Here is a 55,822-nt window from a genome sequence, read left to right as displayed (position 1 = left end):
TCTACCGCTGCTTCATCATTTGGATCGTAAGGCGAATCCGGATCGTCAACCCAATCGGGTGCCCTGGCAATTGCCGCCTCAATTTGGTCTTTGGTGAAAAAGGTTTCTGAAATACTCTTGCGTTTCATGTTTGTCACCGTATCTGCAAGAAATAATGCGGGCGTTGTCGTCACGTGGCGTCCAGATCATGACGACAACGCCCCCTCGAAACAATCCCAGACTTTTTAATCGTATTTCGTGGTGCCCGGCGTCGCTGTCCTCCTCGGACAGCATTGGATAGTCAAAAACGGCTTCCAGATCGGCAAAATCGATGCCGTGTTTCCGTAAGTTTTCTCGCCGTTTATTGTCGTCCCATGTAATCATCGGACGATCATGTCATCCCATGTTAGGCGGCGATATGAGGTAAATCAAGCAGGTTGATGCGGTGTTATTTCAGCAAGCCCGCCAGCTCGACCGCCGTTTTGACATGCATCTTGTCGAAGATGTGCGCGCGGTGCACCTCCACCGTGCGCATGCTGATGCCCAACTGGTCGGCCACCACCTTGTTCATCTTGCCGGCCAGGATCAGGTCCAGCACCTCGCGCTCCCGTGCCGACAGCGTCGCCAGGCGCGCGTGCACGGCCGCCATCTCGCCGGCCTTGCGCGAGCCGGCCAGGCCTTCCTGCACCCGGTCCATCAACTGGTTGTCGTTGAACGGCTTCTCGAAGAAATCGAAGGCGCCGCGCTTGAGCGTGTCGACCGCCATCGGCACGTCGCCGTGGCCGGTCAGGAAAATCACCGGCAGGCGCTGCGTCAGTCCGCGCGCGGCCAGCTGGTCGAACACCGCCACGCCGTTCATGTCCGGCATGCGCACGTCGAGCAGCAGGCAGTCGCCGTCGGCGTCGAATTCGCCCATCTCCACCTGCTGCAGGAACTGCAGCGCCCCCTCGTAGGCGCGCGACGAGATCCCGCGCGAAGTGGCCAGCCAGGTCAGCGAGTCGCGTACGACCGCTTCGTCATCGACGATATGCAGCATTTTCTTAGGTCTCCTGTTCCGTGGCCACCGTCACCGCCGGCAGCACGAACGTAAATATGGTTCCGCCTTGCGGATTGGCGCTGTAAGTGAGCGAGCCCCCATGGAATTCTATCGCAGTCCGGCAGATGTTCAGTCCCATGCCCATGCCCTCGGCCTTGGTCGAGAAGAACGGCGAGAACAGGCGCTGCGCCACCTCGTCCGGAATGCCGTGCCCCTGGTCGATCACCGCCACGCTCACCTGCGCGGTGGCCGCATCATACTCCGCCACCACGCTGAGGATGCGCCGCTGAGGCGGAATGTGCTGCATCGCTTCGATGGCGTTGCGGGTCAGGTTCAACAGCACCTGCTCGATCATCACGCGGTCGGCCAGCACCGCCGGCAGGTCCTCGGGGATGTTGGTCTGGTACGAGACGTAGCTTTGGCGCGCCTGCAGCTCGATCAACGCCTGGATGCCGTCGAGCAGCGACTGGATGCCGACGGACTGGCGCAGCGGCTCGCGCTTCTTGACGAATTCGTGCACGCTGCGGATGATCTGGCCGGCCCGCTGCGCCTGCGCGCTGGCCTGCTCCAGCGCGGGTTTCAGCAGCCCGGCGTCGACCGTCCCGCCTTTGTCTTGCGCGCGGCCCAGCACATTGAGCGCCCCGGTGGTGTAGCTGGAGATGGCCGCCAGCGGCTGGTTCAGTTCATGCGCCAGCATCGAGGCGATTTCGCCCATCGTCGCCAGGCGCGCGCTGGCCTGCAGCTTTTCCTCCTGCTGGCGGTTCAGTTCCTCCACGCGCTTGCGGTCGGAGATGTCGAGGATGGAGCCCATCCAGCCGGTCTGCTTGCCGTGGTTGTCCACCAGCGGCGCCTCGAACACCAGCACCGGCACGCGCTGGCCGTCCGGACGCTGGAAGAAGGTCTCGAACTGCGGCGTGACCCTGCCCGCCAGCACCGAGGCGAAGCGGGTCTGGTATTCCTCCATCGCCTCCGGCGCCCAGTATGGCATCGGCGGCAGGCGGCCGACGATGTCCTCGGCCGGGTAGCCGACGATCTGGCAGAAGGCCGGATTGACGTAGGTGATGCGGCCCTCCAGGTCGCGCGCGCGCAGGCCGGTCACCAGCGAGTTCTCCATCGCGGTGCGGAACGACATCTGCTGGCGCAGCGCGCCTTCGGCGGCCAGGCGGCGCGAGATGTGGCCCCACAGCGCCACCAGGCTCCACAACAATCCGAGCGACAGCACGATGACCGAGCCGACCAGCAGATTGGGCAGTAGCTTGGGCGCGCTCTTGACGCTGTCCGTCACCAGCCGCACCGAGGCGCCGGGCAGGTCGAGCGCGCGCTTGTGGGTGTAGACGCCATGGCCCGGACCGGCCGCCGCGCGCCGCGCCAGCACCTTGTCGTCGCGGTCGACCAGGGTGACCTGGTTGTCCTGCGCGAACCACCACGGCACCATTTCGTCGAGCAGGGCGCTGGTTTTATAGGTGGCGACCAGATCGCCCAGGTAGTCGGCGCCACTGAACAGCGGCACGTGGTAATCCATCAGCACTTCGGAAGGGGCGGCCGAGGGATTGGCGGCTTGCACCTCCGGCTGCGTGTACATGGCGTTGCGGGTCTTGCGGGTCAGCTCCATGGTCGCGCGCGAGGCGGCAGTCAGCACCACCGGCGCGGTTTGCGGATCGCTGGTCGCCACCAGCGATCCGTCCGGCCGCAGCCAGACCACCCGCAGCAGTTCCTTGCCGTTCTTGAGCACCCGGGCCAGCCGGTCGTGGCCCTGTTCCGGCGTCAGGCGCCCGATGCCGATCTCCTGCGCCAGCGCGGCCAGGCTTTCCTCGTCCCTGCCCAATTGAAAGCGTATCGTTTGCTCAACCCACAGCGTGTCGGCGATCAGCTGTTCCTGGCGCTCGTTGCTCTCCATTTGGCGCGCCTGCCACGGCAGCCAGATCAAAATCGCTAGAAAAAACAACACCAGCACGATCGGCAAAACCCAGCGCAGCGTCGAATTCGCGCTGGGTCGTCGGGCTGGAAGCGGCTGGGCATGCGGGTTTGTCATGGGCGCTCAGGGTATAGCGTTGGCGAAAAAGGGTCATTGTGGTTTTCCACAATTGAAATATGCGACGTTGTCCTGAAGAATCTATCAAACTACAATAATAGTGTACTTTCACACCACTCTGGAGACCGTATGAAACTGAAACACGCACTGCTCGTGCTGGGCGCGGCATTGAGCTTTAACGCCTACGCGCAAGCGCCTATCGTCATTAAATTCAGCCACGTCGTGGCGACCGACACCCCGAAGGGCCAGGCGGCAGAGCGTTTTAAACAACTTGCCGAAAAAGCCACCAACGGCCGCGTCAAGGTCGAGGTGTATCCGAACAGCCAGCTGTACAAGGATAAAGAGGAGCTCGAAGCACTGCAACTGGGCGCCGTGCAGATGCTGGCGCCATCGCTGGCCAAGTTCGGCCCGCTGGGCGTGAAGGAATTCGAAGCCTTCGACCTGCCGTTCATCTTCCCGTCCAAAACCGCGCTGTACAACGTCACCGAAGGCGAAATCGGCAAGGGCCTGATGAAGAAGCTGGAGCCCAAGGGCATCACCGGCCTGGCGTTCTGGGACAACGGCTTCAAGGTCATGTCGGCCAACAAGCCGCTGCGCGTGCCGGCCGACTTCAAGGGCCTGAAGCTGCGCATCCAGTCGTCCAAGGTGCTGGACGCGCAAATGCGCGCGCTGGGCGCCAACCCGCAGGTGCTGGCGTTCTCGGAAGTGTATCAAGCGCTGCAGACCGGCGTGGTCGACGGCACCGAGAATCCGCCATCGAACATGTACACCCAGAAGATGCATGAAGTGCAGAAGTACGTGACCGTGTCCAACCACGGCTACCTGGGCTACGCCGTCATCGTCAACAAGAAGTTCTGGGACGGCCTGCCACCGGACATCCGCACCGCGCTCGACAAGGCGATGAAGGAAGCGACCACGTTCGAGAAAGCCATCGCCCAGCGCGACAACGATCTGGCGCTCGAAGCCATCAAGAAGACCGGCAAGACCGAGATCTACACCTTGAGCGTGAAAGAACAGGCGGAGTGGCGCAAGGCCCTGCTGCCGGTACAGCAATCGATGGAAAGCCGAATCGGTAAAGACCTGATCTCGGCCATCAACAAAGAAGCGGCAAAATAAGCTCGCCCGACGGGGCGGCGCTCGCCGCCCCGTCCACAATTCCTCACTGAAGGATCCCTCCATGAAATTCCTCGATAAACTCGAAGAATGGATCATCGCGACCCTGATGGGCGCGGCGACCGTTCTGATCTTCGTATCGGTGGTCCACCGCTACCTGTCCGGGCTGCCGATTCCCGGCGTTCAGGACTATCTGATTCAACTCAATACCAGCTGGGCGCAGGAAGCCTGTATCTATATGTTCGTCTGGATGGCCAAGTTCGGCGCGGCCTACGGCGTGCGCACCGGCATCCACGTCGGCGTCGACGTCATCATCAACCGCATGAACACGCCGTGGCGCAACAAATTCGTTATCTTCGGCCTGCTGGCCGGCGCGCTGTTCACCGGCATCATCGGCACCCTGGGCGCCAACTTCGTCCACCACATGGCGCAGACCGACCAGGTCTCGGCCGACCTGGAAATCCCGATGTGGATCGTCTACCTGGCCGTGCCGCTCGGCTCCTACCTGATGTGCTTCCGCTTCCTGCAAGTGCTGGTGGCCTTCGTCAAGACCGGCGAACTGCCCAAGCATGACCACTCGCACGTCGAGGGTCTGGATGAAGAATTGAACGCCGACAAAGGAGCCAAAGCATGAACGCCATGATTATCTTTGTGCTGCTGCTGGCGCTGATGTTGACCGGCATGCCGATCTCCATCTCGCTCGGCCTGACGGTGCTGACCTTCCTGTTCACCATGACCGAGGTGCCGATCGATACGGTCGCCCTCAAGCTGTTTACCGGCATCGAGAAATTCGAGATCATGGCCATTCCGTTCTTCATTTTGGCGGGTAACTTCCTCACCCACGGCGGCGTCGCGCGGCGCATGATCAACTTCGCCAGCTCGATGGTGGGCCATTGGCACGGCGGCCTGGCGTTGGCCGGCGTGCTGGCTTGCGCGCTGTTCGCGGCCGTGTCCGGCTCGTCGCCGGCCACCGTGGTGGCGATCGGCTCGATCATCCTGCCGGCGATGGTGCGCCAGGGTTATCCGAAGGCGTTCGGCGCCGGCGTCATCACCACCTCGGGCGCGTTGGGCATCCTGATCCCGCCGTCGATCGTGATGGTGATGTATTCGGTTACCACCAACACCTCGGTCGGCAAGCTGTTCATGGCCGGCGTGGTGCCGGGCATCATGCTGGCGTTCTTCCTCGGCCTGACCACGTGGTACCTCGCGCGCAAGCACGGCTACCCGCGCATGGCCAAGGCCGGCTGGGGCGAGCGCTGGTCGACCTTCCGCAAGAGCGCCTGGGGCCTGCTGCTGATCGTCATCGTCATGGGCGGCATCTACACCGGCACGTTCACGCCGACCGAGGCCGCGGCGATGGCGGCGGTGTATGCCTTCATCATTGCCGTGTTCGTCTACAAGGATCTGAAGATCTCGCAGGTGGGCAAGGTGCTGCTGGATTCGGCGGCGATGTCGGCGATGCTGCTCTACATCATCACCAACGCCATCCTGTTCTCGTTCCTGATGACCAGCGAAAACATCCCGCAGGCGATGGCCGAATGGATCACCGGACAAGGCCTGGGCGTGATCACCTTCCTGCTGGTGACCAACATCCTGCTGCTGTTGGCCGGTAACGTGATGGAGCCGTCGTCGATCGTGCTGATCATGGCGCCGATTCTGTTCCCGGTGGCGATGAAACTGGGCATCGATCCTGTGCACTTCGGAATCTTGATCGTGGTCAACATGGAGGTGGGGATGTGCCATCCGCCGGTCGGCCTGAACCTGTACGTGGCGTCGGGTATCACCAAGATGGGCATAACAGAATTGACTGTTGCCGTGTGGCCATGGCTGCTGACAATGCTGGGCTTCTTGATCTTGGTCACATATGTACCACAAATTTCTTTGTGGCTCCCGAATTTAATTTACTCTTAAAGTAACGCTGCGCTGCAACCTGAAAAAAACGGGAAAAACCGAAAAAGATGCGTTATGATGGCGTCGCTCTCAGGGGTTCCCGAATAAGCAAATTTGGTTCGGTAGCAAGAGCAAGGAATTGTAGGTGGGGAGTGTGGATAGAAACGGTACTTAATACCGGCAATCGATCGAGGAGACACACGTTTTACAGAATGTCGTTGTGATAGTCGCTGCAGGCCGCCACAAGCGCGCTACGGGGACACGCAAACGACCGGGAACGTGAAGCAGGTTTAAAAACGCACCTTCAGGTGCGTTTTTTTTCGCCTGGCGTTTTACAATGCGGGCATGGCGCGAAACCCTTCGCGCCGCCGCCGGCCGGCTTTCGCGACTTCCACGACAAAAGGTTGTCGCGGGCACGCAACATCATGGTGCGACGCGAAAAACGGCCGGGATCAACGAAGACCTTTTTTGGTGCATCAACTGTGACGAATATACAACAGCAGCGTGAAATTTTTTCTGCCATCGTGGAATTGCCATTCGGAAAAATCGGAGTGCGCACCGCAAGTGGTCTGATCACTGAGCTGTGTTACCTGCCGCCCCATTTTGATGCAAAGGACGCGCAAGACCCGACGGCGGAGGCGGCGGTGGTGCAGCTGCAAGCCTATTGCGAGGATGCCGATCACCGCTTCGATTTGCCGCTCAAGCAGGCGGGCACCGACTTCCAGAAGACGGTGTGGGGCGCCATCAGCTCCATTCCGCGCGGCAGCGTGCGCACCTACGGCGAGCTGGCCAAACACATCGGCTCGGCGCCGCGCGCGGTGGGGCAGGCCTGCGGCGCCAACTGGTTCCCGATCGTGGTGCCGTGCCACCGCGTCACCTCCGCCGCCGGCCTGGGCGGCTTTGCCAACAGCGACGATCCCAACGGCTACCTGCTGGGCATCAAGCGCTGGCTGCTGGCCCACGAAGGTTCGAGCGAGTACGCATGGCAACAGACAACGCTGCTCTGATCGACGAGTTCTGCGACAGCCTGTGGCTGGAGGACGGCCTGTCGAAAAACACGCTGGAGGCCTACCGGCGCGACATGCGCCTGTTCGCCCGCTGGCTGGAGTCGCAGCGGCCCAACGTGGCCGGGCTGGCGGCCGTGGCCACGCACGATATCCAGGGCTACATCGCCGCCCGCCATCAGGACAGCGGCAAGGCCACCTCGTCGAACCGGCGGCTGTCGGTGATCAAGCGCTTCTACCAGCTGCTGCTGCGCCAGCGCCGCATCACGGACGATCCCAGCCTTAAATTGGTATCGGCCAAGCAGCCGCACCGCTTCGTCCACACCTTGAGCGAAATTCAAGTCGAGGCCTTGCTGGCGGCGCCCGACGTCAACACGCCGCTGGGCCTGCGCGAGCGCACCATGCTGGAGCTGATGTACGCCAGCGGCTTGCGCGTGTCGGAGCTGGTGGACCTGAAGATGCTGGAGCTGAGCCTGAACGACGGCGTGCTGCGCATCACGGGCAAGGGCGCCAAAACGCGGCTGGTGCCGTTCGGCCAGCAGGCCCGGGTGTGGATCGAGCGCTATGTCAAGGACGCGCGCGGCGTGATCCTCAACGGCCAGGTCGACGACGCGCTGTTCGTCACCGGACGCGGCGGCCCGATGACGCGGCAGATGTTCTGGGTCGTGATCAAAAAACATGCGTTGAAGGCAGGTATCACGGCGCCGTTGTCGCCGCACACCTTGCGTCATGCTTTCGCCACCCATTTGCTCAACCATGGCGCCGACCTGCGCGTGGTGCAGTTATTGCTTGGTCATTCGGACATCTCCACCACGCAAATCTATACCCATGTCGCAAGGGAACGTCTGAAACATCTGCATGCGCAACATCATCCCCGAGGCTGAAAAACTTGCATCGGCCGTATCTGCGTCATAATGTGAGCAGGTAATCAACCGGATAGAGAAGAGGTAGCAAATGGCGAAGACAAACTTCCAGTACGAAAAACGTCAGCGCGAGCTGGAAAAGAAGAAAAAAGCGGATGAAAAAGCCCGGCGCAAGGCCGAGCTCAAGGCCAACCCGGGCCTGGCCCAGGAGGGCGAAGTGGTCGAGGACGACGAAGAGGGCGGCGAGCCCAGCGCCGAGCCCGCCAAGGAATAACGCTTAGCCACGGTTCCACGTAGGGCGGATTAGCGTAGCGTAATCGGCCATGCATGAGCCGTCGGCGGCGCGTGGCCGATTACGCGCTGCGCGCTAATCCGCCCTACGGACCACGTGCAGGTGCTCGACGTGTTCCTCCGTTTGCCTGCGCTTGAAATACCGCACGCAGCGCTTGCCCAGGTTGTCCAGATACGTGTAGGCCACCGGCACCACCACCAGCGTCAAAATGGTCGACGTGATCACCCCGCCGATCACCGCGCGGCCCATCGGCGCTTGCGTCTCGCCGCCTTCGCCCAGGCCTATCGCCATCGGCAACATGCCGAACACCATCGCCAACGTCGTCATCAGGATCGGCCGCAAGCGCACCTGGCCGGCGCTCATGATGGCCTCGAACTGCCCCGCGCCCTCGCGCTGCGCCTGGTTGGTGAAGTCCACCAGCAAAATCGCGTTCTTGGTCACCAGCCCCATCAGCATGATGAAACCGATCACCGAGAAGATGTTCAAGGTGCTGCCGGTCGCCAGCAGCGCCACCAGCACGCCGATCAGCGACAGCGGCAAGGACATCATGATCGCCACCGGCTGCAGGAAGCTGCCGAACTGCGACGCCAGCACCAGGTAGATGAAGATCACCGCGATGCCGAGCGCGATCATGGCCGAGGTCATGCTTTCTTCCATTTCCTGGGCGTTGCCGCCGACGTCGAAGCGCACGCCGTCCGGCAACTCGATTTCCTTCATCGCCTTGCGCACGTCGCCGTCGACGTCGCCGCCGGGGCGGCCCTCGGTGTTGGCGTAGATCGCCACCCGGCGCTGCAGCGCCTGGCGCTTGAGCACCTGCGGGCTGAACGACGGCACGAAGTCGACCACCTGGCGCAGCGGCACCATCACCGGACGGCCGTCCGGCCCCAGCTTGCTCGACGCCAGCGACAGGTCGGCCAGGTCGGCCACCTTTTGCCGGCCCGACTTGGGCAGCTGCACGTTGACGTCGTAGTTCTGGCCGTCGGACGCGAGGAAGTGGCTGGTGGTGTCGCCGGCCACGAACGGGCGCAGCGCGGTGCCGATCTGCTGCACGGTCAGGCCCAGGTCGCTGGCCAGCTCGTTGTTGATCTTGACCGTGGTCGACGGGTTCGCGCCCTCCTGGCTGTATTCCAGGTCGACCAGGCCCTTGATCGGACGCATCTTGTCCATCAGGCGGTGCGCCACGGTGTCGAGCTTGCCTTCGTCGGTGCCGAGGATGGCGATGAAGATCGGCTTCCAGCCGACCGACATCGTGATGCCGGCGATCTTGCCCAGGCGTTCGCGGACCTTGCCCTCCATGACCTTTTGCGACGGCCGCTTGTGGGTCTTGCGGTCGACCAGTTTCATGTCGATGCGGGCGGTGTTGCGGCCATCCTCGGTGCCGACCACGGCGATGACGCTGGCGATCTCGGGGAATTCCTTGAGCGCCGCCTCGACCTGTCGCACCTTGTTGTCGTTGTATTCCAGGCTGGAGCCGACCGGCGTCTTCATTTGCAGGTTGATCCAGCCGTTGTCCTGCTCCGGCATCATCTCGCCGCCTATCATCGGCACCAGCATCAGGCTGCCGGCGAACAGCGCGAAGGCGAACGCCAGGGTCAGCTTGCGCCAGCGCAGCGCCAGGCCCAGGACTTTCCCATACACCACGTGCAGCCGGTCGACGCCACCTTCGAGCCAGTGCATCAGGCGGCCCAGCCACGGCACGTACTTGAAGCGGTCCTTGACCGGATCGGGCCATACCGACGACAGCATCGGATCGAGCGTGAAGCTGACGAACAGCGACACCATCACCGCCACCGCGACGGTGATGCCGAACTGCAGGAAGAAGCGGCCGATGATGCCCTGCATGAAGGCCACCGGGATGAACACGGCGACGATGGCGAAGGTGGTGGCCATGACGGCCAGGCCGATCTCGTTGGTGCCGTCCTCGGCCGCCTTGCGGTGGTTCTTGCCCATGCCCAGGTGGCGCACGATGTTCTCGCGCACCACGATGGCATCGTCGATCAGCAGGCCGATGCACAGCGACAGCGCCATCAGGGTCAGGAAGTTCAGGGTGAAGCCGAACACCTTCATCGCGATGAAGCTGGCCATGACCGAGATCGGCAACGTCAGCCCGGTGATGATGGTCGAGCGCCACGAGTGCAGGAAGAAGAACACGATGACCATGGTCAGCACCGCGCCTTCGATGATGGTGCGCTTGACGTTGTCGAGCTGGCTTTGCACCTTGACCGATTCGTCGTTGAGCAGGGTCAAGGTGATGTCCGACGGCAGCGATTTCTGCAGCTCGGCGACCACCTTCTGGATGCGCGTGCCGACCTCGACCACGTTGGCGTCCTGCACCTTGGTGATGTCGATGGTGACGGCGCGCTGGCCGCTCAGGCGCGAGATCGACATCTCCTCCTGTGCGCCGTCGATCACCGTGGCCACCTGTTCCAGGTAGACCGGGCCGTTGGCGCGGCGGGCGACGATGATCTTGTTGAAGTCGCGCGCCTCCTTCATCTTGTTCTCGACGCGCACCAGTTGCTCGTTGCCGGCGAAGCTGATCGAACCGGCCGGCAGGTTGGTGTTGGTGGACTGGATCGCGGAGATGACCTCGTCGACGCCGATGGCTTGCGCGGTCAGGTCGTTGGGGCGCAGGCTGATCAGGATCTGGCGCGCGGCCATGCCGTTCAGGCGCACCTGGCCGACGCCGGCCACGCCCTGGAAGCGCTTGCCGATGACCTGGTCGGCCATGGTCGACAGTTCGCGCAGGGTGTGGGCGGTGGCGGTCAGGCCGATCTGGGCGATGGGGCGGCTGTTCTCGCCCTCGAAGCGGACGATGAACGGGTCCTTGGCTTCCTTGGGGAAGCGCGGCCGCACCTGCGCGACCTTGTCGCGGATGTCTTGCATCGCCTTGTCCATATTGGTCGACAGCTCGAAGTCGACGTAGACGCCGGCGCGTCCCTCCCACGAGTTGGCGCGCAAGGTCTTGATGCCGCTGACGGTGTTGACCACTTCCTCGATCGGCCGCGTGATGTCGTTCTCGACCGCCTCCGGCGAGGCGCCGGGATAGTTGACTTCGATCAGCGCGCCGGGGATGTCGACGTTGGGCATCGCTTCCATGCCCAGCTCGCGGTACGAGAACATGCCCAGCACCACGAGCGCCACCATCACCATGGTGGCGAACACCGGGTTCTGGATACTGGTTTTAGTGATCCACATGATCAGCCTTTCGCCAGCATGGCGGCTTTGGCCAGGGTTGCACCCCCCGCCGGGGTGGCGGTCGCGGGCAGCTTGACCTGCGCGCCCGGCTTGACGGCGTTCAGCTTGGAGACGATGACGTTGGCGCCCTTGTCGAGGCCGTCGGTGACTTCGGCGTAGCCCTCGTCGTCGTTGCGCAAGCCCAGGGTGACCGGCTGCGCCACCACCTTGCCGTTCTCGATCTTGTAGACCACCTGCTTGCCCTGGTCGTCGCGCAGCGCCGTCATCGGCACGATGGGCGCGACGCCGGAGCGGTCGGTGACGATGCTGCCCTTGGCGAACATGCCGGCGCGCAGCGCGCTGTCGTCGTTGCGCACCGCGATGTAGACCAGCATCGAGCGCGAACCGGCCTCGGTGGCCGGATTGATGCGCGCCACCTTGCCCTCGAACTCGCGCTTCTGGAAGCCGTCGACCTTGAAGCGGACGTCCTGCCCGACCTTCACGCGCGGGATTTCCGACGCCGGCACCTGCGCCTCCAGGGTCAGTTCCGACAGGTTGACGATGCTGTAGACCGGCATGTCCGGCGCCAGCTTCTCGCCGGCCTGCACGTGACGCTTGCTGACCACGCCGCTGATGGGCGCCTTGATGATGCCGTCGTTGAGCGCGATACGGGCGATCTCGACCATCGCGGCGGCCGATTTGACGTTGGCGCGCGCCAGCGCGACCGTGTTCTGCGTGGAATCGAAAGCGTTTTGCGAGATGTATTTTTGTGACAGCAGCGCCTGGCTGTTGGCTTCGTTCTTGGTCGCCATCGACAGCTTGGCCTGCGCTTCGTCGAGCATGGCCTGCTGCTGTTGCAGGCGCGCGCGCAGGTCGGCCTGGTCGATGCGCGCCAGCACCTGGCCGGCGCTGACGGCCATGCCTTCCTGCACCGTGGTGGCCTCCACCACGCCCGAGATCTTGGACTTGATGGTGGCCGAACTCAGGGGCGCCAGCGAGCCGGATAAGGGCAAGCTGACCGCCAATGATCTGGCATCGATGGCCGCGATGTCGCCGCTGGCCAGTTCGAAGACTTCCTGTTTCTTCTCTTTCTTGCCCTCGGCCTGCGCCACCGATGGGGTGGGCGCGGCCTGGTTGCCGCGCATGACGGTCCAGCCGCCGGCCGCCAGGCCCAGCACGATCAGGACGGCGACAGGCTTGCGCCAGCTTTTGCTACGCACCGTAGGCAGGGAGGCGAGGGGCAAGGTTTCAATTTTCATATCGTTCTTCTGCGAATGTTGAGGCGCTGGAGGGACCGCGCATGTTGGCACTTTATGAATTTGCAAGGGCGATCGCCATCGAAATGCGACGAGTGGCGCAAAAGCGCGGCTGAAATGCTTAAAACCGGGATCAAGCGTGTTTGAGGCAAGTCAATGGCGCTTCCGCCGCAGGCGCAAGAATGGCGAAGGCCTGCGAGGGCGCGATCGCCAAAAGAGGCCCATGTGTCAGTCGACTTCCACCTGATGTACGAAAACACCAGTGACGCCGTCGTGCTGATGCGGGACGGGCGCGTCGTCGGCGCCAACCCGGCCGCGCTGGCCATGTTCGAATGCGACGATCCGGCGGACATGCTGGGCCGGCAGCTGGCCGATTTCGCGCCGCTGCAACAGGCCGAGGGCGCGCTGTCGGCGCCGCTGCTGCGCGAGCAGGCGGCGCGCGCGCACGGCGACGGCAACCACCGCTTCGAGTGGTGCTGCGTCGGCCGCAAGGGCTGCCAGTTCTGGGCCGAGATACTGATGACGGCCGTTGCGCACGAGGACGGGGCGCTGCTGTACACGGCGATCCGCGACATTTCCGTGCGGCGCAACGAGCAACTGACGATGTACCTGGCGCTGATGGGCGACCTGGCCGACCGCCGCCGCACCGAGGCGCGCACCCGCCATCTGGCCGAACACGATTTCCTGACCGACCTGCCGAACCGCGTGCTGCTGCTCGACCGCATGAGCCTGGCGCTGGCGGCGGCCCGGCGCAACGGCCGCATGGCCGCCATCCTGTTCCTCGACCTGGACCGCTTCAAGTACATCAACGACACGCTCGGCCACCACGTCGGCGACCTGCTGCTCAAGGAGGTGGCGGCGCGGCTGGTCAAGTGCGTGCGCGGGGTCGACACGGTCAGCCGCCAGGGCGGCGACGAGTTCGTCGTCATCCTGGCCGACATCGGCAGCATCGAGCAGGCGGCGCACGTGGCCGCCACCATCCAGCAGGCCATCGCCCAGGAGTTCGTGCTCGAGCCGCACCGGCTGCACGTGAGCACGTCGATCGGCGTCAGCATCTTTCCCGGCGACGGCGCCGACATCGAGACGCTGATGAAAAACGCCGACCTGGCGATGTACCACGTCAAGGAAAGCGGCAGGAACGGCTACCAGTTCTTCAGTCCGGAGATGAACGCGCAGATCGTCGAGCGCGTCGCGTTCGAGAACGAGCTGCGGCGCGCGCTGACCGACCGGCAATTCACGCTGGAGTACGAGGCCGAGGTCGACATCGCCAGCGGCCGCCCGCTGGGGGCCGAGGCGCTGATACGCTGGCGCCATCCGACCCTGGGCCTGCTGCGGCCCGAGCGCTTCATCGGCGTGGCCGAGGACAGCGGCCTGATGGTGCGCATCGGCGAGTGGGTGCTGGAGCAGGCCTGCCTGGCGGCGCGGCGCTGGCGCGACGCCGGCCATCCGCTGGTGGTGGGCGTCAATTTATCGCAGACGCAGTTTTTGCAAAAAAACCTGGTCGACAGGGTGCGCGCGGCGTTGGAGGCGTCCGGCCTGCCGCCGGCGCTGCTGCAGCTGGAGCTGACCGAGGCCATGCTGATGAAGCACAGCGCCGGCGCGGCCGCCACCCTGGGCGCGCTGCGGGCGCTGGGCGTGCGGCTGGCGCTGGACGACTTCGGCACCGGCTACACGCGGGTCGGGCATTTGAAGGAGTATCCGCTGGACAAGGTGAAGATCGACCTGTCGTTCGTCAGCGGCATCGGCGAAGGCGATGGCGACGCGGTGGTGCACGCGCCGGTGGTCAACGCCATCATCGCGATGGCGCACAGCCTGGGGTTGGCGGTGCTGGCGGAGGGTGTGCAGACCGGGCCGCAGCTGCGGTTTTTGCAGGAACATGGCTGCGACCAGTATCAGGGCCGCTACACACGTCTGGGCGGTAGTCTGGACGGGTTGGGCGGTCTGCTGGATGCATGAGGAAATCTGAAACACGTCTAAAACACGTAGGGCGGATTAGCGCAGCGTAATCGGCCAATGCGTGCGTCTCGACGGCACATTGGCCGATTACGGCGTGCCGCCTAATCCGCCCTACGTGTCACCGCGTCGGAGCGAGCTATATCTCGGTGGCGCGCTCGCGGCCGCGCCGTTCGTCATACATGCGCACCCGCACCACCACCTGCCCGTGGTCGGACGCCTCCGGTTTGGCCTGCAACAGGTGATCGTTCAGATACGTCACGTCCATCACCTCGCCGACCGCGAAACGCGACGCCGGGTTGAATTCCTCCGACACCAGCACGTGGTCGATGGTCATGTAATGGCCCTCGTGGATGTTGGTGTAGCCGACATGGCGCAGACGGTCGCGGCCGCGCTGGATCTGGTTGCTGTCGAACAGCCGCCCGCTCAACTCCTCGTCGGCCAGCCCCACGCAGCCCGATCCCATGACGATGGTGGTGGTGACGGCGTCGGCGGTGTCGTTGAAGTCGCCCAGCACGATGCGCGGGCGGCGGCCGTCGCGGTCCATCTGGCTCAGCAGCGCGCGCAGCGCCACCGCCTCGGTGCCGCGCCGTATCAGCGAGCGCAGGTTGGCGTGCGCGTACAGCATGGCCTCGTCGCCGGGGTCGCCGTGGCGGTAGTCGGGACGCTTGGATTTGAGGTGGATCACCAGCACGTCGATGACGCGCTCGTCGGGCAGCAACACCTGCGCGTGCAGCGGCGCGCGGGCGAAGCGGTCGGCGTCGCGATTACCCTCTGGCATGGCGACACCGTCGGGGAACAGCTGGTAGGCGTGGGCCGGCGCGGCCAGCGGCAGGCGCGAGATCAGCGCCACCTGCGGCGTAAGGCGCGGCTCGCCGGTGAGCGGATCGGGCGCCGGATCGAAGCCCGACAGCGAGGCCTCGCTGTAGCGGCGGCTGTTGGCCAGCACGTCGCGCAGCGCCGCCATCGAAAATACTTCCTGCAAACCGATGACGTCGGCATCGAGCTGGTCGAGCTGCTGGGCCGTCCACAGCACCTTGGCCTGGTATTCGGCCGGCGTGAGCGGCGCCAAGTTGTCGTACAATTTCGCCCCAGGCTGGGAAAGATTGCAAACATTGAAAGTGGCAAAGCGAATTTCCTGCTGCATAATGAGAAACTCCTGTAGACGACAACCTTCACGAACAGCGTATCACGCATGGCCAAAAAAGAGCACATCTCCGAGACCCCGGCGACGCAGTTTCTGCGCAAGCACAAGGTCCCTTTCACCGAGCATCCCTACGACTACGAGGAGCACGGCGGCACCAGCGTGTCCTCGCGCGAGCTGGGCGTGGACGAACACCACGTCGTCAAGACCCTGGTGATGCAGGACGAGGCGGCCAAACCCTTGATCGTGCTGATGCACGGCGACCGCAAGGTGTCGACCAAGAACCTGGCGCGCGGCATCGGCTGCAAGTCGGTCGAGCCCTGCAAACCGGACGTGGCCACGCGCCACAGCGGCTACCAGATCGGCGGTACGTCGCCGTTCGGCACCCGCAAGGCGCTGCCGGTGTACGTCGAGGATAGCATCCTTGCGCTGGAAACCATTTATATCAATGGCGGCAGGAAGGGCTATCTGGTCGGCATCGCGCCGCAAGTGCTGGTCGAGCTGCTGGGGGCCAAGCCCGTCCACTGCGCTCTGGCCGACTGAGCGCTGGCAGTGTATATTCTTGGCTCCCCAGTGGGGACGTCACACTTTTTGAGGAAACAATGAATACAGTTTGGATGACCGTGGCCGCCTATCTGCTCGGTTCGATCTCGTTTGCCGTGATCACGAGCAAGTTGTTCGGCATCGCCGATCCCCGCACCTACGGTTCCAAAAACCCCGGCGCCACCAATGTCTTGCGCAGCGGTAACAAGGCGGCGGCCGTCGTCACCCTGATCGGCGACGGCGCCAAGGGCTGGCTGGCGGTGTGGCTGGCCATGCGCTACGACCAGCAGTTGCAGATCGGCGACGCCACCATCGCGCTGGTGGCGATCGCGGTGTTCCTGGGGCATCTGTGGCCGGTGTTCTTCCGCTTTGTCGGCGGCAAGGGCGTGGCGACCGCGCTGGGCGTGCTGCTGGGCCTGAATCCATGGCTGGGCCTGGCGACCTTCGTGACCTGGCTGGCGGTGGCGTTCGCGTTCCGCTACTCGTCGCTGGCGGCGCTGATCGCGGCGCTGTTCGCGCCGTTCTATTACGGCCTGCTGTTCGGCTTCGATCCGCAACTGGCCGCCGTCTTCGTCATGTGCGTACTGTTGATTTTCCGTCATCGTAACAATATCTCAAACTTGATCGCCGGCAAGGAAAGCCGCATCGGCAGCAAGAGCAAAGACGCCGTCAAGGCCAAAAAATAAAGTCTTGGCGGGGCCGGCGCTTGAATTCGGGACGAGCGCCGCTATATGCTGACTTATCACTTTCAGCAAAGGCCCCCGCATGAGCACTCCTGTCAAAATCGATTTCGTCTCCGATGTTTCCTGCCCATGGTGCGCGATCGGCCTCAAGTCGCTGGAACAAGCGCTCGACAACATCGGCGGCGAGGCGGATGTCAGCCTGCATTTCCAGCCGTTCGAACTCAATCCCAAGATGGCCCCCGAAGGCCAGAACATCGACGAACACCTGACCGAGAAGTACGGTTCCACGCCGGAGCAGCAGGACCAGGCGCGCAACATGATCCGCGCGCGCGGCGCCGAGGTCGGCTTCGATTTCGCCATGCACAAGCGTAGCCGCATCTACAACACCTTCGACGCCCACCGCCTGCTGCATTGGGCCGAGCTCGAGGACGCGGGCAAGCAGCGCGCACTGAAGGAGGCGCTGTTTGCCGCCTATTTCACGCTGGGCGACAATCCCAGCTCGCACGAGGTGCTGCTGCGCGTGGCCGGCGAGGTGGGCCTGGACACGGCCGTTGCCGCCGAGGTGCTGCGCTCGGACCGCTACGCCGCCGAGGTGCGCGAGCGCGAGCAGTTCTTCCAGCGCCACGGCATCAACTCGGTGCCGGCCGTGATCATCAACGAACGCCATTTAATTTCGGGCGGCCAGCCGGCCGCCGTGTTTGAAAAGGCGCTGCGCGAGATCATGTCACAATCATAAAAATTTGCGGGTCAGCGGGGTCCGTGGCTCGCGGTTTTGTTATAAAATCAATTGGCAGCATCCACCTATAATAAAACCACGTCGCTACCCGGGGACCCTATGCTGGCCGCAGACAATGTACACACGCTGACCACCTCCCGCCCGCCAGCCGACCAGTTCCGGCTGGCCGCGCTGCACCGCTACGACATCCTCGACACGCCCGCCTGCGAAGACTTCAGCTTCCTCACCGAGCTGGCGGCGCGCATCTGCAACGTTCCCTACGCCTTCGTGTCGCTGGTCGACGCCGACCGTGTGTGGATCAAATCCTGCGCCGGCATGCACATGGGCGAGTTGCCGCGCGGCGAGAGCTATTGTTCGCTGGCGGTGCTGGGCGAGGCCGTCACCGAGATTCCCGACCTGACCGAGGACTACCGCACCGCGCGCATGACGCTGACCGTCAACGCGCCGCATATGCGCATGTACAGCAGCGTGGCGCTGACGTCGTCGGACGGCTTCGCCATCGGCACCTTGTGCGTGATGGACACCAAGCCGGGCGGCCTGGACGAGGAGCAGCGCTCGATCCTGGCGCGGCTGGGACGCCAGGTGATGGCGCTGATCGAATTGCGGGCCAGCGAACGCACCCTGGGCGACGCCGTGCGCGAGCTCGAGCTGCTGGCCACCACCGACGAGCTGACCGGCTTGCACAACCGCCGCTCGCTGCTGCAGCGGCTGCGCTTCGAGGCGGCGCGCGCCAAGCGCTTCCGCTCGCCGCTGTCGGCGGTGATGATCGATCTGGACCACTTCAAGCGCATCAACGATGAACACGGCCACTCCGCCGGCGACCAGGTGCTGGCCGGCGTCGGCCGCCTGTTGCGCGAGAGCGTGCGCGTGATCGACATCGCCGGCCGCTACGGCGGCGAGGAACTGTGCGTGATCTTGCCCAACACGCCGCTGGAAGGGGCGCTGAAGTTCGCCGAGACCCTGCGCGTCAAGATCGAGGCGCAGCTGCATTACGCCGGCGCGCTGCCGCTGCCGGTCACCGCCAGCTTCGGCGTGGGCGCGTTCGACCACATGGAAATCGCCGACGCCGAAAGCCTGCTGCGCCAGGCCGACACCGCGCTCTACCGCGCCAAGCATGCCGGCCGCAACCGCGTCGAAGGCGCGGTCCTTGAACGACACTGAAAGGAATTCCCTGATGCCCACCGCCACCTGGAACGGCGCCGTCATCGCGCAAGCGAACGACGACGAAGTCGAGATCGTCGAGAACAATGTCTATTTTCCGCTGTCGGCGGTCAAGGCCGAATACCTGAAGCCCAGCGACCACACCAGCCGCTGCCCGTGGAAGGGGCTTGCCAGCTATTACACCGTCAGCGTCGGCGGCAAGGACAACGAGAACGCCGCCTGGTACTACCCGCAGCCGTCGGAAAAGGCGGCGCAGATCAAGGACCACGTCGCGTTCTGGCGCGGCGTGGACGTGCAGCGCTAGCCGATGGCGTTGTCGGCCAAGCCGTATCTGCAAAGGATCACGGCGCAGTTTGGCGACGATGCCGATCGGCGTTCGCACGGCGAAGCTTTCATGGCCGTGCTGCTGGAGAAGTGCCGGGGTAATGGCCTGTATTTGCTGGACGAACCGGCCGAGCATATCGCCATCACGCGCGACTTCCTCAATCACTACCCGCGCCGGTTGCAGCAATTGCTCGATCCCGACTAGGCACATGGACAATATTACCCACAGCATCATCGGTTTCGGCGTCGGAGAACTGGTGCACCGCGGCCTGCCGCGCGAAGCGGACGACAGCGCCCAGCGCGTGCGGCACCGGCTGTTGCTGGTCTCCTGCGCGCTGGCCAGCAATTTCCCCGACCTGGACCTGTTCCTCACTCGCCTGCTGCCCGATCCGCTGGGCTATCTGCTGCACCATCGCGGCCATACGCATACGGCGTTGCTGGCGCTGCCGCAGGCCTTGCTGCTGGCGGCGCTGCTATGGCTGTGCTGGCCGTCGGCGCGGGCGCTGCTCAAGTCCAGCGGCACGGCGCGCTGGGGGCTGGCGGCGAGCATAGCGACAGGTTTCGCGCTGCACCTGTTGATGGACTACACCAACTCGTATGGCTTGCATCCGTGGTATCCGTTCAGCGGCCGCTGGTTTTTCGGTGACATGGTGTTCATCGTCGAACCGCTGTTCTGGGTGGCGATCGGCACGCCGATGGCGCTCGTCATGCGTTGGCGCTTCGCGCGCTGGCTCGGGTTGGCGGGGCTGTTCGCGGCGTTGATGTTCTTCGCGTCCAGGAGCTATTTGAGCTGGCCGTCGGTGGCCGCGTTGCTGCTCATCGCGCTGGCGTGCGGGGCCGCGCAGTGGCGGGCCGGCGCGAACGGCAGGGCGGGGCTGCTGCTGGCGCTGGGGATCAGCGTCGGCTTTATCGCGGTGCAGGGTGCCGCTTCTCAGTTGGGCAGGCGGTTGATCGTCTCGGCGCTGCACCATGCCGATTCGTCGTCGCGCGTGCTTGACGTGGTGATGACCGCGTACCCGTCGCAGCCCTTGTGCTGGAGTTATATCAGTGTCGAGAGCCATGAGGCGGCGGGGAGCTACCGCTTGCGGCGCGGGGTGGCAAGCATCGCGCCGACGTGGCTGGCGCCGCTTTCGTGTCCGGCCGGGCTGGTGGAATCGCAGTCGGCGCGGGCGCTGTCGTCGTCGGTGATGCAGTTCGAGACGAAGGAGGGCAGTCTCGCCGGGCTGCGTGCGTTGAAGAACGGCAATTGCCAGGTGGATGCCTGGCTGCGTTTCGGGCGCGCGCCGTGGCTGGACATGACCAAGGGCGATTTGTCGGACTATCGGTTCGCTTTGACGCCGCGCGGCAATTTCACCACTTTGCATATCGTGCCGGCGGCGGCGTGTCCGGAAGGCGTGCCCGGCTGGGGCTATCCCCGCCAGGATCTATTCTCGCCACAACACTAAAGTTGTCGGTGTTCCACGTAGGGCGGATTAGCGGGCGAGGCCCGCCAATCCGCCCCGGGGCCCCGAAGAGGCGGCCTACCTGGCCGGTAGGCCTTGGGAGGCGGAACGCCGTAATCGGCCAATGCGTGAGCCGTCGAAACGCATGCATGGCCGATTACGCTGCGCTAATCCGCCCTACGTATCTCTTCGGCTCCTCGGCTTCCCGGTCCACAATAATGGTGCGAGCGCACGCTTTTAGTGCTTGCCTAGCCGTATCGTGTGGTGTGTTTGAGACAAAAATCTCTAGAATGGGTCGATTAGGACAAACTTTGTCCAATCTTCTTGGCACGACAATTGCATTGCTATTGAGAAAGGAAGAAGATCGAATCTTAAGGAGGACGTTATGAACGCAACTGAAGACAAAGCAAAATCGAATCTGTTCCACGAATCGTCGGCGGACGAGCACCGTTCGCGCAGCGAGCGCATCGCCGCACGTGGCGTGTCCCTGGGTAAAGTCAAGGGCAAATACCTGATTCCGCTGGTCGGCCTGGCCGTGCTGGCCTCGATGGCCTTCGCCCAAGGCTAAAGCCTAAACCACCTTGATCTCGTCCAGCGGCCAGCGTGGCCGCACGTTGAACGAGTAATCGCGTTTGGCCGCGTCCGGGTTGATCATCAACCGCATCGCGCCCGCGAAGGCGATCATCGCGCCGTTATCGGTGCAAAACTCCAGCTCAGGGTAGTACACCTTGAACTTCTTCTTGGCGGCGGCTTCGTTCAGCGAAGCGCGCAGCTGGGAGTTGGCCCCAACCCCGCCGGCAATCACCAACCGCTTCAACCCCGTGTGCTTGAGCGCCGACACGCATTTGGCCGTCAGCACCTCCACGATCGCGTCGACGAAACCGCGCGCGATGTTTGCCTTGTCCTGTTCGCAGATATTGGCGATGACCTTCTCGTCGTGATTTTTCACGACCGTCAGCACCGCCGTTTTCAGGCCGGAAAAGCTGAAGTTGAAATCCTTGGTGTGCAGCATCGGGCGCGGCAGCTTGTACGCCGTCGGGTCGCCGAACTCGGCCAGGCGGGAGATCGCCGGTCCGCCCGGATAGCCCAGGCCCAGCAGCTTGGCAGACTTGTCGAACGCCTCGCCGGCGGCGTCATCCAGTGTTTCGCCCAGCAGCGTGTACTGGCCGACGCCGTCCACCCGCATCAGTTGCGTGTGGCCGCCCGACACCAGCAGCGCGATGAACGGGAACTCCGGCGGCTGCGACGCCAGCAGCGGCGACAGCAGATGGCCTTCCAGGTGGTGCACGCCCAGCACCGGCTTGTCCAGCGCCAGCGCGAGGCTGCACGCGACCGACGAGCCGACCAGCAGCGCGCCGGCCAAGCCGGGGCCTTGGGTGTAGGCGATGGCGTCGATGTCGGCCAGCGACTTGCCGGCGCCCTCCAGGGTCTGCGTCAGCAGCGGAATGGCGCGGCGGATGTGGTCGCGCGAGGCCAGTTCCGGCACCACCCCGCCGTATTCCTCATGCATCGTCACTTGCGAATACAGGGCGTGGGAAAGCAGGCCGTGTTGCGTGTCGTACAGCGCAAGGCCGGTTTCGTCACAGGAGGATTCGACGCCGAGAACGATCATGAAAGGGCTGCAAGGTGAAAGTGTAATCCGCCATTGTAATGGAAAGCGCGCCCGTTGACCTTGCATCGCCGCACCACTCGATGCAAGCAGCGCACCGGGCGGGTGCGCAATTTTGCCAACAGGACAGGGTTTGACCCGGATTTAACGTATTTGCCCTGTGGCACCAGTTTTGCTTAGAGAAGGGACAGTAAGTTGACAGCCGGAGGGCGCTATGTCGGAACAATGGAAGCTGATTTGCAAAGTGAAGGATGTGCCGCTGAGCGGCGCGCGCCTTGTGCCGCGTGGACTGGCTTGGCAGGAGTTGCCGGGCGTGGCGCTGTACCGTACCGACGAGGAAAGCGTGTTCGCCGTGCTGGAGACGCTCGGCGTCGAGCCGCGCGAGAGCGTTGCGCGGCGCTATTCCGTCAAGGTCGAGGATTGCAAGGTCTACCTGGACCTGGAGGAGTTGAGCGAGCCCGCCAGCAAGGCCGAGGCGGCGCTGGCCGGATCGTTTGGCGTGGCAACGCGGGTGATGGCATTCGGTTAATGGCAATCGATAAACCGTTGGCGGCGCGGTGGCGGATTACGCTGCGCTAATCCGCCCTACGTGTCTCCACGTGTGAGCGCCTTTTAGTGGCCGGCGGTCTCGCCGCACCACTGAGACACGTAGGGCGGATTAGGCGGAACGCCGTAATCCGCCACCGAGCCGCCAGCGCCTCATGCTAATTTACGGACGCTTCAACAACTGCTGATGCGCGTCGCGCAACATCTTTTCGGTGGTTTCCCAATCGATGCAGCCGTCGGTCACCGAGCAGCCGTATTTCAACTGGCTCAGATCGGCCGGAATCTTCTGGTTGCCGCCGACGATGTTCGATTCGATCATCACGCCCACCAGCGACTGGTTGCCCTGCACGATTTGATGGATGACGTCACCCATCACCAGCGGCTGCAATTCCGGCTTTTTGTAGCTGTTGGCGTGCGAGCAATCGACCACCAGATTGGCTGGCAGCTTGGCCTTGGCCAGCGCCTGCTCGGCGATCGCGATCGACACCGAATCGTAGTTGGGACGGCCGTCGCCGCCGCGCAACACCACGTGGCCGTAGGCGTTGCCGCGCGTGCGTACGATCGATACATTGCCTTGCGCGTTGATACCCAGGAACGAGTGCGGATGCGCCGACGACAGGATGGCGTTGATGGCGATGCTGATGTCGCCGTCGGTGCCGTTCTTGAAGCCGACCGGCGTCGACAGGCCCGACGACATTTCGCGGTGGGTCTGCGATTCGGTGGTGCGCGCGCCGATCGCGGTCCAGGCGATCAGGTCGCCCAGGTATTGCGGCGAGATCGGGTCCAGCGCCTCGGTCGCGGTCGGCAGGCCCAGCTCGCAGACGTCCAGCAGGAACTGGCGCGCCTTTTCCATGCCGACGTTGACGCGGAACGAGTCGTCCATGTCCGGATCGTTGATATAGCCCTTCCAGCCGGTGGTGGTGCGCGGCTTTTCGAAATACACGCGCATCACCAGCAGCATGGTGTCGGCCACTTCGGCCTGCAGCACCTTCAGGCGGCGGGCGTAGTCCAGGCCGGCGACCGGGTCGTGGATCGAGCACGGGCCGACCACCACGAACAGGCGCTTGTCCTTGCGGTCGATGATGTTGCGCAGGGCTTCGCGGCCCTTCATGACGGTCTCGGACGCGCTGTCGGTCAGCGGCAGCTTGCCGTGCAGTGCCTCGGGCGACGGCATCGGCGCGAACGAGGTGACGTTGATATTTTCGATGTCTGGGGAAATCATGATTGAACTGTATTTCTTTTCGAGGGGATACATAGTGTAGCCGAATTAGCTAATACCGGTTCCGCCAGTAAGGTTTTTTCACATTTCGGCAAAATCGTATAAGCTTGGTGCCATGACGATAACGAACACCGAACCCTTCCTCGCCGCCCGACTCATCAAGGAGATCGGCCGCGGCAAAAACGGCGCCCGCAGCATGACGCGCGACGACGCCCACGACCTCTATCAAGCCATGCTCGACGGACGCGTGTCCGACCTGGAGCTGGGCGGCATTTTGCTGTCCATGCGCATCAAGGGCGAGTCGGTGGAGGAGATCGCCGGCTTCCTCGACGCCGCCGAGGGCTCGTTCGAACCGCTGACGGCGCCGCCGGGGCAGTTCGCGCCGGTGTGTATTCCAAGCTACAACGGCGCCCGCAAGATGGCCAACCTGACGCCGCTGCTGGCCATGCTGTTGGCGCGCGAAGGCGTGCCGGTGCTGGTGCACGGCGTGGCGCACGACCTCGGCCGCGTCGCCAGCGCCGAGGTGTTCGAGGCGCTGGGCGTGACGGCGGTGCGGCACCGTGCCGAGGCGGAGGAGGAGATCGCCAAGGGCCACGTCGCCTTCATCACCATCGACGCGCTGGCGCCGAAGCTGGCGTACATGCTGTCGCTGCGGCGCCGGTTGGGCGTGCGCAATTCGACCCACACCCTGGTCAAGATCATGCAGCCGTTCGCCGGACCGGCGCTGCGGCTGGTGTCCTACACCCACCCCGAATACCTGGAAATGCTGGGCGAGTACTTCACCACGTCGGCGCTGCACGAGCGCGGCGACGCCTTCCTGATGCGCGGCACAGAGGGCGAAACGGTGGCCAACGCCAACAAGGCGCAACAGATCGACTGGTTCCACGGCGGCCTGCGCACGACCCTGGTGCCCAAGCAAACCCAGGTCGGCGAGCTGCCGGTGCTGCCGGAAGACAAAAGCGCGGCGGCCACCGCCGAGTGGATCTCGTCGGTGCTGCGCGGCGAGGTGCCGGTGCCGCCGTCGATCGCCGAGCAGGTGGCGCAGTGTCTGCTGGTGTCGCGCACCTTGCAGTCGCGCCAGCGGGTCAGCGAGCCGATCGAGTAAGTTGGCCGGGTAGGGGCCAACTAGGGGGCGGCCGGCGCGACTCGCGTACAATACCGCCCCTTATCTGATGGGATTCCAAAATGGCAAAGTTTGATGTGGCAGTAATCGGCGCGGGCGCGGCCGGCATGATGTGCGCGGCGACGGCGGCCCAGCGCGGCAAGCGCGTGGTGCTGGTCGACCACGCCACCAAGCTGGCCGAGAAAATTCGCATCTCCGGCGGCGGGCGCTGCAACTTCACCAACATCAACGCCGGTCCGGCCAACTTCCTGTCGGAGAATCCCCACTTCTGCAAGAGCGCCTTGTCGCGCTACACGGCGGCCGATTTCGTCGCGCTGGTCAAGAAGCACCGCATCGGCTACCACGAGAAACATCGCGGTCAGCTGTTCTGCGACGACTCGGCCGAACAGATCATCGAGATGCTCAAGGACGAATGCGCCGCCGGCGACGTCCATTGGTGGATGCCGTGCAAGGTCGAGAGCGTCGAGCAGGGCGGTGAGGGCGGCTTCGTCCTGCAGACCGATAGCGGCACGATCGAAGCCGATAGCGTGGTGATCGCCACCGGTGGCCTGTCGATCCCGAAAATCGGCGCGACCGACTTCGGCTACCGCATCGCCCAGCAGTTCGAGCTGCGCATGGTCGAGCCGCGCCCGGCGCTGGTGCCGCTGACCTTCGACCCACAAGCCTGGGCGCCGTTCGTCGAAATGGCCGGCATCGCGCTGGAAGTCGACGTCGAGACCGGTTCCTTCAAGGGCCGCAACCCGACCGGCGGACGCTTCCGCGAAGACTTGCTGTTCACGCACCGTGGCCTGTCCGGTCCGGCGATCCTGCAAATTTCCAGCTACTGGACGCCGGGCACGCCCATCGTCATCAACCTGATCCCGGAAATGGACCTGGCCGCCACCTTGATCGAAGGCAAGGGCACCATCAAGAAGCAGCTGGGCAATGTGCTGTCGCAGTGGCTGCCGGCGCGCCTGGCCGAAGGTTTGCTGCTGGCGCACGGTTTCGCGCTGGACGCGCGCCTGGCCGACCTGCCGGACGCGCAACTGCGCAAGCTGGGCGCCGCCATCAACCAGTGGACCCTGACGCCGAACGGTTCGGAAGGCTACAAAAAGGCCGAAGTGACGCGCGGCGGCGTCGACACCCGCGAGTTGTCGCAGCAGACCATGATGGTCACCAAGGTGCCCGGCCTGTACTTTATCGGCGAGGCGGTGGACGTCACCGGCTGGCTGGGCGGCTACAATTTCCAGTGGGCGTGGGCATCGGGTGTGGCGGCGGGGCAGTCCGTCTGATATACTCGTCTTTCCTGCTGTAGCGGCGCTTGTGCAATCGTTGAAGTTATAGAAAGATTGCCTCAGGTTGTGTCACTGATGCCGCATTGTTTTTGCAGGGAAAACCACACGACGGGCCGTCCACGCGGCCTGTGGGGTTCCATTTTGCTGCAAAAGCTGCTATAGTCTCTTTCTCCCTATAACCTCAAACGGTTTGAATTTTTACATGACCACTATTCGCCTTAAAGAAAACGAGCCGTTCGAAGTCGCAATGCGTCGCTTCAAACGCACCATCGAAAAAACCGGTCTGCTGACCGAACTGCGCGCACGCGAGTTCTACGAAAAGCCAACGGCTGAGCGTAAGCGCAAGCTGGCAGCCGCCGTGAAGCGTCACTACAAGCGCATCCGCAGCCAGCAACTGCCGAAAAAACTGTTCTAATTCTGCTTTACGCAGACCCAACCCGGCAGCATGGCGCTTGCGCCGCGGGTTGAGTTTTAGAAGATACCCGCTCCGGTCACCCGCAGCGGGTTTTCGCATTTATACACTGTTAATTTACTGAGAGAAATCGCCATGGGCCTGAGAGAACAAATCACCGAAGACATGAAAAACGCGATGCGCGCCAAGGAAGCGTCGCGCCTAGCCACCATCCGCCTGATCCTGGCCGAGATCAAGCGCAAGGAAGTCGACGAGCGTATCGAGGTCAACGACGAACAGACCGTCGCCATCGTGGAAAAAATGATCAAGCAGCGCAAGGATTCGATCACCCAGTTCGAAGCCGGCAACCGCCAGGATCTGGCCGATATCGAGAAAGCCGAACTGGTCGTACTGACCGCCTACATGCCGGCCGGCCTGTCGGACGAGGAAATCGCCGCCGAAGTGGCCGCCGCCGTGGCCGCTTCGGGCGCCGCCGGTCCGCAGGACATGGGCAAGGTCATGGCCATCGTCAAGCCGAAGCTGGCCGGCCGCGCCGACATGACCGTCGTGTCGGCACTGGTCAAGAAGGCGTTGTCCCCGGCATAATCAGCGTGTCGCATGTTGGCGCGCTGTCAGCGCCGTTTTTACCTCCGCCGTGCCTTGATTCGCATCAAAACCGGATCGGCGCGGCGGTATAGTCTGAAAAATTACCCGACCGCTCAGCCCTGTGATCCCACAATCATTCATCTCCGATTTGTTGAACCGCGTCGATATCGTCGACGTTGTCGGACGCTACGTGCAGCTGAAAAAAGGCGGTGCGAACTTCATGGGCCTGTGCCCGTTCCACAGCGAAAAGTCGCCCAGCTTCACGGTCAGTCCGACCAAACAGTTTTACCATTGCTTCGGCTGCGGCGCCCACGGCACCTCGATCGGCTTCCTGATCGAATACTCCGGCATGGGCTTTGTCGACGCCGTCAAAGACCTGGCGCAGAACGTCGGCATGGTCGTACCTGAGCAAGACGACAAGATTCCGCCAGCGCAACGCGCGCAGATGCAGGCGCAAAGCCTGGCCTTGTCGGACGCGATGACGCAGGCGTGCGATTTTTACCGCGCCCAACTGCGCGGCGCCACCGACGCCATCGCCTACCTGAAAAATCGCGGCCTGACCGGCGAAATCGCCGCCCGCTTCGGCCTGGGCTACGCGCCGGCCGGCTGGGACGGCCTGAAAAGCATCTTCCCCGACTACGAGGCGGTGGCGCTGGCCGAGGCCGGCCTGGTCATCGACAAGGTCGACGAGGATGGCGGCAACCGCAAACGCTACGACCGCTTCCGCGAGCGGATCATGTTTCCTATTAAGAATACCAAGGGCCAGGTCATCGCCTTTGGCGGCCGGGTGCTCGACCACGGCGAACCGAAGTACTTGAATTCTCCCGAAACGCCTTTATTTTCAAAGGGATTCGAGCTGTATGGCTTGTTCGAGGCGCGCCAGGCGATCCGCGACGCGGGTTATGTGCTGGTGACGGAAGGCTATATGGATGTGGTGGCGCTGGCGCAGATGGGGTTCCCGCAAGCGGTGGCGACCCTGGGTACGGCCTGCACCACACATCATGTACAGAAACTGTTGCGTCAGACCGACATGGTGATTTTCAGTTTCGACGGCGACAAGGCCGGCCGCCGCGCCGCACGGCGCGCGCTGGAAGCCTGTCTGCCGCACGTGACGGACAACAAGACCATCAAGTTCCTGTTCCTGCCGACCGAGCACGATCCGGACAGCTACGTCCGCGCGCATGGCAAGGAAGCGTTCGAGCAGGAAATACACGAAGCGATGCCGCTGTCGCAGTTCCTGATCAAGGAAGTGGTCGGCGAGCACGATTTGCAGAGTCCGGAGGGCAGGGCCCGCGCCCAGTTCGACGCCAAGCCGCTGCTGCAATCGATGACGCCGACGGCGTTGCGCCTGCAGATCGTGCGCGGCCTGGCGCAGTTGACGCAGACCACGCCGTCCGAGATCGAGGTGCTGTTCGAGCTGGCCAAGCCGGTGGCGGTGGCCCGCAAGGCGCCGCCCCGCAGCGGGCGTCCGGTGCCGGTGGGATTGGAATTGCAGATCGTGCGGCTGTTGGTGGCGCATCCGCCGCTGTCGCTCGATATCGACGCGGCGGCGTTGAAGGCGTTCGAGTTCTTCGGCGCCGAGCCGGCCGAGCGCCTTGCGCAGCTGGTGGTGGCGGCGCAGGCGATGGGGCCGAACGGCAGTTTTGCGGCGTTCGCGCAACATTTGAAGTCGCAGGGCGACGAGTACGACGGCATCATCGCCGAAGTGGTCAAGGAGTCCGAGTCCGATTTTGATGCAGTGCGGGCATTCCTGCGCGGCGCGATCCGCCAGGTCAAGAACGATGCGTTGAAGCAGGAATTGAGTCAGTTGTTCGCCGCCGGCCTGTCATCCGACGAGATTGGTGTGCGTTATCGGGAGTTGACTTCGCAACAAGATCAACTGTTGCGCGAAGCGCAGGCGGAGTTGGCGAACCGATAATGTTGCAGTGCGGCGTGGAGGTGTTGCCGGGCGTTTTGGAATGTCATGTTTCTGTCATGTTTCCGGAGGGGGAACCGGGGCTCTTCCCTCTGGATATTGAAAAGTGACGTGCTATAATAAAACGCTAAGTGTTGTATCTTTTGGCATCGTTTTTTGTTCAGAGTGTGTTTGTTTTCAGTAAGTTAGGCTCTTGATCGACATGGAAAGACGCAGTGTCGGCGGCCAGGGCCAGCTTTGGTTTAGTCGGCGAACCTCCAGTGGGACGCTATCAGCGGACTTTCTGTTTGCTGTCTAACCTAGTCATGGTTTCTTGCCCCCACGCACGTGTCCGGATGCAGTAGAATTTTGCCGACAGCGGTGGAGTTCTGTTGACGTCGATCGGTCTGACCGGGTGTAAGTAAGTCGTAGTATTGTCGAACTTGTGTCGGCAAGTTCGAAGACGTAGGTTCCAAACAAATTGAACCGCAAGAAACTTTATCCTAAATAAGCAAGTCGTTGTGTAATCGAAAGCGCCTGTGCCAATCAAGAAACCTGAATCCAAAGCGGCTGCAAAGCCGAGCAAAGTGACCGCCCAATCCGCCAAGACCGCGGACAAGTCGGAAACGCGCGTCGCCAGCGGCAACCCGCCCGCGGTCAGCCAGACCACGGACGCCGCCACCCTCGCGGCCATCGATACCTCGGGCTACGTGCTGCCATCGGTCAAAGTGCCGGGCCGGCGCGGGCGCAAGCCGAAAGAATTCCAGCCAGAAAATGACGAAGTCGCCGCGCTGAACGCGGTCGAACGCGCCGAGCTCAAGGCCGTGGACAAGGCCAAGGCCAAGGACCGCAAGGCCAAGGAAAAGGCGCTGCTCAAGGACGCCTTCTCGTCGGACACCGAAGCGACCGAGGAAGAGCTCGAACGCCGCCGCCAGAAACTCAAGACCCTGATCAAGTTCGGCAAGGAACGCGGCTTCCTCACGTACGCCGAGATCAATGACCACCTGCCAGAGAACATCGTCGATCCGGAAGCGATCGAGGGCATCATCGGCACCTTCAACGACATGGGTATCGCCGTCTACGAGCACGCGCCGGACGCCGAGACCCTGCTACTGTCGGACAACGTGGCCACCGTCACCAGCGATGACGAGGCCGAGGCCGCCGCCGAGGCCGCGCTGTCGACGGTCGACTCCGACTTCGGCCGCACCACCGACCCGGTCCGCATGTACATGCGCGAGATGGGTTCGGTCGAGCTGCTGACGCGCGAGGGCGAGATCGAAATCGCCAAGCGCATCGAGGACGGCCTCAAGGACATGATCCAGGCCATCTCCGCCTGCCCGGTGACGATCGCCGAGATCATCGCCGCCTCCGACCGCATCCGCGCCGACGAGATCAAGATCGACGAAATCGTCGACGGCCTGGTCGATGACAGCGACGAGGTCGCAGCGCCCGTGGTCGCCGCGCCGGCCGAAGAGGACGACGAGGAAGAGGAAGAGGAAGAAGAGGAAGAAGAGGAAGAGGAAGAAGCGAGCGCCTCCGGCGCCGCCGGTTTCTCGGCCGAACAGCTCGAAGCGTTGAAGAACGCCGCGCTCGACAAGTTCGACGTCATCTCCACCCAATTCGACAAGATGCGCCGCGCCTTCGAGAAGGAAGGCTACAACTCCAAGGCCTACATCAAGGCCCAGGAAGCGATCTCGTTCGAACTGCTGGGCATCCGCTTCACCGCCAAGGTCGTCGAGAAGCTGTGCGACACCTTGCGCGGCCAGGTCGACGAAGTGCGCCACATCGAGAAGCAGATCCTCGACGTCGCGGTCAACAAGTGCGGCATGCCGCGCGCCCACTTCATCAAGGTCTTCCCGGGCAATGAAACCAATCTGGACTGGGTCGACGGCGAAGTCAACGCCGGCCACGCCTACAGCGCCATCCTCGGCCGCAACATTCCGACGATCAAGGAACTGCAACAGCGCCTGATCGACCTGCAAGCGCGCGTCGTGCTGCCGCTGCCGGACCTGCGCAACATCAACCGCCAGATGGCGGCCGGTGAAATGAAGGCGCGCAAGGCCAAGCGCGAAATGACCGAGGCCAACTTGCGCCTGGTGATCTCGATCGCCAAGAAGTACACCAATCGCGGCCTGCAATTCCTCGACCTGATCCAGGAAGGCAATATCGGCCTGATGAAGGCGGTCGACAAGTTCGAATACCGTCGCGGCTACAAGTTCTCGACCTATGCGACGTGGTGGATCCGTCAGGCCATCACGCGCTCGATCGCCGACCAGGCGCGCACCATCCGCATTCCGGTGCACATGATCGAAACCATCAACAAGATGAACCGGATTTCCCGCCAGATTCTGCAGGAAACCGGCGCCGAGCCCGATCCGGCGACGTTGGCCATCAAGATGGAAATGCCGGAAGACAAGATCCGCAAGATCATGAAGATCGCCAAGGAACCGATTTCGATGGAGACGCCGATCGGCGACGACGACGACTCGCATCTGGGCGACTTCATCGAGGACAACAACACGCTGGCGCCGTCCGACGCCGCGCTGCACGCCTCGATGCGCGGCGTCGTCAAAGACGTGCTCGACTCGCTGACGCCGCGCGAAGCCAAGGTGCTGCGCATGCGTTTCGGCATCGAAATGTCGACCGACCACACGCTGGAGGAGGTCGGCAAGCAGTTCGACGTCACCCGCGAGCGCATCCGTCAGATCGAAGCCAAGGCCCTGCGCAAGCTGCGTCATCCTAGCCGTTCCGACAAGCTGAAAAGCTTCTTAGAAGGCAACTAAGGCTTGACTAGCGCCGGTGCTAGCCCTTATGCTCGCGAGTTCGTTTTAAAAGCGAGCGCGCGTAGGAGGGGCTAGCCGGTTCCCAGCGCATCTGCAACACCCTGGGCCTCTAGCTCATGCTTGGTTAGAGCAGCGGACTCATAATCCGTTGGTGCCGTGTTCGACTCACGGGAGGCCCACCAAATTCGGTAGTAACACAAAGCAGGGACACAAAGGGTTGGCGATCGCGCTAACCCTTTTTTATTTGTGGCTTGAAACCCTTTCCATCAGCCGCGTCGACAGCGGTTGAGACTTCCATAGCAATGCTATGATACGATGGTTCTATTCGTGATGCTATTCACTATGGCATTCAAAAAGCGGTTCGCTACTATGGGAATCAGCTAAATATTCCTATTCACTACGTCCTATATTGTGGCTAAAGCAGACAACCTGGCCAAGCTGCTCAGTCTTCTACAGCGGGGGCCCAGCAAAACGGCAGCCATCCTGCAAGCATTGGATGTCAGTCAGCCGACCTTCTCCCGTCTATGGGCGGCCGTCCGAGACGGTGTCGCACTTGGCGCGAGTAAGGCACGACTGTATGCCTTGAGGCGTCCGGCCCCGGGAGTCCATGCTCCAATCCCTGTATTTCGCGTTTCCGAAGAAGGGCGGCCTGAGCCAGTAGGATACCTCGATGTTCTTCAAGGTGAGTTCTACGCCATGATGCCGCTTGAGGGGACAAGCTACGACGTGTACCAAGGCATGCCGTTTTTTGTGCGCGATCTCCGTCCGCAAGGGTTTTTGGGCCGCATGGAGCCGGGAAGGCACAGGGATCTGGATCTGCCAGCGGATATTTTGCACTGGACGGATGAGCAAGTTCTCAAGTACATCTCAAGGCGTAGCGAGAACGCCGTCGGCGACCTCATTCTCGGGAACGAATCGTATGCGCGGTACATCGAGTCTTCCGCAGTCGAAGAACGTTCCGTCATATCGGATGAAGAGCGCGCCCAACGCTATCCAAGGATGGCCGAAGAGTCCATGCAAGGGGAGGCCCCAGGGTCGTCAGCCGGCGGCGAGCAGCCTAAATTTACTGCGGTGATTCGACGCGACGCTGATGGCGGGTTGATCGAACATGTCATCGTCAAATTCTCTCCGCCGCTCGATATGCCTTCCGGGCGGCGTTGGGGAGATTTACTTGTATGTGAACATCTCGCCTTACAAGTTCTCGCCCTCAATGGTATCGCCGCAGCCAAAACCTCGATCCTGGAATTTAAAGAGCGCGTTTTCCTGGAGGTTGTCCGATTCGACCGAGTGGGATTAAAAGGGCGGCGTCCGATGGCTACCTTTTCCGCATTGGATGGCGACCTCGGGATGATGGATCAAAGCTGGACTGCCGTCGCGCGCGAGCTCGGGCGTCTTGGCGAACTGGCCGAGAAAGACATCGTGACGGTCGAGATCCTCGACCTCTTTGGCGCGCTCATCGGCAACACCGATAAGCATCATGGAAATATCGCCGTCGCCTGGACGTTCGAGCGTAAACATCGTCTGCTTGATGCCTATGACATGCTGCCAATGCTCTACCGTCCCAATGCCCACGGCGAAATTGTGGCGCGCGAGTGGACGGCAAACTACTTGGGCCGGTTGGAATTGCGGCATTTAGCGAAGTGCCACGACATGGCCATACAGTTTTGGCGCGCCGTACTGAGCGATTCCCGAATATCGGATGACTTCAAGGGGATTGCGGATCGTCACATTGCCGCTTTGCGTCCATTAGTGCCTGCTGCATACGTTGAGAATATCAGCGACTCCGGAATGTGACATAAGTTCCGTGGGCGAGTTTGCCTTGGGTCGCGGCAGTGGCCAGTGATGCCCGTAAAATCTGGTGTTGGAAATAGAAAAAAGCCCAGGCTCGTGTGCCCACAAAATTCATTTTTTGCCTTTCGCCGCTATGCCTTACGACACCCGTCCGCCGTCGCCTCCTCCGATTGACAAGGCGTCAGACAGCGGGGATGATGGGCGGATGGAAAAGCGCATTGAGAAACTTGAAACCGAGCTTGCCGCGATAAAGTTGGACCTTGGAATCCTCAAGGCCACTTCCGCGACCAAGTCGGACCTCGCCGAGGCCAAGACAACCATTATTCTATGGGTTGTCACCGCCGTGATACTTGCGCAGATACTGCCCGGTTTGTTGAGAAAGTTTGGACTTATGTAAGAACCAGCCCGCTCCAGCGGGTTTTTTTAAAATACAAGTATTCAGTGTACCGCAGTCCAGTGCCGCGCTTTAACGTGCCGGCATGATTTCTTTCCTGAACCAGTCATCGAGCATCTGTTTGTCGTGTCCGTACAGGTCCTGGTTATAGCTGCGCGAACCCATCAGATAGTTCGGATCGGACAATTCACGGTCGCCGCTGCGCAGCACTTTGCCGTCCTGCTCGATGCTGTAGCGCAGATGCATCCTCGGCCAGTCCGCCTGTCCCTTCATCACGCGGATATCCCGCACCGGCACCCTAGGAAATACATCGCCGGCCAAATCGATATCGATAAATTCGACCTTCAATTCCTGTCCCGCCGGCAGCTTGGACGCCAGCAGATTGATGTGCTCACGGAAAATCATTTCCATCGATTCGCGGTCCGAAGCAAAGCGCGGCACGTCCGTCATTTTTTCCGGATTGATGTAGGTGACCGTCGCCGCCGAGGCGCTGGCGCAGGCCAGCAGAAACGCGGCGACCGTTCCGACGTTGCGGATGAACTTACTCATGAATGACAAATCCTTTTGCGATGACTTTCGGTGAGCTATCAATATACGCTCATTCCAGCGGCAGTTCATCCAACGCATATTTTGCTGGGCATCCAGTTGCATACATGCCAAAATTACCGCCGCAAGCGCTTCCACAAAAAAGGATAACCGATGAATTTGCCTTCCCTGTCGCAACTGGCGCCGCATGGCACTACCCTGATGGCGCTGACCGTTGCCGCCGTGTTGTTGACGCCAGGTCCCACCAATACGCTGCTGTTCCTGGCGGGAAGCCGCGATGGATTCCGCCGCTCGCTGCGTCTGATCGCTGCCGAGTGGGGGGGATACATGATCGCTATCGGCATTTGGTGCGCCTTCCTGGCGCTGGCCGCCGCAGTCGCGCCTTGGGCGCCCACGGTGGCGCGCGCCTGCGCGGCGACTTACATCGCTTACTCGGCGATCAAATTGTGGCGCACCGCGCCCCAGGCCGGCGCTGCAGGCAGCGCCGCCATCGGTCCGCGCGACTTGTTTTTCGTGACCTTGCTGAACCCGAAGGCGTTCTTCTTCGCCACCGTGGTGTTTCCTCCACTTGCCGACGGCGCCGCAGCGCTGTCGCAGGCTTACTTGCTGTTCAGTAGCCTGTTGCTGCCGATTGCTGCGCTGTGGATCGCGATGGGCTCGGCCGTGCTGGCCTACCCCGGCGCGACGCCGCGCCAGCCTCTGGTGCATCGCATCGCGGCCGGCGTGCTGCTGGCGTTCTCGGGATCGATGTTCGTTTCGCTGCTGGCATCCGCGCGCTGAGGACCGCGCCGGAGCGGCCGGAATTTTTCCGCGCCCATCCAATCGCGCGCGTTGCTTCTATACTAAAATTGCCGTTCAAAACAAACGCCAATTAACGCTAATGAGGAGAAACGGGATGATAGATCTGGATCGGCGCAGTCTTGTTCTTGCCGCTGGCGGCGCCCTGGCGGCGACGGCGGTCGGCGCTCCGGTATGGGCCGCGACGCCGGAACGCAAACTCGGTTATGCGATTGTCGGCCTGGGCGGTTACGGCCTGGGCATCATCATTCCCCAGTTCAAAAACTGCCAGCACAGCAAGCTGGTCGCGCTGGTCAGCGGCGATCCCGCCAAGGCCAAGCGCGTGGCGGCCGAGTACGGCGTGCCGGAGTCCGGCATCTACGATTACAAGAGCTACGACAAGCTGAAGGACAATCCCGAGGTCGATGTCATCTACATCTGCCTGCCTGTTTTCATGCACAAGGAATACACGGTCCGTGGCGCCGCCGCCGGCAAACACATCCTGTGCGAGAAGCCGATGGCCTTGTCCGCCGCCGAGTGCGAGACGATGATCGCGGCCTGCAAAAAAGCGGGCAAGAAATTGATGATCGGCTACCGCAGCCACTTCGAGCCGTACAACCTGGAGGCGATCCGCCGGGCGCGCGCGGGCGAGATCGGCAAGCTGCGCTATTTCCGTTCCGAGCACGGTTTCACGGCGGGCGGGACGTCGTCGTGGCGCTTGAAGAAGGCGATGTCGGGCGGCGGTTCGCTGATGGATATCGGTATCTATGCGCTGCAGGCGGCGCGCTACATGACCGGCGAGGAGCCTATCGCCGTGTACGCCAAGGAGACCACGGATCGCTCCGATCCGCGCTTCCGCGAGGTCGAGGACATGATCGAGTTCCAGCTGGAGTTTCCTTCCGGTGTGATCGGTTCGTGCATGTCGATGTACAGCGCGAATCAAAACCATATCCTGCTGATGGGCGACAAGGGCCGTATCGAGCTGGAGCCGGGGACGCCGTACAGCGGTCACCGCTTGTGGGTCGGGAGCGGGCGCAGCAACGAGATCACGCCGCCGCCGGGGCCGGGCAAGACCCAGTGGGCGGGCCAGCTCGACCATATGTCGACCTGCGTGATCGACAACCGCGAACCCATCGTTCCCGGCGAGGAAGGACTGCGCGACATGCGCATCATCGAGGCGATCTACAAGTCGGCCCGCGAGCAGAAGCGGATCGTGTTGTAATTGTAGGGCGGATTAGGCGGAACGCCGTAAGCGGCCATCTATGGGCCGTCGGCGGCTCGCCGATGGCCGATTACGCTTCGCTAATCCGCCCTACGTGGTTTAGATTGCTTCAACAGGTCCGAGCCGGCTTCCTCGGCGATCTTGATGTCCAGCATAGAGATCACGAGGTCGTCCTCCGTCAGCAGTTCCTTCAGCGGAAAGCCGTCCTCCATGGCGATCACGGCGCCGGCGGTGACCTTTTCCTCCACCTCGCCGCCCGGCGGGGTGTGCGGCATGAAGGCGAATTGCGGGAAGCGCGTTTTGCCGTGCTCGGCGATTTCGTGCAAGGTCCTGGGCGCGGCGCGCAGCAGGCCGTTGCGCACATGGTTCTGGCGGTCCTCGCCGCGTTGCTTGAGCAGCGCCGTCAGCCGGACGATCTCCTCGGTCAGGCGGTCGGACTCCGCTTGCTGATGGCTGAGCTCGTCGTCGGTGAGCGCTTCTTCCCACTGCGTCAGTTTCAGCAGGCCGCGTTTGTGCAAGGTCTGCCGTTGCAGGTCGATCTCGATGGCGGCGGCGCGGGTCTGGTGCGAGTCCAGGTCCTGGGCGATGCTGGCGTCGCCGTTGGCGCGGTGCCATTTGTCGCCGAAATTGAATACCAGGCCGTCGAAGTAAAAGTACATCGGCAGGCCATGCGCCGGGGCGTATTCCAGAACTTGTTTTGCCGTCATATTCCAGCGGGCGGCCAGTTCCGCCAAAGTCAGTGTCAGGGGTTCAATCGTGGGCATGATGGGCGCTAGTCGAATCGTCAATTATTGGGCGCCATTTTCTCACAGTCGCTTGCATCCCGCGCCCACTTTGTTGTGCCGGCGATTACGATTTTGACGTTTTGCCCCGCTGATTTTGCCCAGTCCGGCTATTGTCGACGAAGTCGTTGTTATACTTTCCTGAGAGACAGCGTACGACTGTCCAGACCCAGGAGACGATATGACGGACAGAAGGTTGAAGAAGATAGTGATTGTTGGTGGCGGCACCGCCGGTTGGATGGCGGCCGCGCCCTTGGCCCAGCGGCTGGGCAAGGACTGCGAGATCGTGCTGATCGAGTCGCCCGACATCGCCACCGTCGGGGTCGGCGAGGCGACCCTGCCGACCATCCGCTATTTCAACGCCTCGCTGGGCCTGGACCACGCCGAATTCCTCCGCAAAACCCAGGCCTCGTTCAAGCTCGGGATCGAATTCAAGGATTGGGGCTATATCGGCAACCGTTTCTTCCACGGCTTCGGCGACTTCGGGCCGAAGATAGGGGGCCGTTCGCCGCACATGCACTGGCTGCATCTGGCGCGCGTCGACAAGAACATCCCATCGTATGAAAACTGGTCGATCTCGACGGTGATGGCGCGCAACCACCGCTTCGCGCCGGCCAACCCCGACGATCCGTATTCCTACGGCTTCCATTTCGACGCCGCCCTGTACGCGATCCATCTGCGCGAGTACGCCATCGAGCGCGGCGTGACGCGCATCGAGGCGACCATCAACGACGTCGAGCTGCGGCCCGAGGACGGCTTCATCGCCGCCGTGAAATTGAAGGACGGCCGCCGCATCGATGGCGATTTCTTCATCGATTGCTCGGGCTTCCGCGGCTTGCTGATCGAGGGCGCGCTCAAAGCCGGCTATGACGATTGGAGCGACCAGCTGCCGTGCAACAGTGCGCTGGCGATGTTGTGCGCCAAGGCCGAGAAGCTGGAACCGTTCACCACCGCCACCGCCAAGGCCGCCGGCTGGCAGTGGCGCATTCCGTTGCAGCACCGTACCGGCAACGGCCACGTCTACAGCAACGCCTTCACCACCGACGACGAGGCGGCCCGCGTGCTGATCGACGGCCTCGACGGCGCGCCGCTCGACGAGCCCCGGCAACTGCGCTTCGTCACCGGGCGGCGCCGCAAATCGTGGATCAAAAACTGCGTGGCCCTCGGCCTGGCGGCCGGCTTCATCGAGCCGCTGGAATCGACCAGCATCAACCTGATCGAGAACGCGGTGGGCAAGCTGATCGAGTGCTTCCCCGATCGCGATTTCCTGCCCGAATCTACCGCCGAGTTCAACCGCTACATGGCGTATCGCTACGAGTCCGTGCGCGACTTCATCATCATGCATTACAAGCTGACCCAACGCACCGATACCGAGTTCTGGCGCTACTGCGCCAACATGCCGATCCCGGACAGCGTGAGGCACCAGATCGAGCTGTTCCGCGAAACCGGCAGGGTGGTCATCTACGATCACGACGGGTTCGGCGATCCGTCGTTCATTTCGATGTTGCTGGGGCTGGGCGTGGTGCCGAAGGCCGACGATCCGTTTGTCGCCGCCATCGACAGGGATGCCTTGCAAGCCCACATGGCGGGCGTGCGCGCGGACATCATTAAAAAGGTGTCCGCCATGCCGTACGTCGCCGATTACCTCGCGCGCGCCGTCGCCAAGTAAAGCCGGCCGATGTTCAACGCAGCCGCTTGCGCATGAAGATGGTCGCCTGCGGATTGTCGTTGTAGCGTTCGCAGCGTTCATAGGCCAGCTGATCGTACAGCCTGATCGCCGCGTGCAGGTCGTCCTTGGTGTCGAGATACACGGCCGTGTGGCCGGCCTGCGCGGCGTGCTCTTCCAGCGCCCGCATCAGCGCCTGCGACAGCCCGCGCCGGCGGTAGCGGTCGGCAACGTAGAGGCGTTTGCATTCGACCGCGCCGCCCCCGGCGCCGGTTGTGTCCACACCGGGCAGCGGGCGCATCGCCACGCAGCCTGCCGGGGCGCCGTCCACGTAGGCGATCCACATCGCCGAGCCGGCCTCGTCGAGGAAGGCGCGGATGGCGTCGTCGTCGTCGCGCAGCACCACGCCGATGACGTCGAAGTATTCGTACAGCAGGTGGCGCGCGTCGTTCAGCTGCGCGGCCGTGGCGCGCACAAGGCGTGTGGACGGCGGCGACAGGATTTCCCGCACCTTGTTCATCGCCGCCAACAACTCGGCGCGCTGCGCCTCGCCCAACTGGTCCAGCATGCGCACCGTTTCCGACGAGACGCGGTGATTGATGTCGGCGATCACGGCTTGGCCATTGGCGGTCAAGCTCAGCAAGGTGGCGCGCTTGTCCTGCGCCGAGCGCACGCCCTCGACCAGCCCGCGCTCGGTCAGCGAGCGCACCATGCGGCTCATGTAGCCGGCGTCCAGGCCGAGCTTGGTGCGCAAATGATTGGCGGTGCAGCCCGGGCTTTGCGACAGCTCGTACAGCATCCTGCTTTCGCTGAGCGAGTAGTCGGTGTCAAGGTAGCGCCCGCGCAGCAATCCCAGATGCACGGTGTAAAAACGATTGAATTGCCGTACGACCTCGGCCTGTTGCTGCATATGCTGATCCATGCCACTCCGCCCGGTTGATTTGATTGCCTTCGGCAAGTACTTTGAGCGACTATACCGTCCTGGTGCCGTGCGGTCAACATGGCGCGCGGGGCAGGCGGTAAAATGGCGCCTTCCCCATAGCGGAGTAGCGAAGATGATGTTTCTTAAAGTTCCGTTTGCGGAAAAGGACGAGGCCAAGGCGCTGGGCGCGCGTTGGAACGGCGAACGCAAATCCTGGTACGTGCCGGACGGTAAGCCGACCGAGGCGTTCGAACGCTGGTTGCCGCCGGGCGGCGCCGATTTCGTGCCGGCCAAGGCCGCCGCGGCGCCCAAGGCCAAGCCGCCCTCGGTGGACTCCTATGTCGGCAAATCGGTGATCGGCAAGCTGTATCAGGAATTGCCGCACGACTGCAATCCGTTCGAGGTGTGCCCGGTCTGCGCGCCGGCGCTGGCCACGTCCGGCTGGCAGGCCGCGCACGAGGATGTGGCGAAGTTGTTGGTCGGTTTGCGGGGCTGATACCGTTTTCATTTCAATGGTTAAGCTGAAACTGTTGAGATAGTGATCACACGCGGGATCGATCTGTTCTAGAATACTGATGAGATTCACCACCTGAAGCCGCCGATGAACAGTCACACGATGCCGCCAGTTTTCCGCACCGAAGACGGACCGGTCACACCGGTCGCCAGCTTCAAGCAACCCGCCGATATCTTTGAAGCGCTGTTTCAAAGCATACAAGGCGGCGAAAAGCATGTGCGGCCGCTGCTGGACCTGGTGCCCGATTCCCGCTTTCTCGGTTTTATCGAGGTCGGCTACGCGCTGCGCGCCTGCCTCGAAGACAAATCGCGCCGCGACTACCTGCTACAGCGCCTGCGCCCGCATCTGGGCGTGATGATCGGCACTTTGCCGGCGAGCATACAGCCGCACGGCATGCTGCCCAAACAACCGGCGCCGCCCGGCTTCCGCGATCTGCAACAGATCGGCGACGACGAAATCCGCGCCTGGCTGATCGAAGACGGCGGCCTGATCTATGGCGAGTTCGCCCGTTACGAGCTCGATAACCTGTTCGACGCGATCGCGCCGTCGATACGCCCCGGCGGCGTCATGATCGACCTCGGTAGCGGGCTGGGCAAGGTGGTGATGTCGGCCGCGCTGGCGTTCCCCTTCCAGCGCTGCATCGGTGTCGAATGCATGGGCTACCGCCATCGCATGGCCTTGCAGCGCCTGCATAATCTGCTGGTGCTGGCCGAGCGCGGCGTCGCGCACCTGCAGCCGCCGCTAACACCCGACGCCCCGTTGACCCTGCCTTTCGGCGACGCCACCACCGGCAGCCACCTGCTCGACCTGGCCTCGCGGATCGCCTTTGTCGAAGGCGACATGTTCAAGGTGGACGTGCGCGGCGCCAGCCTGGTGTTCTTGTACAGCACCTGTTTCGGCCCGCTGATGGACGCGCTTGCCGACAAACTGGCGCGCGAGCTGCAAGAGGGCGCGCTGGTGACGACCACCACCTACGCGCTCAAGCATCCCGCTTTCACGCTGCTGCATTACTTCCCGGCCGGCACGGTCGCCTGGACCAACGTGATGCTCTATAAACGCACCGGCACCTTGGAGTCGCTGCCGCCGGCGGACATCACGCATCCGCACCAGCCGGACCCGGCCGAGTGGGAAGCGCGCGCGCGCCAGGACCTGGACGCCATGGACGCGCGGGCGGGCACGGCCTAGAGCAACCATTTGCGCGCGGTCGCGACGATATTGTCCGACAGCGTGCGGGTGAATGGCGTCTGGATATCCCAGGTGTGCCACGTCAGCGGCACGTCCAGCACGTGGCCGGGCGCCAGATCCGCCAACGTTCCCGCCTTCAGCTGCGCTTCGCACTGCAGCAGCGGCAGCATGCCATAAGCGTATCCCGCCTCGAGGAAGCGCACAAAACCTTCCGAACTGGACAAAGAGTGATGCGGCACCCGCCCCGTATAGCCGGTGCGCTGCGCGATAAAGCGTGTTTGCAGCGCGTCCTTGCGGTCGAAATACAAGCTGGGCGCGTGCCGCACCGCCTCGGCCGTAAAACCGTCCGGGAACCAGCGCGCGGCGAACGCGGGACTGGCGACGCACAGATACCGCATCGCTCCCAGCGGCGTGGCCGAAGTGCCGGCTACTTGTGCCGTTTCGCTGGTAACGCAGCCGAAAACACGCCCTTCGCGCAGCATCGTCATCGTGTGGTCCTGGTCGTCCAGGCGGATTTGCAACAGGTAGTCGCCCGAACGCATCAACGGAGCCACGGCCTCCTGCAGCCAGGTGGCGGCGCTGTCGGCGTTGATGGCGATCGCGATCTCGGGCCGGGCCGGCGCGCCGGGACCGGCGTGCGGAAACTCGGTCAGGGCCGCCTCCAGCAGTTGCACCTGGCGGTAGTGGGCGATCAGCCGCTGGCCGGCCTCGGTCGCCACCGGCGGCTGGCTGCGCACGATCAGCAACTCGCCGGCGCTGTTTTCCAGCATGCGGATGCGCTGGGACACGGCCGATTGGGTGATCGACAGCGCCGCGGCGGCCTTGTCGAAATTCCCATAGTCGATCACGGCGTCCAGCGCCGCCAGCCCGCGATAGTCGATTCGGATCATTAGCGTTCCTAATATTTGGTCAGTAATATTAATTATACTTATCTTTTGGCTCGGTCTAAGCTGGCGTCCTTGAACAGGGGGAGGACGCATGGAAGTGACCGCATTTTTAAAGGGCATGGGGCTGGGCGGAGGATTGATCGTCGCCATCGGATCGCAAAACGCTTATTTGTTGCGACAGGCTTTAAAGAAGGAATATGTACCGACGTGTATAGCCATTTGCATAATCTGCGATGTGATGCTGATCGGCGCCGGCGTCGCCGGCATGGGCCAGTTAATTGTCGAGGCGCCCGCATTGCTGTTTTGGATTAAATTGGCCGGCGCCGGGTTTTTGTTCTGGTACGGGGTGAGGGCGGCGCGTTCCGCATTGAAGCCGGTCGCGATGAAAACCGATAACGATAAACCCGCCGCCAGCCGATATGCTGTAATCGCGGCAATGCTGGCTTTCAGTTTATTGAATCCGCATGTTTATCTCGATACGGTGGTGTTGCTTGGATCGATAGGTGGCCAGCAACCGGGCGATGGACGGACCTATTTTGCGCTGGGAGCGATGCTGGCGTCGGTTATATGGTTTTGCGGTTTGGGTTTGGGCGCGCGATTTCTGATACCGGTATTCGCACGTCCGCGTTCCTGGCAGATATTGGACGGTCTGATCGCGGTGGTGATGTGGATACTGGCGGCCACATTGTTTCTATAGGCTTCAATCGCGGACAAGCTCGAATATGGTTTGATCATGCTGATTTTTGGCATGAAAACCACACGGAAATGCCTGGATTGATTGGCTTTTAGGTACTTAAGTTAATCCAGTCGTAAATTTATTTCCCAGGGGAACGCCTTTGTCCCCATTTCGCATACAATACTGAAAGTCGCCATATATAGGCGCCGATCAGTGGGAATAGATGCGTATGGAACCCGGCAATTACCTAAGTGAATCGACAATGGCGGCGGCCCTGGCGTCGGATGCCATTTTGAGCGGCTTGCTTATCTTTCTCTGGTTAACGCAGCGCAAAGAAAAACACGCCTTATTCTGGGGTGTGGGCCAATTGGCGATGATGACCGGTGTCATGGCTTGGTTTATCGGCGCGGACGTGTTGCCGCATCAAATCCGTCTGTTTGTATGCGCGTTGATGCTGACCATCGGAATGGTTGGTTATTGGGGCGGAACGCAGTATTTTCTGGGATATCTGCATCGGCGCCATTTGCGGGCGATATCAATCGCCGTTGTCGCATTAACCGGGTTGTTTTATCTGCTGTGGAATGTCTTCTACGAAATAGTGGTGCCCGCCACCGCGTCGGTGATGGGCGTGGTGATGTGGTGGATGGGCGTGCGATTGATCCGCGCGCAACGGCGTTACCGCTGGTTGGGATATACGCTGGTCGCCCGCGGCATATTCAACCTCGTCTCTTCCGTCACCCTGGATCCAGAACTGTATTTGCTCTGGTTCGCCGGCACCTCCATCCTCAAAACGCTGTCGATGCTCGGCCTGATCTATTCGGTCCAGGACGAGATCCAGCAACGCTACGTGCGCACCGTCGACAGCCTGAGTCATGGCTTTTTGATACGGGACCGGCGCGGCCATGTCCATGTCGCCAACGAACGCTGCGCCCGCTTGCTGGGCTTCGACAGCGCATCCGACTTGATCGGCAAGCACGTGTGCCAACTGCTGCCGGACCTTACCCAGGAGATGGCCGACGAGTATTTCCGGCGCTTCGATGCCAAGGGCGTCCAATATCCGATGACCGAAACGGCAACGTTTACATTACACAATGGCACCCGGCTGCCGGTCGAGATGATGGGTTCGCCCTACATCGAGCGCGGCCGCTTGTACTGCCTGGTCCAGCTGCTCGACATCAGCGAGCGCAAGAAAAAGGACGATATGTTGTACCAGGCCGCCCGCGTCGACCCGGTGACCGGCTTTTTCAACCGCCACGCGTTGTCGACCTCGCTGGCGCGGCAGGTCGCGGACGCGGCGGCGGCCGGGCGGGAATGCGCGGTGCTGTTCCTCGACCTGGACAAGTTCAAGCGGATCAACGATTCCTTCGGGCACGCCATCGGCGACGAACTGCTGCGCCAGACCGCCCACCGTCTATATGGCGTGCTGCGCCCGAACGACGTGCTGGCCCGTTTCGGCGGCGACGAATTCATCATCGTCATTCCCGATCTGGCGCCGGGCACCGCCGAGCAAATGGCCACCCGGTGCGCCGAGCGCGTCATCAGTGTCATGGCCAGCCGTTTCGACCTGTCCCACCACGCGATCGCCGTCTCGGCCAGCGTCGGCGTGGCTTGCTATCCATTGCACGGAAGCGATAGCGATATGCTGATACGCAACGCCGATATCGCCATGTACGAAGCCAAGAAGGCCGGGCGGGGCGAGCTGCGCTTCTTCAACGACGCCATGAACGCCGCCGCCAAGGATGCGCTGGTGATCGACGGCGCCCTGCGCGGCGCCATCGAGGCCGGCGAATTCGCTCTGCTGTACCAGGCCATCGTCGACGCCCGGACCGGCAAGCTGGGCAAGGTGGAGGCGCTGCTGCGCTGGCACAGCGCCGGGCTGGGCTGGATAGCGCCGGACCGCTTCATTCCGGTCGCCGAGGACAGCGGCATGATCGTCGCCATCGGCAGTTGGGTGCTCGACGAGGCATGCCGGCAGATGGCGCGATGGCGCGGCGGGCCGCTGGACGGCGTGACCATCAGCATCAACGTCTCGGCCTGGCAGTTGGCGGACCCGGCCTTTGTGACCCTGGTGGAGCAGGCGCTCGCCAGCAACGGCCTGGACGGCCACCGGCTGGAGCTGGAACTGACCGAGCGGGTGCTGATCGACGACGGCGGCCAGGTGCGCGCGGTGCTGCGGCGGCTGCGCGCGCTGGGCGTGAGTATTTCGCTCGACGACTTCGGCACCGGCTATTCCTCGCTCAGCTACCTGACCCGTTTCCAGTTGAATACCTTGAAGATCGACCGCGCCTTCGTCATGGATATCGAGCATAGCGAACGCAGCAACAGTCTGGTGAACGCCATCATCGCCATGGGACACAGCCTGGGGCTGCAACTGGTGGCCGAGGGCGTCGAGACCGCCGGCCAGGCGGCGATCCTGGAAAAGATGGGGTGCCACTATCTGCAGGGCTACCACTTCGCCCGGCCGATCCCGCCGGACGAACTGCTGCGCTTTGCCGGCCAGCGCCAGCTATCGGCTTCCTGACCTGGCCGCAGCGGCGGCCTCGGCCGCCGTCGGCACCTTCCGCGCCGCCTCGTCGCGGGTCAATATCCAGATCCGGTCGATATCGCCCGTGGCGTCGACGGTGTAGTTGACCACGATGTCTTTGCCGCGCAGCGAACTCGGCATGTCGATCGTGTTTTCCTGATTGAAAATGCGCGCGGAGGGCGACAGCTTGCGCGCCTTGCCGTCGATGCTCAGGTCGGGAAAATACCCCGGCGTCATCTTGCCGCGCAGCACGTCGGGCGGGAAGGGACGCTCGAAGGCCAGTGCCGGCGGCGCTAGCGACGCGCCCAGCAAGGCCACAAAAATCGTCGCCATCAGCAACATGATCATCCGCAACATGGCAGCCCCCCCGTCCCTCAAAATAGCAGCTTACCCGATTCCCTTTGCAAATTGTTGTCATGTCATCCAGATGTCATGTCGCCGTCATCGCAACGTCACATGCTGTTCCTACAATCTTGCGAGTTGATCATTCCACTAACCGCAAGAAAGAAGAATACTCATGCAACAGCGCTTCCCTCTGAAACCTTTGTGCCTGGTGGTCCTGCAAGCACTGGCCTTCCAGGCTTACGCGGCCGATGCCGCCGACGCCGCCGATAGCGCCGCCGTCGCGGGCGCGCTGGCCGGTCCGATGCAAACGGTGGAAATCACCGGCCGCGGCCAGTCGCGCCAGGTGCAGAACATCAACAAGGCCGATCTGGCCGAGGCGCTGCCGGGCACCAGCCCATTGAAAGTGCTCGACAAGCTGCCGGGCGTGAACTTCCAGTCCGCCGATCCGTTCGGCGCCTACGAGTGGTCGACCTCGTTCAGCATCCGCGGCTTCAACCAGAGCCAGCTGGGCTTCACGCTGGACGGCGTGCCGCTGGGCGACATGAGCTACGGTAACAACAACGGCCTGCACATCAGCCGCGCCATCTCGTCGGAAAACATCGGCAGCGTGCAAGTGTCGCAGGGCGCCGGCTCGCTCGGCACCGCCTCCACCAGCAACCTGGGCGGCACGGTGCAGTTCTTCACGCTGGCTCCGACCGACGAGTTCGGCCTGACCGCCTCGCAAACCCTGGGCAGCGACTCGACCTCGCGCACCTTCGTGCGCGTCGATACCGGCCTGATCAACGGCGCCGTCAAGGCCTTCATCAGCGGCACCCGCCAGCGCACCGACAAGACCAAGGGCGAGGGCGCCCAGGACCAGGACCAGATCAATTCGCGCTTCGTGTTCAACTTCGGCGAGAACAGCCTGACCGGCTTCCTGAACCATTCGGACCGCAAGGAAGTCGACTATCAGGATATGTCGAAGGAAATGATCAACCGCCTCGGCTACGAGTGGGACAACTACCAGCCGGACTGGCAGCGCGCGGTCAACGCCGCCCGTCAACAGTACAGCGGCGCCGTCAACAGCCTCGACGACGCCTACTATTCGGCCGGCGGCCTGCGCAAGGACACCCTGGGCGGGCTGACCCTGGACCTGAACTTCACGCCGACCTTCCAGCTGAAGACCACGCTCTACAACCACGAGAACGAAGGCCAGGGCCACTGGTACACGCCGTACGTGGCCACCAACGCCGCCAACCCGATCTCGATCCGCACCACCGAGTACGAGATCAAGCGCCACGGCGTGACCACCGACCTGACCTGGGACCTGGGCAACCACACCATCACCGCCGGCGCCTGGGGCGAGCGCAACGACCACACCGGCAGCCGCAACTACTACGCCGCCACCGGCCCGGCCGACACCATGTATTACCTGCGCAACCCGTTCCGCACCGACTGGGCGCAGAATTTCATCACCACCACCGCGCAGTACTACGTGCAGGACAGCCTGAGCCTGATGGACGGCAAGCTCAAGATCAACGCCGGCTTCAAGAGCATGAGCGTGGACATCGCCGCCCGCAACATCGTCGGCACCCGCGCCGCCGGCAAGCTGTCGGCCGAGAAGAACTTCCTGCCGCAGGCCGGCGTCAACTACGCCATCAGCGCCGACGACGAGGTGTTCGCCTCGGCCTCGAAAAACATGCGCGCGCACCAGCCCGGCGTCGGCGGTCCGTTCTCGCAGACCCAGGCCGCCTACGACGCCGGCGTCGCCAACCTGAAGCCGGAGACCTCGACCAACGTCGACCTCGGCTACCGCTTCAAGCGCGCCGGCATCCAGGGTTCGCTGGCCGTCTACAACGCCCGCTTCGACGACCGCCAGCTGAGCGTGGCCACCTGCGCCGGCATCGTCGGTTGCCCGTCGACCTTCGTCAACGTCGGCAAGGTCGACACCAAGGGCGTCGAAGCGATCGCCGTGTGGAAACTGAACCGCGAAATCAGCTGGTTCAACTCGTACACCTTCAACGATTCGAAGTACAAGTCGGACTACATGGACGGCAGTACCCTGGTGCCGGTCAGCGGCAAGACCGTGGTCAACGCGCCGCGCAACCTGTTCAGCACCGAAGCGTCGTACGAGACCGGCAGCTGGTTCGCCCGCCTGGGCGGCAAGCTCACCGGCAAGCGCTACTACACTTATATGAACGACAACGGCGTGCCGTCCTTCTGGCTGGCCAACCTGTCGGCCGGTTACAAGATGAAGTCGCTGGGCATGCTCAAGGAACTGTCGCTGCAGGTGAACGTGACCAATCTGCTCGACAAGGAATACATCAGCACGATCGGCACCAACGGCTTCCAGGCCCGCGATCCGAACGGCACCGCGCAGACCCTGCTGACCGGCGCGCCGCGCCAGATCTTCGTCACCCTGAACGGCAAGCTGTAAGCGAAACCACGCGGCCTCCGCCGGCGGCGGAGCGGGCGTTCCAATCGATAAATTTTGCGCATCGCGCAAGGTTTAGAGAGTGGAACGCCTTTGTTGCTTATGGGCTACAACTGCGGTGTGGCGCTGGCAGCGGCCCACGCATCGCCTCATACTAATCGGTCTGTTCAGCTACGAGGAGTGTGCCGTGAAATGGTTTTATGACTTGAAAATCGCTACCAAATTAATAGTCTCTTTTGGTGTCGTCCTGTTGCTGACCTTGGTGATGGGCGTGGCCGCGATGTTGTCGACGTCACGGGTCAACCAGGCCTCGAGCGATCTGGCGGAAAACTGGATGCCGAGCGTGCGCATGGCCATGGAATTGCGCGCCGATGTGGGCGACATGCGCCGTTGGGAGCTGGCGCACCTGATCAACGACGACCCGGCCGGCTACGCCACCTATGAAAAGCGCATGGCGGACACGATGGCCACGATGAAGGCGCACCGCGACGCCTACGACAAGCTGATCAGCAGCGCGGACGAGAAAGCGCTGGTGGCGGAGTTCGACCAGGGCTGGAGCGCCTTCATGGTCGACCATGACAAGATCGTGAAATTCTCGGCCGCCGGCCAGAAGGACGAGGCGCGCGCGCTGTCGCGCGGTTCCTCGGCCAAGACGCTGGGGCAGATCACCGAATCGATCAACAAGCTCGTCAAACTGAACATCGACGGCGGCGATGCCGCAAGCGCCGCCGCCACGGTCACCTACGAACACGCGCGCATGACCTCGATCATTTTGTTGATGGTCAACATCGGCGTCGGTATCGCGCTGGCGCTGTGGATCGCCCGCGTCGTCTCGGCGCCGCTGCAGGAGGCCGTGTCGGTGGCGACCGCCGTCGCCGGCGGCGACCTGACCCGCACCATCGCGGTGGAAAGCGCCTGCGAAACGGGGCAACTGATGGGCGCGCTGAGGGACATGAACGGCAACCTGCAGCGCCTGGTCAGCGAGGTGCGCGGCGGCACCGACACCATCGCCACGGCGTCGGCGCAGATCGCCGCCGGCAACCAGGACTTGTCGTCGCGCACGGAGGAGCAGGCGTCCAGCCTGGAGGAGACGGCGTCGTCGATGGAGGAGTTGACCAGCACCGTCAAGCAGAACGCCGACAACGCGCGCCAGGCCAACCAGCTGGCGCAGTCGGCCTCCGGCATCGCCATCAAGGGCGGCGAGGTGGTGGGGCAGGTGGTCGGCACGATGTCGTCCATCAACGAATCGTCGCGCAAGATCGTCGACATCATTTCCGTGATCGATGGCATCGCCTTCCAGACCAACATCCTGGCGCTCAACGCCGCCGTGGAAGCGGCGCGCGCCGGCGAGCAGGGACGCGGCTTCGCCGTGGTCGCCAGCGAGGTGCGCAACCTGGCGCACCGCTCGGCGGCGGCGGCCAAGGACATCAAGTTGCTCATCAGCGATTCGGTGGAAAAGGTCGAGGCCGGCTCTCAACTGGTCGACCAGGCCGGCACGACGATGAACGAGATCGTCTCCAGCATCACGCGCGTGACCGACATCATGAGCGAGATCACCTCGGCCAGCGCCGAGCAGAGCGACGGCATCGAGCAGGTCAACGTGGCGATCACGCAGATGGACCAGGTGACGCAGCAGAACGCGGCGCTGGTGGAGCAGGCCGCGGCTGCGGCCGAGTCGATGCAGGAACAGGCGGCGCGCTTGAGCGAGGTGGTGGGCATCTTCAAGCTGGGCGGGATGGCGGCCCCGGTGGCGCTGGCCAGCGCGCCGCGCAAGCCGCTGGCGGTGCCGGCGCGAATGGCGCGAATGGCGCTGGCGCCGAAGAAGCCGGCCAAACCGGTTAAGCAGGTCGCCCATGGCGACGAATGGGAAACCTTCTAGGAACCTGTTCAAAGTCTTTTGAGCGATAGGGCCGGGAAGGCCAGATCATAGCTCAAGACCCCCGGGCTAGCGGGCGTCGCGCCGGAGCGCTTGCGGCGGCTTGCCGAAGCCCCGCATGAACGCCTCGCGAAGATGGCGCCGGTCGCGAAAGCCCGTTTCGCGTGCCACCACCTCCAGCGGATGACGGCTGCGCTCGATCATCAAACGCGCTGCCTCCACGCGCAGACGCTCCACCGCCTTGGCTGGCGACTGGCCGGTCTCGGCCGTGAACACACGGCTGAACTGTCGCGGGCTGAGGTTCGCGGCCGCGGCGAGTTCTTCCACGCTCAGCGACTGCGTCAGGTGGCCGCGGGCATGCTCCAGCGCCCGCGCGATGCGGTCCGAGCGCGGCGCGAGATTCAGGATCTCCGAATGTTGCGACTGGCCGCCCGAACGGCGCTGATGCATGACCAGCCGGTGCGCCACCGATCGCGCCACGTCGTCGCCCAGGTCCTTCTCGACGAGGCCGAGCGCCAAATCCAGTTCGGCCGTCATGCCGGCCGAGGTCCAGATCGGGCCATCGGCGATGAAGATGCGGTCCGGCTCGACCTGGACATCGGGATACCGCTGTTGCATCGCGTCCGCATAGGCCCAGTGCGTCGTGGCGCGTCGCCCCGCCAGCAGGCCCGCCTGGGCCAGTACGAAGGCTCCGGTGCACAGCCCCACGGTCCGACGTGCCCGCGCGCCGCACTTTCGCAACGCATGCAGCAATTCGGGTGAAGAGGGTGTGGCCAACGGGTCGATCACGCCCACCACCATCCAGGTGTCGGCCGTGCTGCGCGCGGTGAAGGGACGCGTCTGCAGGGCCGTGCCTAGCGATGTCTTCACGCTGGCGCCGGGCATCGAGTGGCAAGTCACCTCGTAGAAGGGCTCGCCCGCCACGAAGTTGGCGAACTCGAAAACCGCCTGCGTGGCCAGCCCCATCACCTGGAAGCCGGCCGGCAGGACGTAGCCGATTTTGTGCATTTCTATCTCCGGAGCGGATGGCATAAAACATGACTATAAGCGTCATTTACGCCAGATGCAAGCCCGTACAAAATACCCTCCATCGCAACCACGAACGGAGTACCACCATGACACAGACGAACTTGGGCACCGCCCTTATCACCGGAGCCTCCTCCGGCATCGGGGCCCTCTACGCCGACCGCCTGGCGCAGCGCGGCTACGACCTCATCCTCGTCGCCCGCAACCGCGAGATGTTGAACCCGCTGGCCGCGGAGATCAGCAGCCGCCACGAACGCGCAGTGGAAGTCTTCCCCGCCGACCTGAACAATCCGGCGGCACTGCGCAGCGTGGAGGACAAGCTCAAGCGCGATGCCAGCATCACCCTGCTGGTCAACAACGCCGGCATCGGCACGCACACGCCACTGCTGGAGAGCGACGTGGACCAGATGGCGCGCATGATCGACCTCAACGTCACGGCGCTGACCCGGCTGAGCTACGCGGCGGTGCCCGGCTTTGTGGCACGTGGCAAAGGTGCGTTGATCAACATCGCCTCCATCGCGGCCGTCTCGCCGGAAGCCTTGAATGGCGTGTATGGCGGCAGCAAGGCCTTCGTGTTGGCCTTCAGCCAATCGCTGCGGCACGAACTGGCTGGCAAGGGCGTGCGGGTGCAAGCCGTGCTGCCGGGGGCGACGGCCACCGGCTTCTGGGCGCGCGGCGGCCTTCCCGTCGAGCACCTGCCGGCGCAGATCGTGATGCGTGCCGAGGATATGGTGGATGCCGCCTTGCAGGGCTTCGAGCGCGGCGAGTCGGTGACGCTTCCCGCGCTGCATGACGGCGCCCTCTGGGATGCCTACGAGGACGCGCGCAAGGCAATGACGCCTCACCTGTCGAGCAACGAAGTGGCATCGCGTTACCAGCCCTTGCGCTGAGCGGCCGCCTCGCATTCGAGTAATCACGCATCCATCCATGGCCCCCGGGCCACGCTTCCCCTAAAAATTAAAGGAAATCCGCCATGCCAACCATCCGCAATGAATCACTTTCCGCGATCAAGATCCCCGGGACCGAGCAACACTTTCTCGATCCGCTCAGCGCTAAGGAGGGAAGCCCGGGGCGATTGCGCTATCTCTCGGGTGGAATGGGGCCGCCGTTGGTCTTGCTGCACACCGTGCGTACCCAGGCCGAGCACTTCCGCCACCTTATCCCGCTGGTCCAGGAGCGGTACACGGTGTATGCCCTTGATCTCCCAGGGATGGGGTACTCGGAGATCGTGCCCGACGCCTCCTATGAGGAGCCGGCCATGCGCGAGGCGGTCAAGAGCCTCATCACCCGACTCGACTTGCGCGACGTAACGCTGCTCGGCGAATCGATGGGCGCGACGCTCGCCCTCACCACCGCGGCCGATCTGCCCGAGAGAGTGCGGCGTGTCATGGCGATCAATGCCTATGACTACGCGGGCGGCATCGCGCGGTCCAGTCTGCTGGCCCGGTTCGTCGTGACCGGCGCGCTTGCGCCGGGTATCGGCGAGACCATCGCGAGCGTCCAACCCAAGCCGATCGTGGGTGCCGTGCTCCGTGGGGGGCTCGGCGACACGGCCGCCCTGCGCGATGACTACCTCGATGAACTGTTGAAGGTCGGACGCCGGCCCGGCTATCCGGTGGTCGCCCGCGCCGTGTACGCCAACCTGCCCAGCCTTATCGCGGCGCGCGCCCGCTACCCCGAGGTCAGCGCACCCGTTCACCTCATCTACGGAGAGACGGATTGGTCTAGACCCTCGGACCGGCAAGCCAACCAGCAGCTGCTCCCCGCGGCCGAGTTTGTCGAGGTGCGTGGCGCCGGCCACTTCATCGTCCTCGAGCGGCCGGACGTGGCTGCCAAGGTGTTGAACGACGCGATGCGAACCGCGAGCGTTCCGAACGCCGCGGCCTGATGCCGCTCGACCCGAATCCCTTCTGGTCTTCGATCGATCCGCAATCCTGCCTGCCGGTGGGCCTGAAGGGGCGGCACGCCATAATCCGCCAATTCATGCGCTGTCGAAACGCACGCGTTGGCGAATTACGCTGCGCTCTCAAGTCCTCCGGCAGCAGGACGCTCGTTCGACGGGCTCTACGTGTCTCCGTGGTTCTTTCGGCGCGCCAGCCAGGCGTTGTGCGCCGCGCGATACTTCTCCAGCTCGTCCTGGTACATATCGTCGACGCACCAGGTGCAGCCGCTGTGGCAGCAGTCGCGCGGGTCCGGCGGCTGCGGCGCCACCGGCTCGGGATCGTCCGCCGTCATCGCCTTGCCTTCCATCACAGCGGCGGCATCGCCAGCAGCGCCATGTTGCGGCCTTTTTCCTTGGCGCGGTACAGCGCCCGGTCGGCCATCTCCACCAGCACCTCGGGCGAGGTGTCCTCGGTGGGCACGATCACGGCCACGCCGATGCTGATGGTCATGATGCCGAACGGCGACTGCTCGTGCGGCATCCGCGCCAGCACCAGTTGCGCGCAAATCTCCTCGGCCGCGCCGAAGGCGTCGGTGGCGTCGGTGGCGGCCGCCAGCAGCGCGAACTCCTCGCCGCCGTAGCGCGCCACGATGTCGGTGGTGCGCCGTCCGTGCGAGGTGATCAGCTCGGCCACGCTGCGCAGCGCGGCGTCGCCGGCCTGGTGGCCGTAGTGGTCGTTGTACTTCTTGAAGTAGTCGACGTCGAGCATCGACAGCGCCAGGGTCTGGCCGGTGCGGGCGGCGCGCCGCCATTCGGCCTCGAGCGCCAGGTCGAAGCCGCGGCGGTTGCTCACCCCGGTCAGGCCGTCGGTGGTGCTGAGCGCGGCGAGCTTGCGGTTCGATTCCTCCAGCTCGCCGGTGCGCGCGGCCACCAGCGCCTCCAGCTCCAGCTGGTGCCGGGTCAGCCGGTGGATGCGGATCTTGTAGGCCAGCACCAGCGAGCCGACGATCAGCACCGCCATGCCCAGCCGGAACCACCAGCGCTGCCAGAACGGCGGCGTGATGGTGATCTTCAACGTGGCCGGCTCCTCGTTCCACACGCCCAGGTGGTTGGCGGCCTTGACGCGGAACAGGTAGTGGCCCGGATTGAGGTTGGTGTAGCTGGCGCTGCGGTGCGCGGCGTCGGTGTGCACCCAATCGCGGTCGAAGCCCTGCAACTGGTAGGCGTAGCGGTTCTCGGCCGGCTCGGTGTAGTGCAGCGCCGAGAACTCGAGCGAGAACACCGACGCCTGCGATGACAGGGTCAGCGCCGTCGGCGACGTCACCGGCCCCTCGGCCTTGACGTCGGCCCTCGGCTTGCCGTTTTGCAGCGAGTGGTTGAAGACGGTGATGTCGGTGATCGCCACCTGCGGCGGCACCGAGCGGGTGCGCACGTTGGCCGGCGTCACGGCGGTCATGCCGTGCACGCCGCCGAAATACAGTACGCCGTCGGCCGAGGTGGCCGACGAATTGACGGTGAAGCCCTCGGTCAGGCCGTCCGACGCGGTGTAGTGGCTGACCTTGCCCGTCTCCGGATCGAGGCGGTACAGGCCGGCGATGGTGCTGCACCAGATGTTGCCGTCGAGGTCGTGCTCGATGGCCAGGATCTTGTGCGCCCGCATCGCCGACGCGTACGACTTGAAGCTGATCTTGCCGTCGGCCCGGGTCTGCATCAGGTTCAGGCCCTTGCTGGTGCCGACCCAGATGCGGCCCTTGGCGTCCTCGTGCAGGCTGACGATGTTGTCGTCGGACAGGCTGGCCGTGTCGGCGTTAGCGTGGCGGAAGTGGGTGAACTTGCCGCTGGCCTGGTCGAGCAGGTCGAGGCCGCCGCCGTTCCATTCGGAGCCGGCCCACACGCGCCCGCTGCTGTCCTCGAGCACCGCCGAGGTGCCGTTGACGCTGCGGCTGCTGATGTTCTGCGGGTCGTTGTAATAAATCTTGCGGGCGTCGGTCTTCGGGTCGTAGCGGATCAGGCTGTTGCCGGTGGCCAGCCACAGCGCGCCGCCGCTGGCCGGCGCGATGGCGTTGATGTAGTCGCTGGCCGTGTTGCCGAAATGGATGGCCTGGAACGGGCTGTCGGGCGTGTCCAGGCGGTTCAGGCCGTTCGAGGTGCCCAGCCACAACGGCTTCTTGCCGTCCTTGTCGGCGCGCGTGTCCTGGAACATGCTGTAGACGATGGAATGCGACAGCTTGCCCGGGGTCTTGTCGTCGGCGTGGTAGCTCTTGACGACGGTGCTGGTGGCCGGATCGTACAAGCTCATGCCGACGTTGCCGCCCATCCACAGG

53 protein-coding genes and 1 tRNA gene (2 of these 54 only partly in view) are annotated in these 55,822 nt (G+C 63.2%); 36 read left to right on the top strand and 18 right to left on the bottom strand.

Features of this window, described 5'->3' with window-relative positions:
• The 4 genes from AC07P1_RS23475 to AC07P1_RS23460 form a co-directional block, all read right to left on the bottom strand.
• Window positions 1-128: the 5' portion of a hypothetical protein gene (locus tag AC07P1_RS23475; protein WP_494698239.1), read on the bottom strand. The gene continues 79 nt to the left of window position 1, outside the view; only the first 128 of its 207 coding nucleotides appear in the window; it begins with the start codon at window positions 126-128; its stop codon lies off the left edge, out of view.
• Window positions 79-363: a BrnT family toxin gene (locus AC07P1_RS23470; protein ID WP_494698114.1), complete on the bottom strand. Its 285-nt coding sequence runs from the start codon at window positions 361-363 to the stop codon at window positions 79-81. The genes AC07P1_RS23475 and AC07P1_RS23470 overlap by 50 nt, the downstream gene beginning before the upstream one ends.
• Before the next feature lie 64 nt (window positions 364-427).
• Complete coding sequence (locus AC07P1_RS23465) at window positions 428-1,015, bottom strand: response regulator transcription factor (RefSeq protein ID WP_494698113.1); 588 nt, start codon at window positions 1,013-1,015, stop codon at window positions 428-430.
• Window positions 1,016-1,019: 4 nt separating this feature from the next.
• Window positions 1,020-3,047 carry a sensor histidine kinase gene (locus tag AC07P1_RS23460; protein WP_494698112.1) on the bottom strand — a complete coding sequence of 676 codons (2,028 nt, stop codon included), beginning with the start codon at window positions 3,045-3,047 and terminating at the stop codon, window positions 1,020-1,022.
• Window positions 3,048-3,176: 129 nt separating this feature from the next.
• On the opposite strand from AC07P1_RS23460, the gene AC07P1_RS23455 reads away from it, so the two are divergent.
• The 3 genes from AC07P1_RS23455 to AC07P1_RS23445 all read left to right on the top strand — a co-directional run bounded on the left by AC07P1_RS23455 (window position 3,177) and on the right by AC07P1_RS23445 (window position 6,071).
• Complete coding sequence (locus tag AC07P1_RS23455) at window positions 3,177-4,163, top strand: TRAP transporter substrate-binding protein (RefSeq protein WP_494698111.1); 987 nt, start codon at window positions 3,177-3,179, stop codon at window positions 4,161-4,163.
• Window positions 4,164-4,224: 61 nt separating this feature from the next.
• Window positions 4,225-4,794: a TRAP transporter small permease gene (locus AC07P1_RS23450; RefSeq protein ID WP_494698110.1), complete on the top strand. Its 570-nt coding sequence runs from the start codon at window positions 4,225-4,227 to the stop codon at window positions 4,792-4,794.
• Window positions 4,791-6,071, top strand: a complete 1,281-nt coding sequence (locus tag AC07P1_RS23445; protein WP_494698109.1) for a TRAP transporter large permease — start codon at window positions 4,791-4,793, stop codon at window positions 6,069-6,071. Before AC07P1_RS23450 ends, AC07P1_RS23445 begins: the two co-directional genes overlap by 4 nt.
• 283 nt (window positions 6,072-6,354) lie before the next feature.
• On the opposite strand, the gene AC07P1_RS23440 is transcribed toward AC07P1_RS23445, so the two are convergent.
• Entirely contained in the window at window positions 6,355-6,573 is a 219-nt protein-coding gene (locus tag AC07P1_RS23440; RefSeq protein WP_494698108.1) for a hypothetical protein, read from the bottom strand.
• A gap of 28 nt (window positions 6,574-6,601) precedes the next feature.
• Between AC07P1_RS23440 and AC07P1_RS23435 the strand changes: the two genes are divergently transcribed.
• The 3 genes from AC07P1_RS23435 to AC07P1_RS23425 all read left to right on the top strand — a co-directional run bounded on the left by AC07P1_RS23435 (window position 6,602) and on the right by AC07P1_RS23425 (window position 8,191).
• The gene (locus AC07P1_RS23435) at window positions 6,602-7,057 is read left to right on the top strand and encodes a methylated-DNA--[protein]-cysteine S-methyltransferase (RefSeq protein ID WP_494698107.1); all 456 of its coding nucleotides are present in this window, start codon (window positions 6,602-6,604) and stop codon (window positions 7,055-7,057) included.
• The gene (gene xerD / locus AC07P1_RS23430) at window positions 7,033-7,938 is read left to right on the top strand and encodes a site-specific tyrosine recombinase XerD (protein ID WP_494698106.1); all 906 of its coding nucleotides are present in this window, start codon (window positions 7,033-7,035) and stop codon (window positions 7,936-7,938) included. The genes AC07P1_RS23435 and xerD overlap by 25 nt, the downstream gene beginning before the upstream one ends.
• Window positions 7,939-8,008: 70 nt before the next feature.
• On the top strand, window positions 8,009-8,191 hold the full coding sequence (locus AC07P1_RS23425; protein ID WP_315213841.1) for a hypothetical protein: 183 nt from the start codon (window positions 8,009-8,011) through the stop codon (window positions 8,189-8,191).
• A 93-nt stretch (window positions 8,192-8,284) separates the two neighbouring features.
• Here the strand turns inward: AC07P1_RS23425 and AC07P1_RS23420 are convergent, their stop codons facing one another.
• A complete protein-coding gene (locus tag AC07P1_RS23420) occupies window positions 8,285-11,404 on the bottom strand; it encodes an efflux RND transporter permease subunit (protein ID WP_494698105.1) in 3,120 nt (1,039 codons plus the stop codon).
• A gap of 2 nt (window positions 11,405-11,406) precedes the next feature.
• Complete coding sequence (locus AC07P1_RS23415; protein ID WP_494698104.1) at window positions 11,407-12,642, bottom strand: efflux RND transporter periplasmic adaptor subunit; 1,236 nt, start codon at window positions 12,640-12,642, stop codon at window positions 11,407-11,409.
• A 222-nt stretch (window positions 12,643-12,864) separates the two neighbouring features.
• Between AC07P1_RS23415 and AC07P1_RS23410 the strand changes: the two genes are divergently transcribed.
• Entirely contained in the window at window positions 12,865-14,595 is a 1,731-nt protein-coding gene (locus tag AC07P1_RS23410; RefSeq protein WP_494698103.1) for a putative bifunctional diguanylate cyclase/phosphodiesterase, read from the top strand.
• Window positions 14,596-14,731: 136 nt separating this feature from the next.
• Here AC07P1_RS23410 and AC07P1_RS23405 read toward each other — a convergent pair whose 3' ends face one another.
• On the bottom strand, window positions 14,732-15,739 hold the full coding sequence (locus AC07P1_RS23405; protein ID WP_494698102.1) for an endonuclease/exonuclease/phosphatase family protein: 1,008 nt from the start codon (window positions 15,737-15,739) through the stop codon (window positions 14,732-14,734).
• A gap of 48 nt (window positions 15,740-15,787) precedes the next feature.
• On the opposite strand from AC07P1_RS23405, the gene ybaK reads away from it, so the two are divergent.
• The 8 genes from ybaK to AC07P1_RS23365 all read left to right on the top strand — a co-directional run bounded on the left by ybaK (window position 15,788) and on the right by AC07P1_RS23365 (window position 21,193).
• The gene (ybaK, locus tag AC07P1_RS23400; protein WP_494698101.1) at window positions 15,788-16,279 is read left to right on the top strand and encodes a Cys-tRNA(Pro) deacylase; all 492 of its coding nucleotides are present in this window, start codon (window positions 15,788-15,790) and stop codon (window positions 16,277-16,279) included.
• Window positions 16,280-16,338: 59 nt separating this feature from the next.
• Window positions 16,339-16,965 carry a glycerol-3-phosphate 1-O-acyltransferase PlsY gene (gene plsY, locus AC07P1_RS23395; RefSeq protein ID WP_494698100.1) on the top strand — a complete coding sequence of 209 codons (627 nt, stop codon included), beginning with the start codon at window positions 16,339-16,341 and terminating at the stop codon, window positions 16,963-16,965.
• 79 nt (window positions 16,966-17,044) lie between these two features.
• Window positions 17,045-17,698, top strand: coding sequence for a DsbA family oxidoreductase (locus AC07P1_RS23390; RefSeq protein WP_494698099.1), 654 nt, complete (start codon window positions 17,045-17,047; stop codon window positions 17,696-17,698).
• A 99-nt stretch (window positions 17,699-17,797) separates the two neighbouring features.
• On the top strand, window positions 17,798-18,859 hold the full coding sequence (locus AC07P1_RS23385) for a sensor domain-containing diguanylate cyclase (protein WP_494698098.1): 1,062 nt from the start codon (window positions 17,798-17,800) through the stop codon (window positions 18,857-18,859).
• 13 nt (window positions 18,860-18,872) lie between these two features.
• Window positions 18,873-19,163, top strand: a complete 291-nt coding sequence (locus tag AC07P1_RS23380) for a DUF427 domain-containing protein (RefSeq protein WP_494698097.1) — start codon at window positions 18,873-18,875, stop codon at window positions 19,161-19,163.
• 3 nt (window positions 19,164-19,166) lie between these two features.
• Window positions 19,167-19,388, top strand: a complete 222-nt coding sequence (locus AC07P1_RS23375) for a hypothetical protein (RefSeq protein WP_494698096.1) — start codon at window positions 19,167-19,169, stop codon at window positions 19,386-19,388.
• 4 nt (window positions 19,389-19,392) lie between these two features.
• Complete coding sequence (locus tag AC07P1_RS23370) at window positions 19,393-20,628, top strand: metal-dependent hydrolase (protein ID WP_494698095.1); 1,236 nt, start codon at window positions 19,393-19,395, stop codon at window positions 20,626-20,628.
• Window positions 20,629-21,010: 382 nt separating this feature from the next.
• Window positions 21,011-21,193, top strand: a complete 183-nt coding sequence (locus AC07P1_RS23365; protein ID WP_494698094.1) for a hypothetical protein — start codon at window positions 21,011-21,013, stop codon at window positions 21,191-21,193.
• Window positions 21,194-21,196: 3 nt separating this feature from the next.
• On the opposite strand, the gene tsaD is transcribed toward AC07P1_RS23365, so the two are convergent.
• Window positions 21,197-22,237 carry a tRNA (adenosine(37)-N6)-threonylcarbamoyltransferase complex transferase subunit TsaD gene (gene tsaD, locus AC07P1_RS23360; RefSeq protein ID WP_494698093.1) on the bottom strand — a complete coding sequence of 347 codons (1,041 nt, stop codon included), beginning with the start codon at window positions 22,235-22,237 and terminating at the stop codon, window positions 21,197-21,199.
• 211 nt (window positions 22,238-22,448) lie between these two features.
• Here tsaD and AC07P1_RS23355 point away from each other — a divergent pair, with 211 nt between their 5' ends.
• Window positions 22,449-22,763 (top strand): Rieske (2Fe-2S) protein, encoded by a 315-nt coding sequence (locus AC07P1_RS23355; protein ID WP_494698092.1) that lies wholly within the window; start codon window positions 22,449-22,451, stop codon window positions 22,761-22,763.
• Between the two features lie 180 nt (window positions 22,764-22,943).
• Here AC07P1_RS23355 and AC07P1_RS23350 read toward each other — a convergent pair whose 3' ends face one another.
• The gene (locus tag AC07P1_RS23350) at window positions 22,944-24,002 is read right to left on the bottom strand and encodes a 3-deoxy-7-phosphoheptulonate synthase (RefSeq protein WP_494698091.1); all 1,059 of its coding nucleotides are present in this window, start codon (window positions 24,000-24,002) and stop codon (window positions 22,944-22,946) included.
• Between the two features lie 112 nt (window positions 24,003-24,114).
• On the opposite strand from AC07P1_RS23350, the gene ybiB reads away from it, so the two are divergent.
• From ybiB to AC07P1_RS23305, 9 genes are all read left to right on the top strand, one after another.
• Complete coding sequence (ybiB, locus tag AC07P1_RS23345; RefSeq protein ID WP_494698090.1) at window positions 24,115-25,104, top strand: DNA-binding protein YbiB; 990 nt, start codon at window positions 24,115-24,117, stop codon at window positions 25,102-25,104.
• Between the two features lie 80 nt (window positions 25,105-25,184).
• A complete protein-coding gene (locus tag AC07P1_RS23340; RefSeq protein ID WP_494698089.1) occupies window positions 25,185-26,393 on the top strand; it encodes a BaiN/RdsA family NAD(P)/FAD-dependent oxidoreductase in 1,209 nt (402 codons plus the stop codon).
• A 205-nt stretch (window positions 26,394-26,598) separates the two neighbouring features.
• Complete coding sequence (gene rpsU / locus AC07P1_RS23335; RefSeq protein ID WP_008451879.1) at window positions 26,599-26,811, top strand: 30S ribosomal protein S21; 213 nt, start codon at window positions 26,599-26,601, stop codon at window positions 26,809-26,811.
• Between the two features lie 132 nt (window positions 26,812-26,943).
• Window positions 26,944-27,393 (top strand): GatB/YqeY domain-containing protein, encoded by a 450-nt coding sequence (locus tag AC07P1_RS23330; RefSeq protein ID WP_494698088.1) that lies wholly within the window; start codon window positions 26,944-26,946, stop codon window positions 27,391-27,393.
• Between the two features lie 121 nt (window positions 27,394-27,514).
• On the top strand, window positions 27,515-29,311 hold the full coding sequence (dnaG, locus tag AC07P1_RS23325) for a DNA primase (protein ID WP_494698087.1): 1,797 nt from the start codon (window positions 27,515-27,517) through the stop codon (window positions 29,309-29,311).
• A gap of 515 nt (window positions 29,312-29,826) precedes the next feature.
• Window positions 29,827-32,070 (top strand): RNA polymerase sigma factor RpoD, encoded by a 2,244-nt coding sequence (gene rpoD, locus AC07P1_RS23320; RefSeq protein WP_494698086.1) that lies wholly within the window; start codon window positions 29,827-29,829, stop codon window positions 32,068-32,070.
• 103 nt (window positions 32,071-32,173) lie between these two features.
• Window positions 32,174-32,252, top strand: a tRNA-Ile gene (locus AC07P1_RS23315).
• A 229-nt stretch (window positions 32,253-32,481) separates the two neighbouring features.
• A complete protein-coding gene (gene yjjJ / locus AC07P1_RS23310) occupies window positions 32,482-33,864 on the top strand; it encodes a type II toxin-antitoxin system HipA family toxin YjjJ (RefSeq protein ID WP_494698085.1) in 1,383 nt (460 codons plus the stop codon).
• Between the two features lie 67 nt (window positions 33,865-33,931).
• Entirely contained in the window at window positions 33,932-34,258 is a 327-nt protein-coding gene (locus AC07P1_RS23305; protein ID WP_494698084.1) for a hypothetical protein, read from the top strand.
• A gap of 69 nt (window positions 34,259-34,327) precedes the next feature.
• On the opposite strand, the gene AC07P1_RS23300 is transcribed toward AC07P1_RS23305, so the two are convergent.
• Window positions 34,328-34,804: a DUF3016 domain-containing protein gene (locus AC07P1_RS23300; RefSeq protein WP_494698083.1), complete on the bottom strand. Its 477-nt coding sequence runs from the start codon at window positions 34,802-34,804 to the stop codon at window positions 34,328-34,330.
• Window positions 34,805-34,954: 150 nt separating this feature from the next.
• On the opposite strand from AC07P1_RS23300, the gene AC07P1_RS23295 reads away from it, so the two are divergent.
• Both AC07P1_RS23295 and AC07P1_RS23290 read left to right on the top strand, forming a co-directional pair.
• Window positions 34,955-35,581, top strand: coding sequence for a LysE family translocator (locus AC07P1_RS23295; protein ID WP_494698082.1), 627 nt, complete (start codon window positions 34,955-34,957; stop codon window positions 35,579-35,581).
• Between the two features lie 115 nt (window positions 35,582-35,696).
• Window positions 35,697-36,800 (top strand): Gfo/Idh/MocA family protein, encoded by a 1,104-nt coding sequence (locus tag AC07P1_RS23290; RefSeq protein ID WP_494698081.1) that lies wholly within the window; start codon window positions 35,697-35,699, stop codon window positions 36,798-36,800.
• A gap of 80 nt (window positions 36,801-36,880) precedes the next feature.
• Here the strand turns inward: AC07P1_RS23290 and AC07P1_RS23285 are convergent, their stop codons facing one another.
• Window positions 36,881-37,564, bottom strand: a complete 684-nt coding sequence (locus AC07P1_RS23285; protein WP_494698080.1) for a hypothetical protein — start codon at window positions 37,562-37,564, stop codon at window positions 36,881-36,883.
• 199 nt (window positions 37,565-37,763) lie between these two features.
• On the opposite strand from AC07P1_RS23285, the gene AC07P1_RS23280 reads away from it, so the two are divergent.
• Window positions 37,764-39,251 (top strand): tryptophan halogenase family protein, encoded by a 1,488-nt coding sequence (locus AC07P1_RS23280; protein WP_494698079.1) that lies wholly within the window; start codon window positions 37,764-37,766, stop codon window positions 39,249-39,251.
• A gap of 13 nt (window positions 39,252-39,264) precedes the next feature.
• On the opposite strand, the gene AC07P1_RS23275 is transcribed toward AC07P1_RS23280, so the two are convergent.
• On the bottom strand, window positions 39,265-40,170 hold the full coding sequence (locus AC07P1_RS23275) for a bifunctional helix-turn-helix transcriptional regulator/GNAT family N-acetyltransferase (RefSeq protein ID WP_494698078.1): 906 nt from the start codon (window positions 40,168-40,170) through the stop codon (window positions 39,265-39,267).
• A 133-nt stretch (window positions 40,171-40,303) separates the two neighbouring features.
• Here AC07P1_RS23275 and AC07P1_RS23270 point away from each other — a divergent pair, with 133 nt between their 5' ends.
• Together AC07P1_RS23270 and AC07P1_RS23265 are read left to right on the top strand one after the other, a co-directional pair.
• Window positions 40,304-40,666 carry a DUF5710 domain-containing protein gene (locus AC07P1_RS23270; protein ID WP_494698077.1) on the top strand — a complete coding sequence of 121 codons (363 nt, stop codon included), beginning with the start codon at window positions 40,304-40,306 and terminating at the stop codon, window positions 40,664-40,666.
• Window positions 40,667-40,771: 105 nt separating this feature from the next.
• Complete coding sequence (locus tag AC07P1_RS23265) at window positions 40,772-41,869, top strand: histone methylation protein DOT1-like protein (protein WP_494698076.1); 1,098 nt, start codon at window positions 40,772-40,774, stop codon at window positions 41,867-41,869.
• Here AC07P1_RS23265 and AC07P1_RS23260 read toward each other — a convergent pair.
• Window positions 41,866-42,759: a LysR family transcriptional regulator ArgP gene (locus tag AC07P1_RS23260; protein ID WP_494698075.1), complete on the bottom strand. Its 894-nt coding sequence runs from the start codon at window positions 42,757-42,759 to the stop codon at window positions 41,866-41,868. The two genes, AC07P1_RS23265 and AC07P1_RS23260, sit on opposite strands and share 4 nt — an antisense overlap.
• Before the next feature lie 88 nt (window positions 42,760-42,847).
• Between AC07P1_RS23260 and AC07P1_RS23255 the strand changes: the two genes are divergently transcribed.
• On the top strand, window positions 42,848-43,453 hold the full coding sequence (locus AC07P1_RS23255) for a LysE/ArgO family amino acid transporter (RefSeq protein WP_494698074.1): 606 nt from the start codon (window positions 42,848-42,850) through the stop codon (window positions 43,451-43,453).
• Between the two features lie 580 nt (window positions 43,454-44,033).
• Window positions 44,034-45,953: a putative bifunctional diguanylate cyclase/phosphodiesterase gene (locus AC07P1_RS23250; RefSeq protein WP_494698073.1), complete on the top strand. Its 1,920-nt coding sequence runs from the start codon at window positions 44,034-44,036 to the stop codon at window positions 45,951-45,953.
• Here AC07P1_RS23250 and AC07P1_RS23245 read toward each other — a convergent pair.
• Window positions 45,939-46,313, bottom strand: coding sequence for a hypothetical protein (locus AC07P1_RS23245; RefSeq protein ID WP_494698072.1), 375 nt, complete (start codon window positions 46,311-46,313; stop codon window positions 45,939-45,941). The two genes, AC07P1_RS23250 and AC07P1_RS23245, sit on opposite strands and share 15 nt — an antisense overlap.
• A 160-nt stretch (window positions 46,314-46,473) precedes the next feature.
• On the opposite strand from AC07P1_RS23245, the gene AC07P1_RS23240 reads away from it, so the two are divergent.
• Entirely contained in the window at window positions 46,474-48,717 is a 2,244-nt protein-coding gene (locus tag AC07P1_RS23240) for a TonB-dependent receptor (protein WP_494698071.1), read from the top strand.
• Window positions 48,718-48,901: 184 nt separating this feature from the next.
• On the top strand, window positions 48,902-50,593 hold the full coding sequence (locus AC07P1_RS23235) for a methyl-accepting chemotaxis protein (protein WP_494698070.1): 1,692 nt from the start codon (window positions 48,902-48,904) through the stop codon (window positions 50,591-50,593).
• 66 nt (window positions 50,594-50,659) lie between these two features.
• Here the strand turns inward: AC07P1_RS23235 and AC07P1_RS23230 are convergent, their stop codons facing one another.
• Window positions 50,660-51,598: a GlxA family transcriptional regulator gene (locus AC07P1_RS23230; RefSeq protein ID WP_494698069.1), complete on the bottom strand. Its 939-nt coding sequence runs from the start codon at window positions 51,596-51,598 to the stop codon at window positions 50,660-50,662.
• 107 nt (window positions 51,599-51,705) lie between these two features.
• Here AC07P1_RS23230 and AC07P1_RS23225 point away from each other — a divergent pair, with 107 nt between their 5' ends.
• Together AC07P1_RS23225 and AC07P1_RS23220 are read left to right on the top strand one after the other, a co-directional pair.
• Entirely contained in the window at window positions 51,706-52,506 is an 801-nt protein-coding gene (locus tag AC07P1_RS23225; RefSeq protein WP_494698068.1) for an SDR family NAD(P)-dependent oxidoreductase, read from the top strand.
• Between the two features lie 83 nt (window positions 52,507-52,589).
• Complete coding sequence (locus tag AC07P1_RS23220) at window positions 52,590-53,504, top strand: alpha/beta fold hydrolase (RefSeq protein WP_494698067.1); 915 nt, start codon at window positions 52,590-52,592, stop codon at window positions 53,502-53,504.
• Between the two features lie 176 nt (window positions 53,505-53,680).
• Here the strand turns inward: AC07P1_RS23220 and AC07P1_RS23215 are convergent, their stop codons facing one another.
• Together AC07P1_RS23215 and AC07P1_RS23210 are read right to left on the bottom strand one after the other, a co-directional pair.
• Complete coding sequence (locus AC07P1_RS23215; protein ID WP_494698066.1) at window positions 53,681-53,851, bottom strand: oxidoreductase-like domain-containing protein; 171 nt, start codon at window positions 53,849-53,851, stop codon at window positions 53,681-53,683.
• Window positions 53,852-53,865: 14 nt separating this feature from the next.
• Window positions 53,866-55,822, bottom strand: the 3' portion of a protein-coding gene (locus AC07P1_RS23210) for a diguanylate cyclase (protein ID WP_494698065.1). Its footprint extends 1,160 nt past the window's final position; 1,957 of the gene's 3,117 nt are visible here — the last part of the coding sequence; its start codon lies beyond the right edge, outside the window; the stop codon is at window positions 53,866-53,868.

It is taken from the genome of Duganella sp. GW821-FHT07F09 (assembly GCF_059418705.1).
The sequence above is the reverse complement of the archived record's forward strand: the minus strand, read 5'-3'. Positions and strand labels throughout refer to the sequence as shown.

What these genes read in the sequence shown, in the direction of transcription:
- AC07P1_RS23470 (WP_494698114.1), bottom strand. Translation starts at nt 363, where the DNA reads ATGATTACATGGGACGACAATAAACGGCGAGAAAACTTACGGAAACAC.
- AC07P1_RS23465 (WP_494698113.1), bottom strand. Translation starts at nt 1,015, where the DNA reads ATGCTGCATATCGTCGATGACGAAGCGGTCGTACGCGACTCGCTGACC.
- AC07P1_RS23460 (WP_494698112.1), bottom strand. Translation starts at nt 3,047, where the DNA reads ATGACAAACCCGCATGCCCAGCCGCTTCCAGCCCGACGACCCAGCGCG.
- AC07P1_RS23455 (WP_494698111.1), top strand. Translation starts at nt 3,177, where the DNA reads ATGAAACTGAAACACGCACTGCTCGTGCTGGGCGCGGCATTGAGCTTT.
- AC07P1_RS23450 (WP_494698110.1), top strand. Translation starts at nt 4,225, where the DNA reads ATGAAATTCCTCGATAAACTCGAAGAATGGATCATCGCGACCCTGATG.
- AC07P1_RS23445 (WP_494698109.1), top strand. Translation starts at nt 4,791, where the DNA reads ATGAACGCCATGATTATCTTTGTGCTGCTGCTGGCGCTGATGTTGACC.
- AC07P1_RS23440 (WP_494698108.1), bottom strand. Translation starts at nt 6,573, where the DNA reads ATGGCAGAAAAAATTTCACGCTGCTGTTGTATATTCGTCACAGTTGAT.
- xerD (WP_494698106.1), top strand. Translation starts at nt 7,033, where the DNA reads ATGGCAACAGACAACGCTGCTCTGATCGACGAGTTCTGCGACAGCCTG.
- AC07P1_RS23425 (WP_315213841.1), top strand. Translation starts at nt 8,009, where the DNA reads ATGGCGAAGACAAACTTCCAGTACGAAAAACGTCAGCGCGAGCTGGAA.
- AC07P1_RS23420 (WP_494698105.1), bottom strand. Translation starts at nt 11,404, where the DNA reads ATGTGGATCACTAAAACCAGTATCCAGAACCCGGTGTTCGCCACCATG.
- AC07P1_RS23415 (WP_494698104.1), bottom strand. Translation starts at nt 12,642, where the DNA reads ATGAAAATTGAAACCTTGCCCCTCGCCTCCCTGCCTACGGTGCGTAGC.
- AC07P1_RS23405 (WP_494698102.1), bottom strand. Translation starts at nt 15,739, where the DNA reads ATGCAGCAGGAAATTCGCTTTGCCACTTTCAATGTTTGCAATCTTTCC.
- ybaK (WP_494698101.1), top strand. Translation starts at nt 15,788, where the DNA reads ATGGCCAAAAAAGAGCACATCTCCGAGACCCCGGCGACGCAGTTTCTG.
- plsY (WP_494698100.1), top strand. Translation starts at nt 16,339, where the DNA reads ATGAATACAGTTTGGATGACCGTGGCCGCCTATCTGCTCGGTTCGATC.
- AC07P1_RS23390 (WP_494698099.1), top strand. Translation starts at nt 17,045, where the DNA reads ATGAGCACTCCTGTCAAAATCGATTTCGTCTCCGATGTTTCCTGCCCA.
- AC07P1_RS23385 (WP_494698098.1), top strand. Translation starts at nt 17,798, where the DNA reads ATGCTGGCCGCAGACAATGTACACACGCTGACCACCTCCCGCCCGCCA.
- AC07P1_RS23380 (WP_494698097.1), top strand. Translation starts at nt 18,873, where the DNA reads ATGCCCACCGCCACCTGGAACGGCGCCGTCATCGCGCAAGCGAACGAC.
- AC07P1_RS23375 (WP_494698096.1), top strand. Translation starts at nt 19,167, where the DNA reads ATGGCGTTGTCGGCCAAGCCGTATCTGCAAAGGATCACGGCGCAGTTT.
- AC07P1_RS23370 (WP_494698095.1), top strand. Translation starts at nt 19,393, where the DNA reads ATGGACAATATTACCCACAGCATCATCGGTTTCGGCGTCGGAGAACTG.
- AC07P1_RS23365 (WP_494698094.1), top strand. Translation starts at nt 21,011, where the DNA reads ATGAACGCAACTGAAGACAAAGCAAAATCGAATCTGTTCCACGAATCG.
- tsaD (WP_494698093.1), bottom strand. Translation starts at nt 22,237, where the DNA reads ATGATCGTTCTCGGCGTCGAATCCTCCTGTGACGAAACCGGCCTTGCG.
- AC07P1_RS23355 (WP_494698092.1), top strand. Translation starts at nt 22,449, where the DNA reads ATGTCGGAACAATGGAAGCTGATTTGCAAAGTGAAGGATGTGCCGCTG.
- AC07P1_RS23350 (WP_494698091.1), bottom strand. Translation starts at nt 24,002, where the DNA reads ATGATTTCCCCAGACATCGAAAATATCAACGTCACCTCGTTCGCGCCG.
- ybiB (WP_494698090.1), top strand. Translation starts at nt 24,115, where the DNA reads ATGACGATAACGAACACCGAACCCTTCCTCGCCGCCCGACTCATCAAG.
- AC07P1_RS23340 (WP_494698089.1), top strand. Translation starts at nt 25,185, where the DNA reads ATGGCAAAGTTTGATGTGGCAGTAATCGGCGCGGGCGCGGCCGGCATG.
- rpsU (WP_008451879.1), top strand. Translation starts at nt 26,599, where the DNA reads ATGACCACTATTCGCCTTAAAGAAAACGAGCCGTTCGAAGTCGCAATG.
- AC07P1_RS23330 (WP_494698088.1), top strand. Translation starts at nt 26,944, where the DNA reads ATGGGCCTGAGAGAACAAATCACCGAAGACATGAAAAACGCGATGCGC.
- AC07P1_RS23300 (WP_494698083.1), bottom strand. Translation starts at nt 34,804, where the DNA reads ATGAGTAAGTTCATCCGCAACGTCGGAACGGTCGCCGCGTTTCTGCTG.
- AC07P1_RS23295 (WP_494698082.1), top strand. Translation starts at nt 34,955, where the DNA reads ATGAATTTGCCTTCCCTGTCGCAACTGGCGCCGCATGGCACTACCCTG.
- AC07P1_RS23290 (WP_494698081.1), top strand. Translation starts at nt 35,697, where the DNA reads ATGATAGATCTGGATCGGCGCAGTCTTGTTCTTGCCGCTGGCGGCGCC.
- AC07P1_RS23285 (WP_494698080.1), bottom strand. Translation starts at nt 37,564, where the DNA reads ATGCCCACGATTGAACCCCTGACACTGACTTTGGCGGAACTGGCCGCC.
- AC07P1_RS23280 (WP_494698079.1), top strand. Translation starts at nt 37,764, where the DNA reads ATGACGGACAGAAGGTTGAAGAAGATAGTGATTGTTGGTGGCGGCACC.
- AC07P1_RS23275 (WP_494698078.1), bottom strand. Translation starts at nt 40,170, where the DNA reads ATGGATCAGCATATGCAGCAACAGGCCGAGGTCGTACGGCAATTCAAT.
- AC07P1_RS23270 (WP_494698077.1), top strand. Translation starts at nt 40,304, where the DNA reads ATGATGTTTCTTAAAGTTCCGTTTGCGGAAAAGGACGAGGCCAAGGCG.
- AC07P1_RS23265 (WP_494698076.1), top strand. Translation starts at nt 40,772, where the DNA reads ATGAACAGTCACACGATGCCGCCAGTTTTCCGCACCGAAGACGGACCG.
- AC07P1_RS23260 (WP_494698075.1), bottom strand. Translation starts at nt 42,759, where the DNA reads ATGATCCGAATCGACTATCGCGGGCTGGCGGCGCTGGACGCCGTGATC.
- AC07P1_RS23255 (WP_494698074.1), top strand. Translation starts at nt 42,848, where the DNA reads ATGGAAGTGACCGCATTTTTAAAGGGCATGGGGCTGGGCGGAGGATTG.
- AC07P1_RS23245 (WP_494698072.1), bottom strand. Translation starts at nt 46,313, where the DNA reads ATGTTGCGGATGATCATGTTGCTGATGGCGACGATTTTTGTGGCCTTG.
- AC07P1_RS23240 (WP_494698071.1), top strand. Translation starts at nt 46,474, where the DNA reads ATGCAACAGCGCTTCCCTCTGAAACCTTTGTGCCTGGTGGTCCTGCAA.
- AC07P1_RS23230 (WP_494698069.1), bottom strand. Translation starts at nt 51,598, where the DNA reads ATGCACAAAATCGGCTACGTCCTGCCGGCCGGCTTCCAGGTGATGGGG.
- AC07P1_RS23225 (WP_494698068.1), top strand. Translation starts at nt 51,706, where the DNA reads ATGACACAGACGAACTTGGGCACCGCCCTTATCACCGGAGCCTCCTCC.
- AC07P1_RS23220 (WP_494698067.1), top strand. Translation starts at nt 52,590, where the DNA reads ATGCCAACCATCCGCAATGAATCACTTTCCGCGATCAAGATCCCCGGG.
- AC07P1_RS23215 (WP_494698066.1), bottom strand. Translation starts at nt 53,851, where the DNA reads ATGACGGCGGACGATCCCGAGCCGGTGGCGCCGCAGCCGCCGGACCCG.